This window comes from Pseudomonas sp. GM55 (genome assembly GCF_000282395.1).
Classification (GTDB): Bacteria; Pseudomonadota; Gammaproteobacteria; order Pseudomonadales; family Pseudomonadaceae; genus Aquipseudomonas; species Aquipseudomonas fluorescens_CC.
In genome coordinates this window covers 1-52,702 of the sequence record NZ_AKJJ01000055.1, presented here as the reverse complement: position 1 = coordinate 52,702, position 52,702 = coordinate 1, and the positions used below count along the sequence as shown (strand labels likewise).

The window sequence follows — 52,702 nt, the reverse complement described above, 5'->3', positions numbered from 1 at the left end:
GCGAGGTCCAGACCGTGTCGTTGCCGGCACCGGCGAGCTCGGTCACCACGTCCCCAGAGTCGGTGACTTCGTAGATATCGTCGCCAACGCCTCCAGCCATGGTATCGGCACCCGCCCCCCCGATGAGAACGTCATTGCCCGCGTCACCATTGAGGATATCGTTGCCGCCCAAGCCGTTCAGGATGTCGTTGCCATCACCTCCGCTGGCCACGTCGTCACCTGCCGTGCCGGTCCATGTGTCGACACCGGCGGTACCGACAAACAGATCACCGACCACTGTCGTTGCCGCAGAGGTGACTCGCTCAAGTGTGCCGAGGTCATCGGTATAACTCGCGACGACCCGCAGTTGCTGACCGACCTGCGCCTGGCCGGGCGTGAAGGTCGTGCCCGTCTCGCCGGCAATGTCGGTAAAGATCGCACCGCTTCCCGCCTGCCACTGATGGGTAATCACCGAGGTCGTGGTCCCGTTGGCGTCGGTGAACGCATCCGTGGCGGTCAAGGCCGAGGCTTCCGTCGGGGTCGTATCGCTGATCAGCACCGTTCCAACCGGCAGGACATTGACGGTGCCGGTACCGGCCGCCGTGATCGGTGCGGTCGGCGCCGAGAACACCTCCTCCAGCACGCCATTGGCGTCCTTGTAGACCGCCCTGACGCGCAGAGCCAGTCCGGTTGCCACGACGAGTTGCGGAATAGCCGGCACGGCGCCAATGAGAGTCGCTGGTGGTGGGACCCTGAGTTCCGAGCCCACCGTGACGGTCGTACCCTCCGCGCGCGCGACCTCACCGGCGGCAAAGAAGGTGATGTCTTCGAAGACTCCCGAGCCCGGGCGCGCTTCGAACTGCCAGAAGTAACTGATGGGGCTGGTGATCGCGCCGCCAGTCGCGGTATTGTCGGCATCGGTGATATCGGCCGCCGAGACGGTCAGCGTCTGGCCGACGGCTGGCGTAGGATCGTCGATCCTCAGCGAACCGACCGGCTCCGAGTTCACACCGCCGAGCACAACCGACTGATCGGCGAACTGCAACCGCTCGATATTGCTCAGGGTGTCAGTCCCGTCCCTGCCAGCGACACTGTCGGTGACCGTCCAGGTGCCGTTGGCGTTATTGACCACGTTGTAATCCAGCCGATTGCCGGAGAACAACGCGGTGTCGAAGTCGGGACTGGTCGAAGTCAGGATCTCACGGACAACCTGGAGCTGGCCGGGGTTATAGGTGCCGTTCAACATCAGCGGAACCAGCGGTGTCATGCTGTCGAAGGTAGCGATTTCCGGGCCGGTGCCATCGATGTTCGCCCGTACGCTGATGCGTACGTTGAGCCACTTGTCACCGTCGATGAGGTCATCGCCGCCACGGCCTTCGAGGACGTCGCTGCCAGCACCGCCGAGGACGATGTTGCCCCCGTCGAACTTGTCGTCGGCCGTGCCGGCGATGCCATCCACTCCGTTGCCGGCGGCGCCGACGAACTCCCGTAGACCGTTGATGAGGCCGAAGTTGGTGAGCACGCTGCCCTTGGCGCCAGCGACGGCGAGCAATGCGGCAGTGGAATCATCGCCGCTGAGGAAGTCGGCGTGTGACGATCCCGACAACCCTTCCACCAGGTCCAGCCGGGCAAGGATCGACGCGGTGGAACCGGGCACCTGCGGCTGGTCGAAGAAGCGCAGCCTGGAGTTGAGGCCGATGGTCACGCCGGCCGGATCGTCCTTGTAGGTCGCCCAGTCGTAACCGGAGAACCCGATGAAACGGTCCGCTTCGCTAGGGCTGCCGACCATGATGTCATCACCGCCCTCCCCGTCGAAGTTGTCCGGTCCGCCATCGCCCATGAACACGTCGTTGCCATTGATCGGATCGTTGCCGAATGCGTCGAAGTTGTCACCGGCAACACCGTCAGCGGACCCGCCCTGGATCCAGTCGTCACCTTCGCCGCCGCGCGCGAACTCGTTCGCCTTGCTGCCGAGGATGAAGTCGTTGCCCAGACCGCCGCTGGAGTCGGCTGCGTCTTCGCCGGTGATGATGAAGTCCTGACCGGCCTGGCCAAGGATCAGGTTGAGGCCGTTGCCGCCCTGGATGACGTCGTTACCTTCCTCGCCGTGGATGACGTCGTCGCCGCCGATGTCGGTGATGATGTCGTCACCGGTACCGCCGAAGAGTTGGTCGTTGCCGTAGCCGCCATCGATCCTGTCGTTACCGGCATCGCCATAGACCGTGTCGTCGTCCGAGTCGCCGGCAATGAGGATGTCGTTGCCGGGCGTACCGCCCAGCACGACGGTATCAGCGCCGGTGTAGTGCAGGTAGTTGGTATCCACCAGGCCAGGTGTGGCAGGATTGTCGCGGATCACCAGTGGCGTGAGGAAGTCACTGCGTGGTGAGCCAATCGGATGGTTCGACGGACCAAACGGATCGGCATTGGCCGCCAGATCGTCGGCCGTGCCGACAATACCGTCGGGACCGGGAATCACACTCGGGTTGTACTGGTTCGCCTGGTTGGTCTCCAGAATGTAGGCCGGTGTCAGGAAAACCCTGCCCGGGAGATGTGTGGCGTCGGTATTGGCCATGACCAGCGCGGAGAATGTGTTGTTCTCAAGCTCCGCGCCAAAGTCCATCGAGGCGGTGCGTTCCAGATAGTAGAAGCGGTCTCCGTCCTGGAGTTTCTCCATCTGGTTCTCGAACACGAAGTTGAAGGTCGAGCCGAGCATGCCGCCAAAGGGCATCTTCTCCTCGGCCAGCCCGCCAACCCAGAAGTCGACGTTATCCAGGCCGGTGATGGTCACATCGTCTGCCGTGTGCAAAACACCGTCCGCACCAGCGGTGCTGGTCCAGGCGCCGGTGCTGTTGAGGAAGTCGACACGGTCAGCCGGTGCGGTCGCGCTGCCTAACACCAGGTCCGCAGCCGCGGCGCGCTTGTCCGCCAGCGTGGTGGCGGCGGTGATAGTCGGGTGCGTGCCGTAGGCGGCGATGAAGTTGATCAGCGATTCCGGGTGCTTCAAGTGCTGCACGAAATCGGCCCAGCTCGTGTAGGGCTTGAGCTCTGCATCGCCGGTGGGCAGATAGAACTCCCGCCGCGCCGCGTTCAGGGACGGAATGCCGGTATCGCGGCCGCGCGCCAGGTTGATGGCGGGCAGATCGAGCGGCAGACCCAGCAGGTTGTTGCGCAGGGCTTCAGTGACGAACTCGTCGATCTCGTTGCCCACCTGACGGGTTACGCCGCGCACGATGGCACCGGCGGCCTGTTCCGGAGTGGGACCGCTGCCTGCGAACTCCAGTGGGTTGAGGAAGGCCTGAATCAGCCCGATATCGCTCGTGGCGAAGTTCGGAGCCAGCCGATCGACCTGCTCCAGCAGCATCGAGTGCCCGAAGCGATAGACGGTGTGTGCGAACTCGGCAACGATGCTCGGATCGATCGCGGTGTCGTACACCTGGCCCGGGGCGAAGAAGGGATCGACCATCGGCTGGATCGTACGCGCGAACTCCTCGAACACCAGGTGCTGGTACTGCATCTCTGTGCCGAACTTCGCCGTCTGGAACAGGCGCTCGCCGTTCCAGTCGAGGGACGTGGTATCGGCGGGAACGGCAGTGACGGGTGTCAGCAGCCACTCGTTCAGGAAGGACACGTCGCCGCTTGCCGCTGTCGCCAGGACCACCGCCTTGGTGTGATCGACCAGGCGGTTGTGCTCATGGTGGAAGATGGAATGGACGGTGGTCAGGCCGATGTTCTCGTTGACCCGACCGTCGCCGGCAATGTAGTGCGCGTCCAACAGTTCGTCATCGTAGAAGCCCGGCGCTGGTGTACCGCCAACGATAGTGTCCGCATCGGGCGCGAGTGCTGCGCCGGTCTGGCTGTCCACCGGAACGGCGGTGTGCGCGATGTCGTTGAGGAAGGCATGGCCGGTGCGCACAGCATCGACCAGGCTGATGGGCGCCGCCGGATTGCCTTCAACGAGCACATCGTCGGCCGTACCGGCAATGCCGTCCGGCCCCTTCATCACCACTTGTGGAAAACCGTGCGGACCCTTGATGAAATTGCCGTAGGCGTCGGTCGCCAGCAATGGCACGTTGTCGAAATCGGCATCGGTGAGGTGGATGCCCAGCAGCGCGTTCGCCTGCGCCTTGACCACCTTCCAGGTGGCCATGCCGCCAGTCAAACCGTCGTCACCGGTAAACAGGATGCCGTCGACACCGGCAGTCCGATTCTCGATCAGCTTGCCGGTGGCCACCGGATCACCGGCAGCATTGAACTCGTACGCGCGCAGGAACACCTGGTGCGAGGGATGCGAGCTGTAGGTCTGGTTCTGGTCGACAAACGGCGAGGTGGTGTTGGTGTTCTCGTGGATGTCATCGGCCGTGCCCAGAACGCCATCGGGGCCGGGCTGATTGGTGGCGCGCGTCAGCACCATGAAGTTGGTCGGGCTACCGGGCACGAACAGCGGGTCATCCGGCTGCAGCGGAATGAACACTGTGCCTGAGCCGCCCTTGGTGACGAGATCCAGGCCATGGTCAAAAAACTGGCCGAAGAAGGTCATCCATTGGTTGAAGGGTGCAGTCAGGCCCGCGTCGGGGCTCACGTTCGGGTCGAAGAAGGTCTGGAACGTCGTGCCGTCGGTGCGGGTTCCGGTAACCACCTGCGCACCAGCCTTGAGGACATCGTCAGGCGTGCCGAGGATGCCATCCACACCGGGATCGAAGGTGGCCGCGACCGCCGCCGGGTTGTGCGCAGTCTGATCGACGATCAGGTTGCTGATGGTGCGCGGCTGCGAGTCGGTCACCAGGCCGCTGGTCTGGGTGTAGCTCGAGCCGGCTTCGGCCGTGCGGAAGTTCGGTGTCGTCAGGCGCGGGAATACATTATCGGCAGCCCCGAACTCGGGGTGGAGCAGGTTGTTGTCCGTCCCTTCGACCGTGCGTAAACCGAACGGCATCCGTACGTTGTCGAGCAGCGAGTTCAGGTTCTCACCGGCCGCGTGGTGTTCCGCTATCTTGATCTGGTCAAGGATGAACGCCAGGTCGGATTGCGTGTAACGCACACCATTGCTTGGGGCAGTGGTCTGCGGATCGATCAGCGAAGGCGCCACTACCGGGGCCGGCGCTGCAGCCACTACTGCGGTAGTGGGTGCCGAGAATACCTGCTCGGTCACACCATGATCGTCCACATAGAAGGCTTTGACGCGGATTGCCAGACCGGATAGATCCGGTGTCACAGTGAAAGTGGGCTTGTCCGCTCTGGTAAATCCGATACCGATGCGGCCTGGGCCGAGGATGATGTCCTCGAAGACGCCCGAGCCCGGTGCCGCTTCAAACTGCCAGATGTAACTGATGGAATTGTTGATCGCCCCGCCCGCGTTGTCGGCATCGGTGATGCCGGCCGCCGACACGGTCAGCGTCTGGCCTACGGTCGGCGCGGTGTTGCTCACCGTCAGCGCACCCACAGGATCGGCGTTGACCCCCTGCACGAGGACCACTGCCTGATCGGAGAACTGCAGCCGCTCGATGTTGGTGAGACGGTCGGTTTCTTCCTGGCCGACATTGTCGGTCACGGTGACGATGTCGGTGCCGACGATATTGAGGGGAACGGCGGGATCAACGACGATGCCGTTGACGGCGATCGTGTAGTTCGCCAGAGGGCCCAGGAAGTTGACGGTGTCGAACGCAGCCCCGCCTGTGGATGTACCGGGCAGGATCTCACGCACGGCGACGAGCTGGCCAGGATTGAAGGTGCCATTGAGCATGAGTGGGATCATCTGCGTCATGCTGTCGAAGCTGGCGATCTCCGGCCCGGTGCCATCGATGTTCTGCCGCACGCTGATGCGTACGTTGAGCCAACTGTCGCCGTCGATGAGGTCGCTGCCGCCACGGCCTTCGATGATGTCGCTGCCATCGCCGCCGAGGATGATGTTGCCCGCACCGAACTGATCGTCGGCCGTCCCGCCGATACCGTCGGCACCGAAACCGGCACTGCCGACGAAGGCCCGCAGGCCGCTGACGAGATCGAAGTTGGTGAGGATGCTGCCCCTGGCCGTGATGTTGGCGATGATGGCTGCGTTTTGTTCATCGCCGCGCAGGAAGTCGCCGAAGGCCGACCCCGACAGGCCCTCCACTTCCGCGAACCGGTCATAGACCGCATCGGGCGATTGCCCGAATGCACCCACGATATTGCCCGTTGCATCGGCCACCGGGTGATAGGGACTGAAGAACGGAACGACCATGTCGACGGTCACGCCGAACTTGTCATTCTTGTAGGTGGTCCAGTCGTACCCGGACATGCCGTCCATCTTGTCTTGCGCGTCGCTGGCGACAAAGACGTCATCGCCGCCCTCGCCGATCATTTCATCGAATCCGCCGGTGCCGATGAAGATGTCGTTGCCAGGCACATCGTCGGTCAATGTCGGGCTCATGTTATCGCCGGGCGCACCGTCCTGGGTGCCGCCCTCGATCCAGTCATCGCCTTCGTTGCCGGTGGGCGCCAGGTTGACCTTGGCGCCGAGGATGAAGTCGTCACCCGCGCCGCCGAAGGTCATGGTGATGTCTTCGGTGGTGATGATGAAGTCTTTGCCCGCACCGCCGAGGACCAGGTTGTTGCCGGCGAGAGTCGAGTTACCGGCCTGGATGACGTCGTTGCCGTCCTCGCCGCGAATGACGTCGTCACCGCCGATGTCGGTGATGATGTCGTCACCGGTGCCGCCGAAGATGTTGTCGTTGCCGTAGCCGCCGTCGAGCCGGTCGTTGCCGGCGTCGCCATAGACGGTGTCGTCGTCCGAGTCGCCGGCAATGAGGATGTCGTTGCCGGCCGTGCCGCCGAGCACGACCGTATCGCCGCCGGTGTAGTGCAGGTAGTTGGTATCCGGGCCTGCTGTGGCGGGTGTGTCGGGGTTGTCGCGGATCACCAGCGGCGTGAAATGGTCAATCCGTGGTGAGCCGATCGGGTGGTCTGATGGGCCAAAGGGGTCGGCGTTGGCTGGCAGATCGTCGGCCGTGCCGACGATGCCGTCGGGGCCGGCCACCACGCTCTGGTTGAACTGGTGCAACGGATCGGTTTCCAGGATGAAGGCCGGCGTCTGGAAGATGTTGGCCGGGAGGTGTGTCGCGTCGCTGTTGAGCATCACCAGATTGGCGAACGAATTGTTCTCCAGCTCAGTGCCGAAGTTGAGTCCCGCGGTGCGCGCCAGATAGTAGAAGCGGTCGCCGTTCTGCAGGTTTTCCAACTGGGTTTCGAAGACGAAGTTGAAGGTCGAACCCAGCAGGCCGCCAAACGGCATTTTCTCCTCGGCCAGGCCACCGATCCAGAAGTCGACGGCGTCCAGGCCGGTGGTGGTCACGTCGTCTGCGGTGTTCAGAATACCGTCCGCACCGGCGGTGCTGGCCCAGATGCCGGTACTGTGCAGGAAGTCCAGGCGATCAGCCGGCGCCGAGCCGGTGCCGAGCACGATATCCGCAGCCGCGGCGCGCTTGAGCGCCAGCGTCGTAGCGCCAGTGATGTTTGGATGCGTGCCGTAAGCGGCGATGAAGTTGATCAGCGATTCCGGGTGCTTCATGTGCTGCACGAAATCGGCCCAGCTCGTGTAGGGGGTCAACTGGCTGTCGCCGGTCATGTGGTAGAACTCGCGCCGCGCCGCGTTCAGCGACGGGATGCCGGTGTCGCGGCCGCGCGCCAGATTGAGGGCGGCCAGGTCCAGCGGCAGACCGACCAGGTTGTTGCGCACCGCGTCGGTCACGAACTCGTCGATCTCGTTGCCGACCTGACGGGTCAGGCCACGTACGATGGCGCCTGTCGCCTGCTCAGGGGTCGGGCCGCTCGCAGCAAATGCCAGCGGGTTGAGGAAGGCCGCGATCAGGCCGGTCTGTTGATTGCCCGCGACACTCGGATTGCCGTCGCCGACGACGTTGAAGTTGGCATCGAAACGATCGACTGTCTCCACCAGCATCGAGTGCCCGAAGCGAAAGACCGTGTGCGCGAACTCGGCGACGATCGACGGGTCGATCGTGGTGTCGTTACCCATGGGTGCCAGGAAGACGTCCACTTGCGGCTGGATGGTGCGCGCGAACTCCTCGAACACCAGGTGCTGGTACTGCATCTCGGTGCCGAACTTGGCGGCCTGGAACAACCGCTCGCCGTTCCAGTGCAGGGCCGCGATGTCGGCCGGCGTTATCGGCAACGCAGTCAGTTGGGCGTCGGGCATCAGCCACTTGTTCAGGAAATCGAGGTCGGCGGAGGCCAGCACCGTCTGCTTGGTCTGGTCAACCAGCCGGTTGTGCTCGTGGTGGAAGACGGAGTGAACGGTGGTCAGGCCGATGTTCTCGTTGACCCGGCCATCGCCGGCGATGTAGTGCGCATCCAGCAACTCGTTGTCGTAGGTGCCGGGCGCTTGCGGGCCGCCAATGATGTTGTCTGCGTCGGGCGCCAGGCCGCCGGTCGGATCGGCGCTGTGCGCAATGTCGATGAGGAATTGGTGGCCGGTGCGCACGGCGTTCGTCAGGTCGATGGGAGCGGCGCGGTTACCCTCGACGAGTATGTCGTCGGCGGTACCGGCAATGCCATCGGCGCCCTTCATCACCACTTGCGGAAGGCCGTTGGGCCCCTTGATGAAGTTGCCATAGGCGTCGGTCGCCAGCAGCGGCAGATTGAACACATCCGCATCGGTCAGGTTGATGCCCAGCAGCGCTTTCGCCTGGGCCTTGACGATTGCCCAGGTGGCCATGCCGCCAGTCACGTCGTCAGCGGTAAACAGGATGCCGTCGGCACCGGCAGTCCGATTCTCGATCAGCTTGCCGGTGGCGACCGGATCGCCGGCGGCGTTGAGCTCATAGGCGCGCAGGAATACCTGATGCGAGGGGTGCGAGCTGTAGGTCTGGTTCTGGTCGACAAACGGTGAGGTGGTGTTTTGCTGTTCGTGGATGTCGTCGGCCGTGCCGAGGATGCCATCGGGACCGGGCAGATTGGTGGCCCGGCTCAACACCATGAAGTTGTTCGGGCTGCCCGGCACGAACAGTGGATCGTCGGGCTGTAGCGGGATGAACACTGTGCCGCTGCCGCCCTTGGTGACCAGGTCGAGGCCATGGTCGAAGAACTGGCCGAAGAAGGTCATCCAGGCGTTGAAGGGCACGGTCAGGCCCGCGTCTGGCGTGATATTGGGGATCTTGAAGACGGAAACGTCGTCGGCGGTGCCGAACAGGCCATCCAGACCGGGGCTGGTGACAGTCTGTGAACCCGGATTGAACGCTGCGGCCGCGACCGCCGCCGGGTTGTTGGCGGTCTGGTCGACGATCAGGTTGCTGATGGTGCGCGGCTGCGAGTCAAAGACGAAACCGCTGGTCTGCAGGTAGGAGGTCGGCGTGGTCCCGCCAGGATCGGCCGGGCCGAAGAATCCGGCCGGCTGTACCTGCGCGGTATTGAACACCGGCGGCGTCATGCGCGGGAAGATGTTGTCGGCGGCGCCGAACTGGGGATCGGCCAGGTTGTTGTTGATACCGGAGACGGTGCGCAGGCCGAAAGGTACTTCTACGTTCGGCAGCATGTCTATCAGGCTCGCGCCTGCCGCATGCCGTTCAGCGATGAAAATTTGTTCGAGAATGAACTCGAGATCGGACTTGATGAAGCTGGCCATGGTTGTTTCCTCGATGCTCAACTAATCAGGAAACCACACGCATGAAACACGGCTGCAAACGCGTGGTTTAGTGCTTTACCCCATAAAAGAAATCAAAAGTTGAATGACGGGACCTGGTTACACGGCCGCACCGAGCCCCTACTGGATTGCATGCAATCAGCAGTGCTCAACTGAGGATCAATTCCCTGTGACAACCGTACCTACAGGCTGGTATTGCGCCTCAAGGAGGCGACGGCCCGTGAACGCAGGTTGAATAGAAGGTGAAACTTGTTAAATGCCCCGTCACGTATCGGGGCTCTATACATCTGTCCATGAAGCTCTCTCAGGCATAGTGGGCTTGTCACAGATGCCACACATCCAGCGACCGGAGTCATTGGCCGGAACAGGCTGGCGAAGATCGCCATGGTCCGGGACTTCCTGAGGGGTGATGGCACGGTTCTGCGTCCATGCGGCTTCGTCAACAAGCCTTTTATCCATGAGAAAACTGGCAGCGACCACGAATTGACTAGTATCTAATGGAGACTGGTTCCACGCGCCTGGTGGTGAACCGGGTTTGATTTGAATGCCAGGCGTGCAGACGTGTCCATCCTGGTCTGTATGGCCATCAGGTGACAGTACGAGGCGCGAATGGCCGACCACTTCATGGGTAGTAACCCCCGGTTGTTGTTGCCGGAAATAGCGGTTATCCAGATTGGTCGAGAACCTTTTCAAATTATTCATCGCGCCTCCCGCCTTCATCCTCAAACGCCAGCTTTACACTCCATTGAAAATGAGTATTGAGGTGCTACCCGGATGTGTACAGAGACGAAAGCCCAACCAAATTCTGGGACCTTGGTCAATGAATCGGATCAGACCTTGGTCGAATCAGACGTTGGCCAAACGTCCAGTGGAGGCGTGCCCGGGAGACAGAGCACCTGTGGGAAATTGCGCCATTTGAGCCGCTCAACCCAGTTCGTGATCTGCGCCACAATCATTCTGGGTTTGACCATGACGTTCGTTGGAAACCTCGTCAGCCAGAGTATCGAAGATGCAACGGTTCAAACGGCGGCAGAGACCGGGGCGCGTTACATGGAGAATTTTCTCGAACCTTTCGTCCAGGGATTGACCACTGCCAGGGAACTCCCCGATGGAACTGTTCAGACCATTGATCACCTGCTGTCCAGCACCTCGTTCAGTACACATGTTGTCTCGGTGAAGATCTGGCTCCCGGACGGCACGATTGTCTACAGCACCGATAAGTCCACGTTCAGGAAAAATTTTCCGACAGAGGAGATCACACAGGCGCTGGCGGGCAAGATCTATACAGAACTGAACGAAGATAGTGATGATGATACCGAGGATGCATTTGAGCGAAGCCTGAATATTCCGTTCTATGAAATTTTTGCTCCACTGCGCGAAGCGGGTACTGGAAAGATTGTTGCGGTGGGTGAGTTCTACGAAACCGCGGAAGCGTTACAGCGCGAAATCAATAACGTACGCAAGAAAGTATGGGCGATTGTTGGTACAGCAACGATGGCGATGATTTTGCTGTTGTTTTTTATCGTTCGGCGTGGCGACAAGATAATAAAGCTGCAGGAAACAGCACTTCAATGGCGAATGGATGAGCAAGCCAGGTTGCACTCGAGTAATGCCGCCCTTCAGCACAAAGTCAGTACAGCCAATCGCGAATTCTCCAGAATCAATGAACTCACCCTTCGCCGGATCGGGGCAGATCTTCATGATGGTCCTGCCCAGCTGTTGTCACTTATTCTCCTTCGTCTTGAAGAGCTCGAAGATTTGGCAGGCACTTCAGATATGGAGGTCCTCGAAATGATCAGACGTGCCGGCGAGGATGCTTTAAACGAAGTGCGGGAAATATCACTCGGCCTGGCGGTTCCGGAAGTCAATGACCTGACCCTGCACGATGCGCTGGTATTACTTGTGCAGCGGCACGAAGAGCGAACCGAGACGCGAGTCGACCTGGAGCTTGATACGCTTCCAGACGACGTACCGATAGCGCATAAAATCTGTATTTACCGCTTCGCCCAGGAGGCTTTGAACAATGCCTATATTCACGCCGCAGGAAAAGGCCAAAAGCTCAGCGCCTCTCACTCCGAAGGCCTGCTGGAAGTGCAGGTCGAAGATGCGGGAGTGGGTATTTCAAACGAGAAACCGAGCGTGCCAGGTCGAGGTAGAACTCATCTGGGCCTTGTCGGCATGCGCTATCGCGTCGAATCCCTCGGCGGAATATTCACTATTGAATCAGCGCCCCATGCCGGAACCAAAGCCAGGGCGCAGTTCAAAATCTGATCACCCGTACCAAAATGATCGTTGCACTCAAGTCACCGGAAACGCTAATGGCTGGTTATTTGGCTAACCGTTGTCACTCAAGTCGCGGCGTTGAAGAGCACTGCATAAGCCAGGTATATGGTTAGATTCCCAATGTCGTCTCACTGCTGCGACTGCCTGCGTCCGGTTACGAACGCGCAACTTGTACATGACATTCGTCATGTAGTGCTTGATGGTCTTCTCGCAGAGCTCAAGCTTGACAGCAACCTCGCGGTTGGTCAGGCCCTTCGATACCTCCCGGATAACCTGTTCTTCGCGATGGGTCAGCTCGACCTTTTGCTTGTCACCCGCGTGGTTTCTGAAATTGCTTAACAGCTTGCTGGCAAGTTTGGGTGTAATGAAGGTTTCACCACCGGCAACATTCCGGATGGCTTGGACAAGCTCACGACCGCTTATGCCTTTCAACGCATACCCCTGCGCGCCCGCTTCGAGGGCGGAATAGGCATCCTCGATGGACTCGGATACCGTCAGCATCAGAACTTTAACTGCCGGCGAAGAAGCCGAGATCGCTCGCACGGCAGCAAAGCTGTCGCCCGGCATATTTACATCCATCAGCAACACATTCGGAGCAAAACAAGCGGCAATTTCCAGGGCATCATCGGCAGACCCGCCCTGCCCGACCACCTGAAAGTCAGCTATCTTCTTCAGCGCCATTGTGACCCCATCCCTTAACAGCGGGTGATCATCAACGATGCCAATCTTGATCATGGAACTCATAAGAAGCTCCTCTCATTAGAGGCGAGGGAGCTGCCTGATGGTATCGCGCGTTTCATTTTTCGCCCCTCGCGTCATGCCGAACCTGGCAAGCCCTGTCGTCTCAATGATGTCCGGGACGACAGCTATTACCGGTACCTGAGGGCTGCAACTAATGAGCCATTTCAATAGGGCGAAGAAAAAGCTCAAATCAATTAACAAGATGTTTTGGAGTGTTTCAAACGAGAGAACGGGTGAGGCGGGGAATATTCCTCAAATCAGGTGGTAAACGCCCGGTTGGGTGGGTGAAATGCCCCATTTTTGGAGGTAGCAGCGGCCCTGTTTCACCGAGCGCCTTTGTCGGGGTCATTCTCGGAGCGCGCTGGAGTCAATCTGTTGGGACGAAGTGTTCATTAGCGCAGCACGGAGGGTGCTCATATCCCTGAGTCATTCGCTACATTCGAAAGGCAACGGGACAGAGACATGACAGCATGTTATATTATAACCTCTCTCAAGCTGTCAGTGACTATTGGCAGAGCTATTCACTCCCATCCTGTGATTTCCGATGACGATCTCTGTTCAGGTTCCGCCCGTTTCGCGCTTAAACCAGCGCCTGTTGTCCATCGATGCCCTCAGGGGATTGGTGATCATATTTATGCTGCTGGATCACGTGCGAGAGACTTTTTTCCTGCACCGCCAGGTAGCTGACCCGATGGGGATCGAGACGACCGAACCGGCATTGTTTTTCAGCCGGACGCTCGCTCATCTGTGTGCCCCCGTGTTCGTACTGCTCACTGGACTGTCTGCCTATCTGTACGGCGAAAAACACCAGGGCAAGAACGACATTTCCACCTTCCTGTTCAAGCGCGGCCTGTTCCTGGTACTGCTGGAGTTCACCTTGGTGAATTTCGCCTGGACATTCCAGTTCCCACCCACTGTGATTTACATGCAGGTGATCTGGGCCATCGGCGTCAGCATGATTGCCCTTGCCATACTGGTCTGGCTGCCAAGGCCAATCCTGTTTGCCCTGGGTGTGCTCATCGTCGCCGGGCACAACCTGCTCGATGGTCTGCACTTCCCGGTCGGTGCAACGATGCACGTGCCTTGGGCGGTGCTCCATGATCGCGGCTGGATCGACGTATACGAAGGGCTAAGGTTGCGTACCTCCTATCCTGTTCTGCCCTGGATCGGGGTGATCGCCCTGGGTTACTGCATCGGCCCCTGGTTTGCTCGCTCGGCCTGCATCACTGTGCGTCAACGCAACCTGTTACTGGCAGGCATTGGAGCGTTGACAGGCTTCATGGTATTGCGCCTTGCCAATGGTTATGGCGAAGCCCATTGGGTGGCCTACGAAAGCACCGTTCAAAGCTTGATGAGCTTTTTCAACATCACAAAATATCCGCCTTCCCTGCTGTTCCTTGCTCTGACTCTAGGGGTGGGGTTGTTACTGCTTCTCGGCTTTGAACGCGCTCAGCAACGCAAGTGGATCAGCACCCTGGCGGTATTTGGAGCGGCACCCATGTTCTTCTATCTGCTTCACCTTTACGTACTGAAAGTGTTGTATCTGATCGGCGTCGCACTGTTCGGTTTGAACCAGGGTAACTACTTCGGGTTCGACGGCATCTGGGCCGTGTGGCTGACGGCGATGCTCCTGGCCACGTCGCTGTATTTACCGGTGCGCTGGTTCGCCGCACTGAAGGCACGTCGTCGCGATATCGGCTGGCTCAAGTATTTCTGACCGGCAGCGCCGCGCTGGTAAAGCCGTGATGCAGTGGGTCAAGCGATTTACAGGAAGGGGGTAGTCCCACACGATACGTGTCGCGCCTATACTCAACCCTCTCATCAGTGCGATCAGGAATGCGAGAGGCCTTACCGAGCACGATACAGCGGGTCGTACCAACGTATTCTTCGATCAATGACTGACCCCGTAGAATCGCCTCCATTAGAGCACTCAGCGAAGTCTGAAGCCGATCAGCCATGTGCTAACGTTCGCGCTTCATCACTTTGAAGTCATACGCCGATGTCCATTGCAGACAACCTCCTTGCCTTTACCCTTGCCGCCACCCTGCTGACGCTGACACCGGGCCTCGATACCGCTCTGGTCTTGAGAACCGCAACGGTGGAAGGCAAGCAGCAGGCGTTTCGCGCTGCACTGGGCATCAATGCCGGCTGTTTGTTGTGGGGCGCTGCCGTCGCCTTTGGCCTGGGTGCGCTGATTGCGCTATCGGAGCTGGCGTACAGCCTGTTGAAGTACTGCGGCGCCGCTTACCTGGCGTGGCTCGGATTGAACATGTTGCTGCGTCCACGCAACTCATTGTCGCCCGTCGAAGCGGACGCAAAGCCGAATGCAAACTGGTTCCTGAAGGGCATGATGGGCAACGTCCTCAATCCCAAGATCGGGATTTTCTACGTCTCCTTTCTCCCGCAGTTCATTCCCCAGGGGCACAACCTGATTGCCTGGACATTCGGCTTGGTCGGCATTCACGTGGTGCTCGGTTTGTTGTGGTCGTCGACGTTGATTGGCGCAACTCAACAACTCGCCGGCGTTCTGCGGCGTGAGAAGGTCATCACCTGGATGGATCGCGCGACAGGCCTGGTCTTTGTGCTGTTCGCAGCTCGGTTGGCCTTTAGCAAGCGTTGAGAACAGTCTCAGCGGCGTGCACCCGCAAGTAACAGTTATCCGTCAGCTACACTCATTCGATACATTTCTGCGCCGAGACTTCGACCATGGCGACCAAAACCGCAGTCGTATTCGCTGGTGGCGGCAGCCTGGGTGCGGTGCAGGTGGGCATGTTGCGGGCCCTGGTCGAGGCCAATGTTCGATTCGACATGGTGGTTGGCGCTTCGGTAGGTGCTATCAACGGTGCCTACTTTGCCGCAAGGCCCGATTCCGATGGCGTCGAGGCACTCGCCGGATTCTGGCGGGGGCTGAGTAAAGCTGACATCTTTCCCCTCTCCTGGCTCGATACCTGTAGAGGACTGATCAAACGGCGTGGCTTTCTGTTGCAGCCGGCGGCCTTGAACCGATTGCTGGGTCAGGCACTGCCCATTCATCGCATCGAGGAGGCGGCGCTGCCCCTGCACATCGTCACCACCGATCTGCTCAGTGGTGCCGAAACCGTTCTGTCCAGTGGCGAACTCGAACAGGCGTTACTGGCCAGCGCTGCCATCCCGCTGGTGTTCCCCTGCGTACAAATCGCCGACCGGTTCCTGGTTGATGGCGGCGTGGCAAGCAACACACCTATCTCGACTGCCGTAGCCTTGGGCGCCACCAACGTCGTGGTCATCCCCACCGGCGTGAGTTGCGCCCTGACACAACCGCCCCGAGGCCTGGTCGCCCTGGCCCTGCACACCGTCAATCTGATGAGCATGCGCCAACTGGTGAGCGACATCGAACACTTCCGCACGCTCACCAGCCTGCACATCGTCCCGCCCTTGTGCCCCGTGGATGTCTCGGTGTTCAACTTTGACCAGACCGAGTCGTTGTTGCAGCGCGCCTATACGCAGACCTTGCGGTGGCTGGACCGTGGAGGGCTCGAACGCACCAAGGTACCGGGTGCCTTGACCATCCATTCACATGCCCATGAGCATTGAGAACCGACCGGTCGCCCCGAAGGAGGTCAACCGTTTATGCATTGTGTTCTTTTCGAAATCCAATGAACTACCGGTCTGGGGTACAGCCCCGGGCAATTTTGTCTGACACCCTGAAATGGAGACGCCAGCATGAGCACCTTGCAACTTCACCCTGCACTGGACAATGGCATCCAACCCGCCGCCACGAATTTCACCGGTGGCACCCTGCAATGCCTGTGTGCGACCGACAAGGTCGAGGTCAGGATCGACGCACAAACCCTGCATAACCACGCGTGCGGCTGCAGCAAATGCTGGAAACCGAAAAACGCGATATTCGCCGTCATCGCCGTAGTGCCTCGAGATAAGGTCAGCGTCATTGCCCACGGCGAAAAACTGGCGATTGTCGACGAATCCGCGACCATCCAGCGCCACGCCTGCAAGCAGTGTCACGCCCATCTCTTTGGGCGCATCGAGAACAAGGACCATGCGTTCTATGGTCTGGACTTCGTCCACACCGAGCTTTCGCCACAGAGCGGATGGGCTGCGCCGGGATTCGCGGCGTTCGTGTCCTCCATCATCGAAACCGGCACACCGCCAGCGCAAATGAAGGCTATTCGTGAGCGCCTGCGCTCGATCGGCCTTGAGCCCTATGACTGCCTGTCCCCGGACTTGATGGATGCAATGGCGACGCATGTCGCCAAACGGAAAGGCTTGCTCCCCGCCTGATTGATCGGTCACCGCGGTTTCTTTTCCGGACCGCGGCTCCGGGCTGTCTGCCCTGAAGCAGGCAGCAATGACGGCAAAGTCACTTCAGTAAGTCTCTTTGCGCAGCGACCGCCTGACCTCAGCCTGTATGGCATAAGCCGGCGCCTCCACGGCATTGAAATCCTGGGTATAGCGTTGGGCAAATCCCTGCACCCCCCACGCCTGATACTGCTGCACATGTTTCAGTTCGTGAGCCCAGAGCGCGATGTCCTGTTCGGCGGATTGAGCGTCCCGGAACAGGATGATATCGATCAGCGTCACGGCACCGACATCGGGGTTTTGCAGCATGGCATTGGCGGCGGTAAGTTGGCCGTTGTCGCTGATTTTGTAGCGTGCGGTATCGAGGACGCCGGGGTCGTACCAGTGCAGCAGCTGCTGGCGGATGTGCGCTGGCATGGGTTGGAGGTCGGCGCTGGCGGCTTCGGCACGGGCCTGGGTCAGCCACAGGGCCAGGGCAGGTGCCGCGATCTGGTAGACGTCATCAGGCACCAGGTCTGGCAGGCAGATGCAGCCGTCCAGGCACACTTGTTTCTCGCCAGCCGGGCAGCCGTTGCTCTGGGCTGGCACTTCAAGTGCCAGGCAAAGAACAGACAACGCCAGCAGGCGCGCGGTGATGGGCGGCATTGGGCGCTCCAGTTTTTTTCCGAGCGTTGTTCATTCCATGGCATCGCGTCAATGCTTGTGCCTCAAAACATCAAGAATCCTGGCGACCGAACACTGAACTCGCCAACAGTGCCTGCAACCCCATCGGCCGGGCGAAATGATAACCCTGGGCTTGCCCTGCCCCCATTTCACGCAGCAGGTCCAGCGTTGCTTCATCCTCGACCCCTTCAGCCACCACACTCAGGTCCAGCGATTCGGCCATCCGCACAATCGCCCGGACGATCGCGCGACTGCGGGCACTGGTGGTCAGTTCGAGGATGAACGACTTGTCGATTTTCAAACCGCTGAAACGGTATTGATGCACATAGCTCAGGGATGAAAACCCTGCACCGAAGTCATCGAGCACCACCGACATGCCGTTGTCAGCCAGTTGCTGCATGGTCTGGCGGGCAATCGCCGGCTCGGCGACCAGTGCCCCTTCGGTCAACTCCAGGCAGATTCGCGATGGCGAGACCTGGTGCTGCGCCAACAGTGCCAGCACCTCACTGGCGAAGTCGGGACGCGTCATGCTGTAGCTGGAGCAATTGACGTGTACGGGAGGCCAATTGCCGTGCCCGGGCTGTGCGAGGATCGCGGCAATACTGTTCAGCATGTACAGGTCCAGTCGACCGATCAGGCGCAAACCCTCGACATCCGGCAAGAACTCGCCCGGCGCGATCACCCGGCCACCCGGCTGATGCCAACGGATCAGCGCTTCAAGGGCCAACAGTTCACCGGTTTCGACGCTGACGATCGGCTGGAAATACGGCAGCAGTTCGTCAGTGCGCTTGAGCGCGTTGCGCAAGGCCCCTTCACGCTCGACCTGATCCGAGACTTCACGACGCACTTCCTGGTTGAACACCGCGTAACTGTCGCGCCCGGCACTCTTGACCCGGTACATCGCCGCATCGGCATCGCGCAGCAAGTCGGCGGGTTCGTGGTGGAACTGACTGTCGGCGCTGACAATACCGATACTGCACGACGAGAAAACTTCATGGCCATTGATGAAAAACGGCAGGTCGAACGCCACCAGGATCCGTTCGGCGATTTCGATCATCACCTCTAGCGGAGCCTCGGGGGCCAGCACCGAAAACTCATCGCCCCCCAGGCGCGCCAGCATGTCGGTGTCACGCAGGCAGCCGCGCAGACGCTGGGCCGCCTGCATCAACAGCAGGTCGCCAAAGTGGTGGCCGAGGCTGTCGTTGACCATCTTGAAGCGGTCGAGATCGATGAACATCACCGCCAGGTGCCCGCCTTCGCTGCGGAACCGTGACCAGGCCCGGTTGAGGCGCTGTTGCAGATAGGTGCGATTCGGCAACCCGGTCAGCGCATCATGAGCGTTTTCGTGCTGCAACTTGGCATTGGCGTGATCGAGTTCGCGGGTGCGGCTCTGCACCCGGGCTTCCAGCTTGAGGTTGGCGGTATGGATCGCTTCGGCGGCCGTGCGCCGCGACAACGCGGTGTCAATGTGCCGCGACACGAACGTCAGCAGTTCCTGGTCCCGCAGGGTATAGCGCACCTGTGAGGTATAGCTTTGCACCGCCAGCACGCCACGCACCACGTCGTCTTCGAACAATGGAATGCCCAGCCAGGAGCAGGAGCGTACGTTTTCATGTGCAACTTCGATTTCACCCTGTGCAGACAGCCTTTCGGCCTCGGGGGCATCAATCAGGCAAGGTCGACGCTGACGGATCACATACTCAGTCAAGCCCCGGCGCCCTCGCCGTGCCGCCGGGCAAGTCGTCTGCCGCTCATCCACGTAATAGGGAAAAGTCACTTCACCGGTCGCGTCGTCGAACAGTGCTATGTAGAAGTTCTGCGCGAACAGCAGATCACCGACGATGCCATGCAAGGTTTGAAACAACTCGGCCATGTCACCCGGCTGGCTGGACAGTTCTGCAATCTGGAACAGCGCGCTCTGCAGATGTTCGGCGCGCTCCCGGTCGGCCACTTCCTGGCGCAATGCGTCGTTGAGTGCCGAAAGTTCCAGGGTACGACGCATCACCGTTTCTTCCAGGTCCTCTCGGTGCAGAATCCGGTCCAGCGCCATGGCCACGTGGCGGGCGACCACCAGAAACAGCGCGCGGTCTTCAGCGCTGTAGATGCGAGAAACGTCGTAGACCTGCATCGCCAGCATGCCAAACACCTCATCCGAGGCGTTTTTCAACGGTGCGCCCATCCAGAACTCGGGACGATCACCCACGCAGTAGAAACGGTTTTCGGCCTGGGCCGCGAGAATGCCGGCGGCGTCGATCAGCAACGGCTGGCCAGTGGTCAACACCTGCCCGGTCAGCGACAGGCGCGAACGGTCAAGGTATTCGTAGTTTTCCGATTCCAGGGCATCAACGTCGATGATGTCGACGTAATACGGGTAGTCGATCTTGCCCGTGTGCGGGTTATACAGCGCCAGATAGAAATTCTCGGCGTCGATCAGGCTGGCCAGCAGCCGGTGAACCCCCACCAGAAACACCGACCGGTCACGGGTCGAACTGGCCAGATAGGTAATTTCATACAGCACACGCTGAGTGATCTGCGCACGGGCCAGGGTATTGGTCTGCAGTTGAATACCCAGGCGCTGGGCAAACTCGGCGAACGCCGGCTCTGCAGCCTCATTGACTGGCGCGAGCAGCCAACCCAGCACACTTTCGCCCTTACCGGTCGGCCAACGGTGCAAGTTGGAGGTCAGGCAAAAGGCTTCAAACTCGTCATTCGCAACGCTTGAAGGCCATTGCACCTGCGGGTCGCCTTGCCCGACCCAATGCATTGGTTCACCGACGCGATAAAACGCCCAGGCGGTGGTATGGGCCCAATTGCGTGCTGAATCCAGCAAGTGTTCGATCGTGTCGTCATTGCCGGCGTAAGCCATGCCGACAGTTTCAGAATTTCCTGGTGGCTGCAGTGCGGCAACTTCGCAATGGCTCGATTGCCGTGGGGAATCGGTCAATGTACGAAAACTCATCAGCGCTCCCTGAGCCAAAAACTGCTGAAACTCACTTGCCGATTGATAGCAATACGCCATCTAGCTTCCCATTAAAAGCTTATAGCGGTTTTTTTCAATAATTTTGTTCACTTTAAAGCCAATTTTGGGACGGGCCACAAGTTATTCGCTACTGGCCGTCCGGCACAACCATTTCCGCTCGCCACACCCTCGGCAAGCGTCCGGGTCTGTCATGAATAGCCAAGGGAGTGTCGTCAAATGAAAAGCGTCCCCGAATCACCGGCTCTTTAATGGAGGTTCTGAAAAAGCCTCTGGCGATAGAGCCGACGGATGTCATCGCGGCGCCTGAGTCACGAGTTGCCTGGTACGCCAGGCAGGAGAATAACAATATGAAATTCGTGAAAAGTCTTCTGGCTGGCCTACCCCTGATGGCGCTGGCCATCGATGCCCATGCCTATGTATCGAGTCATGAAGCCGCGCGACTGGGCACCAGCCTGACGTGGGTGGGTGCCGAAAAGGCCGGTAATGCCGATGGCTCCATTCCGCCCTACAACGGTGGCCTGACCACGGCCCCATCCAGTTTCAAGACCGGCGACAGCATGCGTCCGGACCCCTTTGCAGACGAAAAACCGCTGCTGGTGATCAACGGCAAGAACGTCGATTCGTACAAAAACCTGCTGACCGCCACCACCGTAGCGTTGGCCAGGCGCTACCCCGGCTTTCGCATCGACGTGTATCCGACCCACCGCACCGCATCGCTACCACAGGCGATACTGGACAACAGCCGCAGGAATGCCACCAACGCCAAGTCCCTCGACGGCGGGATCGCCATCGACAATGTGATGCCCGGAGTGCCGTTCCCGATCCCGCAATCAGGCGCCGAAGCGATGTGGAACTTCCTGCTGCGCTATCAGGGTGTCAACATCCACTCCAAGTACGACTCCTGGAGCGTCGACACGGCGGGCGTACCGAGCCTGGCTGTCACCGGCGAGGCATACGTGTCCTTCCCGATTTACGAGAACCTGTCGAAGCCGTTCAGCAGCTCGGACATTTATTATCAGTTGAAACTGTCCTACACCGGGCCTGCGCGCCGAGCCGGCGAGTCGATCATGCTCAAGAACGCCACCAATGCCACAGAGTTTCCTGGCCGCGCCTGGCAGTACATGCCTGCCCAGCGCCGGGTCAAACAGATTTCGATCCTGGCCTACGACACACCCAACCCCGGTACCGCCCGTGCACTCGAGCTGTATGACTGGACGCTGGTCGGCAAGCAGGAAATGATCGTGCCTTACAACACCTACAAACTCACTTACGCGCGCAACGCCAAATCGCTGACCACCCCCAATTTCATTGCCCCGGATTTCGTACGCTGGGAAAAACACCGGGTCTACGTCGTGGAGGGCAACCTCAAGCCCGGTGCGACGCACATCTACCAGAAGCGCCGCTTTTACCTGGATGAAGATACCTGGGCCGCGGTGGCCTCCGATCAGTACGACACCAGTGGCCAGTTGTATCGTGGCTCCTTCGCGTTCTTCAGCCAGAGCTATGACCAGCAAGTCCCGGACGCCACCCCTTTCATGACCTACGACCTGTCCAAAGGCACCTATAACATCAACGGCGTGGTCGGCCCCCACGGTGGCATCCGTTACATCGAGCCGCTGTCGACGGCGCAGTGGGTGCCAGAGTCGATGGCGGGTAGCGGTATTCGCTAGGTCTGCCTTGATGCAACGCATCGATGATGCATGACCGCTACATGACAAAGCCCCAGGCTCGAAAGAACCTGGGGCTTGAGTTTTCGAGTGGTGCGCGAGCTACAAGGATCAGCTCTCAGAGGAAGTGACCGGGTCCTGACTGGCTTCAGCCGCCAGCTTCAATCGGTCGGCTTTACAAATGTATTTAGGCTTGTTCTTCGGTGCCAGTTTGGCACTGGCCTTTTTGGCCTTCTCCTTGAACAGCTGCTTCAGTTTCTTTTGACGGTTCATGTTGTGCTACTCAGCCTGTAATTCTTCAATGATATCAGCTTGAGACATTCAACCGATTCAACTTTGCGGCGCCATGATCCTGAGCCAGGGCCAGCGAGCCTGATAACTTTTCGCCTTCTGATCGAACAAGTCCGGCCGGGGATTCTTCGGATTGATTCGAAGCAGCCCGTACTCTGTGTCGGCCAGACCGTTGGGCGCATAGACCTCGCCCGTTTCGACATCCAGACCGATGCAGGTGCCGGCAATCAGGTAGCGATCAATCCCGTCCTTGGCCGACTCAAGTTTTGGATAATCCCCACCAAACCGCTGGCCATACCACAGGTGAACGCGAGCCTGATTCTTGAACTCAATGTTCACGTCGAGGTCCCGGAACAGACGCTGACCTGATTGGATGACCTCATTTTCGGCTTCCCACGACAGGTCGTCATCGAAGTAAAAGACATCGTAGTCTTTCACGCCCCACTCTGGCGGTCGCTGAGACTGATGATTCCACACGGCCTGGAACAGGCAACCGGCAGTGAGCATGCATTGGCTCAAACCGAGCTCAGGCAAGCGAGCGGAAATTTCTGCGTTTACCGGGTTGGTCATTGCGATCCTGACGAGGCTTTCGACAGTCAATGTCATTGTCATTCCTTAAAAATCGAACGGGTCCCGGCGACCGACAATACCCTCGGTGCTTTTCAAATTCGAGAAGACATTGCCCTTTGCTCTCCCTCGGTCAATCTGGCGCGAATCATGCGTGATTCAACGGCACGAAGTCGGTGTTGACTATGCGGATGACACTTTTGAAGTGTGTCGCCTCATAGCCTACCCCGATAATCGATAGCTTACTGACGAATTGTCGAGGTCAAGCATGACGAACGCAACGATGGAACAAGTCAGCCCGCAAACGCTGAGAAGAGGGATTGTGGCCGCCGGCATCGGCAATTTCGTCGAGTGGTTCGACTTCGCCGTTTATGGCTTTTTGGCCACGACCATTGCCCAGCAATTTTTCCCTAGCGGCGATGCCAGTGCCGCGCTGCTCAAGACCTTTGCGGTATTCGCCGTGGCCTTCGCGTTTCGGCCCCTTGGCGGGATTTTCTTCGGCATGCTCGGCGACCGGATCGGCCGCAAGCGAACCCTGGCGATGACCATTCTGCTGATGGCCGGGGCGACGACCTTGATCGGTCTGCTGCCCACTTATGCGGCGATCGGGGTCATGGCGCCGGTTCTTCTCTCCCTGATCCGTTGCGCTCAGGGTTTTTCTGCCGGTGGCGAATACGCCGGTGCCTGTGCCTACCTGATGGAGCATGCACCGAGTGACAAACGCGCCTGGTACGGCAGCTTCATTCCGGTGTCGACATTTTCCGCGTTTGCCGCGGCAGCCGTGGTGGCCTACGCACTCGAGGCGTCATTGTCGGCCGAAGCCATGGGCAGTTGGGGATGGCGTCTGCCGTTCCTGATTGCCGCGCCCCTGGGCCTGGTAGGTCTTTACTTGCGCTGGAAGCTCGATGAGACACCGGCATTCCAGGCGGTGACCCAGGAACATGCGGTCGCACACTCCCCACTCAAGGAAACCTTGCGCAACCATGGTGCGGCGATCTGTTGCCTGGGCGCTTTTGTGTCCCTGACGGCACTGTCGTTTTATATGTTCACCACCTATTTCGCGACCTACCTGCAAGTCGCGGGTGGCCTGAGTCGCGCCACGGCGTTGCTGGTATCACTGATTGCACTGCTGTTCGCCGCGGCGATCTGCCCCCTGGCCGGGCTGTATTCGGACCGGGTCGGGCGTCGGGTGACGGTGATGACGGCTTGCGCGCTGTTGATCGTGGCCGTGTACCCATCGTTTCTGATGGCCAGTTCCGGCTCGTTCGCAGCGTCCATCGTCGGCGTCATGCTCCTGGCGATTGGCGCGGTGTTGTGTGGTGTGGTGACGGCGGCCCTGCTTTCGGAAACCTTCCCTACCCGTACCCGCTACACCGCCTCGGCGATCACCTACAACATGGCGTACACCATTTTCGGCGGTACCGCTCCGCTGGTGGCGACATGGCTGATCAGCACCACCGGCAGCAACCTGTCGCCGGCGTTCTATCTGATCGCTGTTGCATTGCTCGCGCTGGCGGGCGGGCTGGCATTACCGGAGACTTCAAGGATTTCCCTGCATGACGTTGCGTCGCAGGAAAAAGGCGCAAGCGTGAGCGCTGCGGCCTGAAAATGGCGTTGCGGGTCAACCGCCCCGGATTCACACGCTACGCTACTGCCTGAAGTTTCCGAACATCAGGCATTAACGTGGCGAAAAAGGGGGAATCAACCCGTGCAGGCACTCTTTGCGTTTCTCAATGCCAACCCCTACATGCTGCTGTTCCTGGTGGTGAGCCTGGCGGTGCTGATTGGCCGCTTCACCATCAAGGGTTACGGATTGGGTACAGTCGGCGGCGCCATCGTGGTTGGCTGTGGCATCGCCATTGCCGCATCCCTCTATGGCGTCACGTTCAAGCTCGACACGTTCACCATGAACCTCTTCTACTACCTGTTCATGTACGGAGTCGGCTTGCGCGTCGGTCCCTCCTTCTTCAATAGCCTGAAGGATGACGGGCTGAAGTTCACCCTCCTGGCGGTCATTTGCAGTGTGTTCAGTCTGGCCGTAGTGGTCGTGGGCACCCGTCTTTTGAACTTGCCGACTGGCGCGGCCGGCGGAATCCTCGCCGGGGCCACGACCATGTCCTCCGCCATCGGCTCGGCCGAACAGGCGGTGGCCTCAGGCGCCGTCCACCTCGCACCGGGCGACACGGTCGAGGGGGTGTCCGCGATGATTACCCTGTCCTATGGCATTACTTACATCTGGGGCACCGTCGGCATCGTACTGATGTGCAAATACATGCCGCGCTGGTGGGGTGTCGATGCAAAGGCGGCAGCCCGTCGTTATGAGGAGCAGCATGGGATGCATGATCTCGAGGACGACGGCCTCACCGCTGACAAGGCCTTCGGATTGCGTGCTTATCGCCTGGAAAACCGCACGACTGCCGGCCTCACCATCCGCGAATTGCTCGCTCGATTCCCTGAATATCGTATCGTCAATGTGCATCACGGCGATGAGGCGATAGGGGCAGACCCTGATATCCGGTTGCAGTTGGGGGATGTGATTACCCTTGGAGGCACACGTACGGGCCTCACCGCCAACATCGGCCTGATCGGCCCGGAGGTCGATGACGCGAAGGCGCTCGCGGTAACACTGGATCATGCGGAGATCCTGGTCACCGAGAAAGCCGTCATCGGCAAGAAGCTCAAGGAGTTCCGCGGACTGGACCTGGCCGGGCAGCTTCAGCTGACTCGCATCCAGCGTGGCGGTGTACCACTACCCGTGGGGCCGGAGACTATGTTGCAACGCCGCGACGTGCTTTTCGTCACCGGCCTGTCCGGCGCGGTGCAACGCGCGGGCGAATTGTTCGGCGTCATCGCCCGGCCCAGCAGCCTGACCGATTTGTTGACACTGTTTGCCGGAATGACCCTGGGGCTGCTGATCGGTTTGATCCAGTTCCCCGCCTTTGGCGCTTCGGTCGGCCTGGGTAGCGCCGGTGGCCTGATGGTGTCGGGCATCATCGTCTCGTCCCTGTCCTCGCGCCTGCGCTTCTTCGGCAATACGCCAAACGCTGCGCGTAACATCCTTGAGGACATGGGCCTGCTGGTGTTCGTTGCCATTGTCGGGATCAATGCCGGCGCCACCCTGCTCGCTCAACTGACGGGAACGCTCGCCGTGCAGATATTCCTGGTGGGCTTCGTCGCCTGCATGCTGCCGCCGATCGCCGTCTGGGTGGTTGGCTATCACTTGATGAAAATCAATCCGGCGGTATTGATGGGCGGTATGGCCGGCGCCCGCAGTCATTCCGGACCGTGCCTCGAGGCCGCGGCGGAGATCGGCAGCAACGTGCCCTGGGTCGGTTTTCCCGTAGCCTTTGCAGTCTCGGGAATCCTGCTGACGGTCCTTGGCTACTTCGCCATGGTCTTCGCCAATTGACGCTGCTCACCTGTAGGAGCGAGCTTGCTCGCGATGGACTCAAGGGCGCTGCGTTCATTCAATGAGGGCGCGTTTTCGTTAACGTCCATCGCGAGCAAGCTCGCTCCTACACAGAATCCATCAGGGCAACGCATATACCCTGAACAGTTTTTTCACGGTCAGGTTGGTCCCTCCCAGATACTGGTCGTAGGCTTTTTCCACGAAGCCCGAGTAATAGGCTTCACTCAGGGCCGTATCGACCAGCAAGCGGAAGTCTTCGTCGTTGCGATCCACGATCATTGCCACCGGCGAGTACTCGAAGATGCGGTCCAGGATCATCAGGTTTTTCGCCGCGCCTTCCTTGGCGATTTCGTTTCGCAGCAGCATGCGTTCGGAGAAGAAGGCATCGGCCTTGCCCTCGGCAACCAGCTTGAAGCCCTCGTCGATGTTGGCCACGGTCACCAGCGAGGCGATCACGTTGAGCAGGCGCATCTGCTCGCGAATCCAGTCTTCGGTCACCCCGCCCTCGAGGGTGGCGTAGGTGTGGTTGGCCAGACCATTGTTGATGCTGGCACGCCAGGTCGGGCCGGTATTGGCAACCTTGCCATTGAGCACATTGAGCAAGGGTTCGGCGGCATCGTTGCGCACCACGACCGAGAGGCCGGCGGTGTAGATCGGTATGGAGTAGCTGATCATCTTGCGCCGCTCCAGGGTCGGCGGAGTCGGTGTGCAGAGGATATCGACCTTGCCCTGGCTCACAGCACTGACCTCGTCCGAAATCTTTACGGGTTGGTAGTGCACTTGCAGGTCGGGCAGGCCCAGCTCGCTCTTGAGTTTGTCGGCGACTTTCAGGCACAGGTCGATGGCATAACCGCTGGCCTTGTCGCCTTCCTGCTTGCTGAAAGGAGCCAGTTCAGGCAAGTAACCCAGGGTAAAGGTGTGGCTGCTGCGCACGCGTTCAAGGGTGTTGGCGCCGGCCACTAGCGGCAGCGTCGAGAGTGCGAAGGCCAGCAGCAGTCTGGTGGTTGTGGCAAATGGTACGTTCATGTCCGGTTTCCCCGTATGCAGATGTCTGTGCAGTCCTGATGGCCACGCCTAAGGGTTGCCGGCCCTGGCCTGATTGACGGATGGCGCTTCGGTGAAGCGCTTAGCGAGGAATCCATACAGCAGGTAGCCGACCGCGAGCACCAGGGTGCCGCCCATCACTGCGTCCTTGCCGCAGGCATACAGGGCGTACAGGGAGTACGTCATTGCAATCAGCAACACCACCACGTTACGCGAGTATATGGCCGATGAGACCCCGGCTTTGTGCATGATCACCAGCAGGCCCGTCAGCGCAGTGATATAGGGGATCAGGTTGGTGACCGCTGCCAGGCTGACCAGCTTGCTGAACTGGGCGGCAGCGTCGGGCGAAATGGTCGACAGGGCCATGAGGGTCTGCAGCACGCCGCAGACGATCATGCCGACGACGGGCGCATTCATCGAGTTGACCTTGCTGAACAGCTTGAGGAACAGGTTCTGGTCGGCCGTCATCTTCGCGGTTTGCGCCAGGGTGAATTGCCAGCCCAGCAGCGAACCGACGCAGGCCATGACCGCCAGGGCCATGACGATATTGCCGACCATCGGGCTGAATATCGTGGCGTAGACCAACGCGAAGGGCGCCGTGGATTTGGCCAGGTCAGCATTGGGAATGATGCCCTGGATGACGGTGGTCGACAGCACATAGACCACGGCAGCACCCAGGGTGCCGAACAGGCAGGCCAACGGCACGTTGCGCTTGGGGTTTTCCACGGCATCGGTGGCCTGGGCCGCCGATTCCATGCCCAGGAAGGCCCACAGGGTCAAGGGAATGGCTTTGGCGACGGCTTCGGAAATCGGCAGGCTGTTCGGGTTCCAGGCGGCGGCCAGCACATCAGGCTTGAACCAGAACCAGCCGATGATGCTCAGGCCCGCGACCGGAATGATCACGCCCCACACCGTGAATGCGCCGATCTTGCCGGTGATGCCCGGGCCACCGAAGTTGGCGAAGGTGGTCAGCCAGATCAGCGCGATCGTGCCGACGCACAGCGGAATGGCCCCCGTGCCCAACCAGGGCACGAAGGCCGTCATGTAGCCCACCGCCGAAATGGCCACGGCCACGTTGGCGATGGCCAGTGACAGGAAGTACAGGTACGAGCAGAGGAAAAAGCCCGACTTTGAATGGGCTTCTTCGGTGTAGGCGGACAAGCCGCCGGAACGCGGACAGAAGACCCCGCACTGGGCAAAGCAGTAGGCGATGGCCATCGAGCCGATCGCGGTGAAGATCCATGACAGCAGCGAGACGGCGCCCAGTTGCGCCATATTGGTGGGCAACATGATGATACCCGAGCCCATCATGTTGACCGTGACCAGCGTCGTGAGCCCCATCAGGCTCATTTTCTTGCTTGAATCAGCCATCGCAAACTCCTTGCTTTTTCAGAGTCTTGAACCTGGGCCTGGCGACGTTCAGCACGCAGCCGGACAGGTGGGCTAATGCTCACTGCTTGAACAGGTAAACCTTGCAGGTTGGGTATTGCACAGAATGATGCTGTCGTCGTGTTCCTGCGTCATGGTCACGATCACGACGAAGAAGCGCTGCGCCAAACAGGAAAATGACACGGGCATCACGAAAGGAATCCCGGCCCGCATCGCCGGCCGCGATTTTCAAAGCGTTCATAACCAGAATCTCTCGGTCTGTTTGACGTTGAAGTTCCTGGGACGAGTAGCTGTCGAGGCATCATGTCCCGGGGTCAGGAGCGATTGCCCTATTGGGTATAGTTCAAATTTACAAACTGTTACTTCTTGCCGGATTTTTTTCCGGGCCTTTTTGCGTGGTTCGTGGCGATGAAACACCCCATCGGTTGCATCCAGCCTTTGGGGTGCAGCTCATCCTGCTGTCAGGTGCGTCCTGCGGAACCTGTGACCGGTAGATTCCCCAGCAGCTTGAGCCCGGTACTCTTCACGAAAGTCTCATAGTCCATCGGCCTCTCGATCCGGGTTTCACCGTTAGGCAGCACGTAGGCCCAGGCACGTTTGGACGATGCGTCGTACACCAGCTTGAACAGGCGCGTTGGCACCCAGACCTGATTGTCGCCGATGGTGGAGTGGCCAGGGTCAAACAGCGGGCCGGTAAAAACAAACACGTTGCCATCGGCTCGCTTGGCAAACTTCCTGACATCCGACTCGACCTTGCTCCAGATCTTGCGATTGTTGTTCGGGTCTTGCGGCACCATGTTCGACAGCGCAAAGGATTGGGCCATGGCATTGGGGGTCGGTGCATCGGCGGCCGGGGATTGATGGCCACGGTCCACGGCCGGGTGCTGGCTGCGGTAGTCGCTCAATTCAGCGCGCCCACTCTTGGGGATGCGTGGGTCCGGGTAGAACTGGTTGGTGCGCTCCTCCCCTTTGGCATCCTGCAACTGGGCTGCATTCAGGCGTTCGACCACGACCAGCGGGGTCTTGCTGGTTTGCGAGTACAGCACTGCGAAATTGTCGGAACACAAAGCCAGGGGTTTCATGGTTGCCGGCACAGTGGCGGTGTTGATCGGTTTCGCTGCCGGGAACAGATCGGCGCAGCCGTCAAACGATGCCTGTCTCTGTTTGTTCGAGTAGAGGTCCAGGGCCGCGCTCTGGCTGATCGAGCCCGAGCGGGACGTTTGTTCATGATGCGCGGCGGGCGGTTTGAGCAGATCCAGCAGACTGCGGGCTTCTGCCCCGGTCGAGAGCAAAACAAGGGCCGACAGCCCAACTGCAATTTTGCGTAGGTGCATGGGTTAAATCTTCGAATGGAATTGAGGGGGTAACCGTATGGCGAGTCCCGATTCACCGAACCAGGTGGAGGCTGTTGCTGATTATGTGGCGGCGAGCATGCTTTCACTGTCCTTGATCAAATTGCCGATGCGGGGCCGGTCGGTTCCGGGCAGCTCGACCGCCGAGGGTCGAGCGCGGTTTATTGACCATGCCAGCACAGGTTAGTGCTGGGCAGCGTTCAGAATTCTATTCGCCAGTGTCGACCTGGAGCTCATGCAGAATAAACCCAAGAGAATCCGGGGCTGCGCGATGAGTTTTTTCCGAGCGCTGTTCATCCCATGGCATCGCGTCATCGGTGCAGAAGTCGCCAACACACGCCAGGCTCAACTCGACATCGAGAAGCCCAAGCGGAATCCAGAAGTAAGGCGTCTCACGAAGAGGATTGGGTACGGTCGAGCCACACTGCGAGCAAAAGTCATTCCTGTACCCGCTGGGCTTGCGCCAACTGGAGATCGCACCTTGCCCTTCGTCCCAGCGAAAGTCGCCAGCCTTGACCAGCGTGGCGAGATTATGGCCAACCCCGGTTTGCTTGCGACACAGGGAGCAATGGCAGCGATAAAAAAATCGCGGTTCAACCGCCAGGGAAAAACGTACAGCCCCGCAAAGACATTGTCCTGATGTCATGTGTCTCTCCATTGAAGAACGATTCACCGAGTTAATTGCCGGCTTGAATGCTGGCATCGGCAAAGAGGTGGCCGTCATGGTACTGGCCTTTCATTGCCATGGAAAATGCCGTCCCCGGCCACCGCATCAATGCCTGTGGTGGATGACTTATCCGGTACCGCTCGATACCCTTTCGCATCCAGGTGCCTGACGGCCATTCAGGCCAGACCACACTCCATCCAGACGAACGAATAATGAAATCCTCCGCCGGTTTGCTGTTGTCAGGTATCGAGCTGGACCGTGCCAGTTCCATCCCCTTGTACCGCCAGCTCTACTTGCAGATTCGCAAACAGATTCTCAGTGGCAGGATTCAGGGCGGCGTACGTCTGCCGTCCACCCGGACCTTGAGCAAAGAACTGCAGCTTTCGCGAATCAGCATTCTCAATGCGTTCGATCAACTGATTGCCGAAGGTTTCCTGACGTCGCGGACCGGGGCCGGGACCTATGTCGGCCATGAATGGGAAGGCCGCGGTATTGATGACGACACGCACCAGCGCCAGCCTCCTCGCCTGTCCGATCTGAGCCAGTCCATGCTGTCGTTGCGCAGCGATCATTTCCGAGGCGTTTCCTATGCTGACTGGGCGACCGGGAGCCCGACCTCGTTCCTGCCCAGTCACAGCGCTTACGATGCGTTCCCGCAAACTGTCTGGAAGCGGCTGTTGAACCGCCACCTGCACAAGCCGACCAAGGCCATGCTCGGCTATGGCGAACTGCAAGGATTGCTGGCCCTGCGCGAGGCGATTGCCGAATACGTCTTCGATGCCCGGGGCATCGACTGCAGTGCCGAGCAGGTGGTCATCGTTTCCGGCGCCCAGCAAGCCTTCAACCTGCTGGGCATGCTTTTGCTCAATCCGCAGGACAGCTTCTGGATGGAGGATCCCGGACATATCGCGGCGCGTATTGCGCTGCAGGCCCAAGGGGGACTGGTCGTGCCGTTGCGTATCGACGAACAGGGGATCGATATCCAGCAAGGCCTGGCTCTATGTCCTGACGCCCGCCTGGTGTTTACCACCCCTTCTCGTCAGCATCCCTTGGGCATCACCATGAGTTACGCCCGGCGCCAGGAACTCATCGACTGGGCTGCGCGCAATCAAAGCTGGATCATCGAGGACGACTGCGACAGTGAGTTTCGCTACAACGGCCGCCCCCTGCCGGCACTCTATGCCATGGACCAATGGGCCCGGGTCATCTACGCCGGAACGTTCAGCAAAGTGCTCTTCCCTTCGCTACGACTGGGCTACGTGATACTGCCGAACGCCTTGATCGAACCCTTCTGCACCCTGCGGGCGGTCATGGATCGCAGCCCGCCCACACTGCTACAGGCCGTCACGGCAGACTTCATGCGCGAAGGCCACTTTCTCGGTCATATTCGGCGAATGCGTGCGCTGTACCAGGCTCGCCAGCAAGCATTGGTCGAACAACTGCAGCAACAGCTGGGCACTTTCTTCAGGATCACGCCCGTGGAAGCCGGCATGCACCTGATCGCCTGGTTACCCGCGCATCTTGACGACGACACCCTGGCCAGGGAGCTCGGCCAGCATGGCATTCATACCTATCCCCTGAGTGACTACTGCGTCGAGCATGTCTTGCCACCGGCGCTACTGATCGGTTTTGCCAGCACCCCTGAGGACCAGGCCCGCGCGCGCGTCGAAGCGCTTGCCCAGGCCTTGAGCAAATTGGGCTATCTGCAGCAGGCCACTTGACGCAAGGCAAGTGGTCTTATGATTTAACTGATAATGGATCTATCGAGAGTTCCTGACTGGCGCGATAAAGGCTGCGCCGGTAGACCCGGCGTCTGAACCAGGAACGACTCGAATGAACAATAAGATCCAGGAACGATTCAACGCCTTGCTCAGCCATAAGGCTGTCGAGGCCGCTGCTCCTCCCGTACTGAACGAGGCACTGGCCCGCCAGTTGCTCGACCGACTCGGGCAACTGCGCCTGTTTGCACATGCCTACCCCCTGCTGACCAACCTGACCCACGGCCGTGTCACCCCTGGCGACCTGCTGGACTTTGCCTATCGCCACGAACTGCAGGGTCTGAGCCTGCACTTGCTCGACGGTGAGGAAAACAGCCTGAGTCAAATGACACCTGCACAGCTCCAGGCGTTCGCGGCCAAGGCCAGTGCACTCGGCCTGGATGTGCATCTGGAAATCAGCAGCACCTTGAAAAAAGATGTCGATCAAGTGATCGCCATTGCCAAGGCGCTGGGCACCCGCAACATCCGTGTCTACTCACGCTACGAAGGGGCGCTGTCCCGGGTCATGGACCTGATCGAGACAGATCTCGACTACCTCGCGCAACAGGCAGACGAGCACGACCTGTTCTTCGACTTCGAGCAGCATGAGGAACTCAAGAGCGCTGAAATCGCGCAACTGCTGAACCGTCTGAACCACCCACGGCTGCATGCCTTGTTCGATTTCGGCAACATGATCAACGCCTGCGAACAGCCCCTAGCGGCACTGCGCACCCTGGCGCCGCACATACGCCAGACCCACCTCAAGGGTGTGCGCATCGTCCCCGAGCAAAACGGCTTCGGGCATTACGGCGTGCTGCAGGGCTGTGCCGAAGACGACCTGCCCAACGCTCGCATGTTGTTCGAACTGCTGATGCTCGGCGAGTCAACCCCGCAAGTGATCGCCTTCATTCTCGAGCAGGAAAACCACTACGTCGCCCCGGCGTTCCGCCAGCTTGACGAAGCCGCCGACCCGTTCATTGCGTACCGGGAAATGAGTGAAACAGCGCTGCCGGAAGGCTACTCGCTGGAGCGAATGCTGGCCGATGAACACCGTTGGGCAAACAACCAGGTCGCCTACGTACGAAGCCTGTTGGCCGAGTTCCGGACACTGGCCGAGTTGACCCTGGCTCATTGCGCCAGCGCCTGAACCTGACGTGCCGACCGGCACTGCCTACCCAATTACGCCTGGAGAACAATAATGACATCCCAAGACAAGGCCAAATGGCTCAGATTCCTGATTCTCATCCTCGGTGGTGGCACCATCTACAAGCTGGCGAATCTCAAAGACGCCTTCTACATCCCCATGCAGGAATTCATGGGGCTGTCCCACACTGAAATCGGCGTGCTGCTGAGCGCCAACGCGATCATCGCCACCGCGCTGTTCGTGGTCGGCGGCATGCTCGCCGACCGGTATGACACGCGCAAGCTGATCCCCCTCGGCCTGATCGGTACCGGCAGCCTCGGGCTTTACCTGGCAACCTTTCCGCCCTTCAATAATCTGCTGGTTGTGTTCTGCCTGCTGGCGGTGTGTGCCGACTGCATCTTTTGGCCTTCGCTGCTCAAAGCCATCCGCAACCTGGGCGACGATAAGGAACAGGGTCGCCTGTTCGGCCTGCTCGAAGGCGGGCGTGGCGTCATTGATACCCTGGTCGCCTTCTCTGCGCTAGGCGTGTTCGTCGCCATGGGCTCCGGTGAAAACGGTCTGAAGTCGGCGATCCTCTTCTACTCGGTCATCGATATTCTTGCCGGGACCCTGACCTGGCTGCTGCTCAAGAGCGGCAATACCCAGTCGACCGTCAAGCCCAAGAACGGCTTGTCGAACCTGCTCGAGGCCATCAAGGTGCCGGGTATCTGGCTGGTCAGCCTCAACGTATTCATGGTCTACATCGTGTACTGCGGCCTGACCTATTTCATTCCCTACCTCAAGGACATGTACGAACTGCCCGTAGCCCTGGTGGGCGCCTATGGCATCATCAACCAGTACTTCCTCAAGATCCTCGGCGGCCCCGCCGGCGGTTTCATTGCCGACAAGCAGTTCAAGAGTTCCAGCCGCTATCTGAAATGGGCATTCCTGGCGTTACTGCCGCTGATGGGCGCCATTATGCTCATCCCGAAAAGCCCGGGTTTCATCTACGCCGGCATGGCCGCCACCCTCTCCTTCGCGATGATTGTTTTTTCCATGCGCGGCGTGTTCTGGGCCCCCATGGGTGAGGTCGGCATTGCCCCGCACATCACCGGCTCAGCCTTTGGCATTGGTTGCCTGATCGGCTATGCGCCCGGCATGTTTGCCTACGTCATCTATGGCGCAATACTCGACCACTTCCCAGGTCAACAGGGCTACAACTACGTCTTCTCGCTAATGAGTCTGCTGGCCATTCTCGGGTTCATGGTATCCAGCCTGCTGTATCAAGCGGTCCGGAAAAACTCCACAGCCAGTGGCAAGGTCAGCACAGCGCAAGCTTGAACTTCGCCAGGGCAATGAGCCTGAACATCATCCGTGGTGTGTAGTCCATCAGTGAAGCTGTCGGATCGCTATGCAGTGAACTACTGTCAGTCATGGGCATGGCGCCGACAGCCAATCTCCGGATATCCGTCGGGTTGCAGGGTTTCCAGCCGACTTGTCACGATGATCAGGGAAGCAGGACGATGGCAAAAGATGCAAAAGCCAAATCGGAAAACAAGACTTTGATCGCGCAGGAGACTGAGGTGTTGGTCGAACCAGCCCCGGTTTCCGACGTGGTTCGCAATAGCGTCTGGCACATGCGGATCAGGGGCCAGGCGCGCAAGCTGAGTCACTCGACCCAGTTTGTGATTGCCGCTGCGGTGATCCTGGGACTGACCATGTTCTTCGTCGGCAATCTGGTCACCGAGCGAATAGAAAATGCCGCGGTACAAAGTGCGGCAGAAGCTGGCGCTCAGTACATGGATACGTTTCTGGAGCCCTATGTGCAGGAGATGAGCCGGGACAACGGCCTTTCGGCCGCAAGTGCCCAGTCCCTGGACCGCCTCACGGAAAGCCGTTCGCTGAAACATCACATTGTCTCGGTCAAGATCTGGCGAGCAGATGGCACGGTCATCTACGGCACGAATAAAGCCCTCACCAACCGCAAGTTTCCATTGGATGAGATCGCCGAGGCACTGAAGGGCAAAGTGGTCACCGACCTTAAAGACCTGGACGAGGATGAGAACGAGTTCGAGCGCGAGCTCAACGTGCCGCTCTATGAGATTTACGCGCCCCTGAGGGATTCCAGTTCCGGGAATATCATCGCGGTGGGCGAGTTTTATGAAAAGGCCGATAGCCTCAAGCGCGAGGTAAATCGGGTCCGACAGGAGGTATGGGAGGTCGTTGGCGCCGCGACATTGGCCATGCTGACGCTGCTTTTCTTCATCGTGCGACGCGGTGACAGGATTATCCAGCAACAACAAGTGGCACTGCACTTACGGTTGCAGGAGCAAACCCGGTTACACCTCAGCAATGCCGAACTCCAACGCAAGATAGCGACGGCTACCCAGGAGTTTTCCCGTGTCAACGAACTCACCTTGCGGCGCATCGGTGCAGACCTGCACGATGGGCCGGCGCAGCTATTGACCTTGATTCTGATCCGGCTCGACGACCTGGCCGAAAACTGCTCCGCAGTCGATCAGGAATCTCTGGAAACCATTCGTGGCGCCGCCACCGACGCATTGCGTGAGGTCCGCGATTTATCACGAGGCCTGGCACTGCCGGAAATCAACGAAGTGAGCCTGGTGGAAGAGTTGCAACTGGTGGCGCAACGGCACGAGCAACGTACTGGCACCAAGGTCACATTGACCCTGGGTCCGCTACCGAAGGCCGCACCACTGCCGCTCAAACTTTGCTTGTACCGTTTTGTGCAAGAAGCCCTCAACAACGCTTACCGTCATGCCAACGGCGAGGGGCAGGTCATCCAGGCGCAATACATGGATGAAGTATTGAACATCAGCGTCAGGGACAGTGGCCCAGGTATGGCGGAGGACGCCATGCTGCAAGAGACATCCGGCAGAACCCGATTGGGGCTCGCCGGTTTGCGTTATCGCGTTGAATCTCTGGGCGGGTTATTCAGCATCGACTCCGGCGCCACGGGCACGTCGGTCAATGCACAGTTCAAACTCTAGTCAGGAGCCGCTCCGGGAATCCATTGGTGTTTCCCCTGCGCCGATGTGAAGGCGTCCGATAGCTTCGTGTTCGGTATAACGCCGTAGAGCCGCGACCGCTTCGACACGATTTCGGGCGTGCAGTTTCTGCATCACGCAGCCCATGTGGTGCTTGACGGTTTTTTCGCTGATCAACAGCTTTGACGCCACTTCCCTGTTGGTCAGGCCTTTTGAAACTTCACGGATGACCTGCTCCTCGCGATGGGTCAGATCAGCCTTGTGAATTTCCGCTTCGTGTTGCTTGCTGTTATTCAGCAGTTTGTTGGCAAACTCGGGGGTGATATACGTCTCACCCTTGGCAACCGACCTGATCGCCAGGACCAGTTCCGGTCCGCTGACACCCTTCAACACATACCCGCGCGCGCCGGCCTCCAGTGCCAGAAAGGCGTCATCTTCGGATTCCGAAACCGTCAGCATCAGCACCTTCACATCCGACAGCCTAGTGGAAATGAACCGCACCGCGGCGAAAACATCGCCCGGCATATTGACGTCCATCAACATCACGTCCGGCCGCATCCGCTGGGCAATATCCCTGGCATCGTCTGCATTGGCGCCCTGCTCCACGACCTGAAGATCCGCCCGTTTCCTCAATGTATTGGCGACACCCTCACGCAACATCGGATGATCGTCGGCAATGCCGATGCGGATGAATGGATTCATGACGCGCTCCCGAAAAGATCAGCACTCAAGTACTCATTGATTAATAGCAGGGAACCCGGGATGACGCCGGTCACCAGTGGCATGTTCCAGGCTCCAGACGTTCGAAAATCAGACTTAGGTTGGATGAAAATTCGAGCCTCAAGACCCATACATCATCACAAGACTCTGAGGTTCATACTCCAACCCATTGTTTTTAAACGCCTCTGAAAACCTCAATAAACAGACAGATCCATGAAACCCGGATCCATCTTCCATCCGACCAACAGCCGCTCTCCTGCGCCCGGGTACATACAGCCAGAGCACTTGGCATTTCTCCCCCGTTTTCGCTCCATGAATCGTCACAGCCACCGCGTGAAACCTTGCGCGAAAATCCGTCATGACATGTTATGACCTCACCCAAAAAAGGTGTTTGACCCAACAAATACGGCGTTTACAGGACGAATGGTCGAGAGGTGTCAAGCGCGGGGAATTGCCGGGAGCCAGAAGCCACTACAGGCGACTCAGGCCGGTACGCTCGTCGCGGTGAAGTGAACTTCACTTTCAAGGCGTGTCACATGAAGTCCATGTCAAGCGAAAAACAACAGAGGTACAGCGTTATGAATATGGCCACAATTGTCAGTGCCGTGATTTCCAGTCTTGCACCCAGTGTCTTTGACCAGAACGGTCTGCAAGAACCCGGCGCACATGTCTCGGCCGTCGAATACCACTACGGAATGGAAATCGATGTGAAGCGGGTACTGCAGCGCACCGATACATCCGACAAGACCGGCATGGTACCGGTGACCCTGGTCTACGAAGACAGCGAGGGTGAGGTTCACAAGATCCGTTTCCTCGAATGGGGTGGAAGCCCGGCCAGTCCTACGAGTGTGGCCTGATCCGCTCGTCGAATGGGTTCTGGCCCTCGCCAGCGCGGCACAGGCCTGAACCCCGACTCGCTCCTGCCGCAGGAACTCGCCCACCGTCCTGGTGCTGATGTTTCGAGAGCAAGGCTGAAGGCGCTACCCACTGCACTCGGTACAGTGCCGAAAAAGCTCCCCTCCCTGGAAGTCCTGACAAGCCCGAAAACCCTGGCTTTCATGACAAGCCCATAGCCTCGAACCTATCGCGAAGAAACTCGATAAACCGCTGTGTTTTCGCCGGCAACAGACGCGTCTCGGTCAGCGCAAAAACTGAAACGGGGGTTGCGTGCCATTCAGGCAATACCTTGCACAGTTTTCCGTTGATCAGGTCTTGCTCAGCGATGCCCTCGGGCAGTAATACGATTCCCAAGTCCAGCGATGCCAGGCGTCTGAGCATGCCGACGCTGTTGAGTTCGAATCGTCCACCCACATCGACTTCCACGCGGCCTGCATTGCCGGACAACGTCCAGCGGTCTGCAGCTGAACCGCGCAATCGCAAACACTCGTGACGTCTCAAGTCCAAAGGCTGCTCAGGGGCACCGAACATTTCCAGATACCTGGGCGAGGCATAGAGGCCGCGCCGCAAACTGGCGAGTTTGCGGGCAATCAGATTCGAGTTTGCCGGTTCTCCCATACGAATCACCACATCCACCGGATCACTGATCAGATCCACCTGGCGCGGGCTTAGATCGAACTCGAAGCGGATCCCGGGATAGAGTCGGGCAAAATCCGCGATCAATGGCGCCAGGTAGACGGTGGCAAAGTCCACTGGCAGCGAAGCCCGGAGCAGCCCACTGGGCCGGGCCAGCATTTCCCCTAACTGCTCATGAGCCAGACGGGCTTCATCGACGATCCGTTTGCAGCGTTCAAAGTACAGCTGGCCCGCCTCGGTCGGTTCGATCTTGCGTGTCGTGCGGTGCAACAGGCGCAGACCGATACCCTTCTCCAGTTCGCTGATACGCCGGGAAAGGGTCGAGTTGGGGATCCCCAGCGTTTCTGCCGCACGACTGAAACTGCGCGCCTTCACCACCTCGACAAACAACGCCATATCGTTGAGATATTCCAAAGCATTATCCCATCAGTGGATTAGTCATTTCGTTTTTAGTGGATTTATCCCGAATCCGGATTGATCAATGATAACCACATCACGTCTGAGGAGCACCGCCATGACCAACCGGCGCGGTGCGTTCGGAACCCTGCAATTCCGTTAGCCGGACAAAACACCCCCAGCCTGCGATCAGGAGAGTCATCATGAGCTACGAAAAATTCAGTGCCGACAATGCCGCCCTGCTGTTGATCGATCACCAGGTGGGGACAATGGGCTGGGTCAAATCCATTCCATTCGAAGAGTTGAAACGCAACGCCCTGATGCTCGCCAAAGCCGCCAGCATCCTGAAGATGCCGGTCGTGCTGACCTCAAGCATGGAAGAGTATGCACAAGGCCCACTGCTCAGTGAACTGGAGCAAATCCTGCCTGCCGAGTTCGCTTCGCGAGTCAAACGGCTGGGTATCGTGAATGCCATGGACGATGAAAACTTCGCCACGGCCGTCAAGGCAACCGGCCGCAAAAAACTGATCATTGCCGGTGTCACCAATGACGTCTGCACCGTTTACCCGGCACTCAGCCTGGTACGTGATGGCTTCGAAGTTCAGGTCGTTGCCGATGGCGGCGGTTCACCCAGCGTCATGGCCGATGACATCGCCCTGCGCCGGATGGACAAGGGCGGTGTGACATTGACCAGCACCAACCAACTGATTGCCGAACTGGCTGGAAGCTGGGCGACTCCGCAAGGTGGGCAGTTGGTACAAGTGCTGATGGAAGCGCTTCAAGGTTAAAACGTTTGCAGGGCAACGGGCTGAACCTCGATACGAGGTTCAGCTGGTCTTTGACGGGGCAGTTAAAAGTGCGCCGTATCCGACCCGGCGGTTGACAGGCTGGTCGACAGGGGGACGCTCTGCGTGACTTTGGCCATCTGGGTGATTTCCACCTTTAACTTGTCCTTGCCGAGCAGGTAGTCGGCCAGCTTCTGCGAAAACGGCCAGTAGTTCAGTTCGGCAGTCAGGGTCAGCGGCCCGACGGCGTCGGCCGGCACCAGGAAGGAGAACTCCCCGATATCGTAGCCCTTGGGTAGAATGCGGTTGTCCGAGAGAATTTGCGTGGCATTCCACACCTCGACGTCCAACGGATTGCCGTCCTTGTCGCCTATGTGCACTTTGAAATTTCGCGTTTCGTGTTCGGTCTTGCCGTCCTTGATTGCCCCCAGTCGATAGAGTTCGCGACCAGTGGCATCCAGCACCCGAAAATCGATCCAGATCTCCCTTCCCTCCGGAAATCCGGTCGGCAGCTTGTGCCCGGCGCCGACATTGGTAACTTTGACCGCTACCGAGGTGTATTGCCCGGGAATGATGGCTGCCGGCAATTGCTGGAAGGTTACTTCCCCGGCGCGGGCCAGCATGTCGCGCGCGCGTTGCGCGCCCTCTTCCTGACCGAGATGTTTGAGCATCATCGCGTTGGCTCCGCTGAACCAATGCGAGGCGACCTCCTCGCGGTCTGGCCCCATGATCGCGGCCTTGCCCGCAAAACCCGGCATGTGGCAGCTCTGGCAGGTAACACCATTAAGGCTGTAGGCGCTCTCCTGCCATTCGTCATAGGTGCGCTCGACCGCCACACTGCTGAAGGGGTGGGTGACGTTGTGGCAGGTTCCGCAAAAGTCCGAGCGCGTGTGCAAAGCGGAATACACGGTGTCGTGATAAGGCGAAACGGCATCTTTACGTGGGCCGAACTTGGTCGGTTTACCGTGTGCCCGGGGGCTCAGAACATAGGCGCCGTTATCGAGGCCCGTGCGGGCACTGATGTTGTGGCAGGTCTCGCAATCGACCCCGGGCATCGGATGATTCTTCGCGCTGTCTTCAATCGAGGAACGGTTGACTTCTGAATTGATCTGCCCGGTCGTGAGACCGATCGGGGTATGGCAGCCGGTGCAGAAATTATCGACCTTGCCCTCGGTGGCCGAACTCGCACGCTTGAGCAAGGCCCGATAGATGGGTTCATCCCAGGCCTGGGACATCATCGACGAGCGCCACTGCCTGTAGATCTCCGTATGGCAAGCGCCACAGACCTGGGCATTGTCGAAGTCCTTCACATTCAAGACCAGATTGCCGGTGGTATTGGCCCGATGCGGAAAGAACGGCATCCCGCCAATCACATGCATGAGCCTGGAGCGTGCCGGCTCCAGCCACTTATCATTACTTTGATTGTCATTGCCCTGAGGTTCGTCGGCCGCCACCAGCGTTACCGTCAGCAGGCAAACCAGAAAACACAAAAGATGGCGAACGAAAGGTCTGATCAACAGGAGAAACGCAATGAACAATGTCGCCAGGGAAATATTCAAGTCGACAATGGCCAGCTTGAGGCCTGCCGGGACATTGAATAAGGTCATGTAAGAGCTGGTGCACATCATCCATAGAATGATCAATGCCGATAACCCGTGCAGCGCTACCTGCGCACACGTATGTCTGGAGTGGCTCATTAGCATTTCCCCTGGACGGGCGCAGAGGATGACTGCAGTACTTCTATTGAGTAGCCAGGGGTATTTCGTGATGCAAACCGATGGTTACATGCGATCAATCAATGGAGTACTGACAGCTCCACAGCTTCCCGACTTTGCACCTTTCATGAATGGGACAAACTCATTCAGCAATTACCCTGCCACCCTTGCAGCAATAGATGGGCGATGACCTGAATGCCCCGCAAACATTGGCCGGATATTGAAATATGGTGCGAATGAAGACGCGAATACTGCTAAGCAATACCACCCATTAGTGGGGGGCGTTCACTCCGAAATCGGGGGGACCACTCACTTTACTCGATACGGCTTACTCTCTGTCTTTCGTCGACCGAATGAGATTGCCCCGCAACTTCACAATTGCCTTCTGCATTTGCACGAAGTCGTCGGGATCAAGGCCGGTTTGCGGGAAGCCGTCTTCGGAGAGGTCTTCACGCAGTTTTCGTCCCTCTTTTGTGAGATTGATCCGCACCTGGCGTTCATCTTCCGGGTCGCGCTGGCGTAGCAGATAACCCATCGCTTCCAGCTTCTTCAGAATCGGTGTGAGGGTGTTGGATTCGAGAAACAGCTTTTCGCCGAGGCTGCCAACGGTCTGGTTATCTTCCTCCCACAGCGCAACCAGGGTGATGTATTGCGTATAGGTCAGACCGAGCCGTTCAAGCATCGGCTTGTAGGCCTTGCCGAACGCCAGGTTGGTGGAATAGACCGCAAAACACAGGAAGTCGGAGAGTTTGAGATCCAGGGCGGATATCTTGCCGGTGTTTTTCATGGGGGCTCTCTTGGGTCAAGCTTGCGAGACCGAGACTATACATCGTACGCGATGATATCGGAAATGCGCATAAACACCGAAGGCCGGCTCACCGGGAAAATCCCCGGTGAGCCGGCCTTCGAGTGGGTCATGCCGTCAGGACATTGATGTCGACATCAATGTTGCCGCGTGTGGCCTTGGAGTACGGGCAGATGGCATCGGCGTTGTGGGCCAACTCAGTCGCCACCCCATGATCCAGCCCCGGTACACGCAACGTCAGTCGGGCCTGGAGGAAGTACGCCGCGCCGGTCTGACCCAGATCGACTTCAATGTCGACGGCCGTGTCGGCCGGCAGTGTCACTTTCGCCTGCTGGGCGGCCAGCCCTACCGCTGCGATGTAGCAGGCCGACCAGGCTCCGGCGAACAGTTGCTCCGCTTTCGGGTGTGGCTGAACGCCGGTGAGCACATGTGCCGGTGTGTCGCTGCCAGGGGACGACAGCACGATGTCGAGGTTGCCGTTATGGCCACGCGACGTGTTGCCTGCGGCGTTGTGGGTGGTGTGGGTTTTGCCGCTGGCCAGTACTTTTTCGATCTTGCTCATGATGATTTCCTCAGAATTACAGTCAGTTGTATTCGTATACGCTTTAATCGCATGCGATATTTGTATAGGCTTCCAGGCTTTACGCCGTAATAACGTTCAGGGCAACGTCGATGTTGCCGCGTGTGGCTTTGGAGTAAGGGCAGATGGAATCGGCGATGTGCGCCAGTTCGGTCGCGACATCCTGTGCCAGCCCTGGCACGCGCAGTGTCAGTCGGGCCTGAAGGAAATACGCAGGACCAGTCTGGCCCAGGTCTACTTCAATGTCGACGGCCATGTCCGCCGGCAACACGATATTGCGCTCCTGGGCCACCAGCCCCACTGCCGCGGTGTAGCAGGCCGACCAGGCACCGGCAAACAGTTGCTCGGCTTTCGGGTGTGGCTGGACGGCGGTAAAGACGTGGGCCGGCTGGGCGGAACCGGGCGACGACAGCTCGATATCGAGGTTGCCGATGTGACCACCGACACTGCTGTGAGTGGTGTGGGTTTTGCCGGTAGCCAGTACTTTTTCGATTCTGCTCATGGTGATTCCCTCAGGATTTAAAGTTTAGTGCGATATTATCGTATGCGATATTTGTGGCTTTTAATAAGACCACATCCATCAATTGGCGTGTGCAATGATCCAGTTGTTGCCGTTGTGGCCATGGGAAGCTTGAGCGGTAGAGCTGATCATTTTGCGGCTGCTTCCGGTGTTCATGGCTGAATCTCCAAACGGCAAGGGTTGTCGTTGCTTGTGTTCGCATCCGATTTGATCGTGTGCGATGGTTTAATACTCAACCAAAGCCCCAATGATGTCAAAGCTTATTTTATGGCTTGGCGATGAGCGGTAGGCTCGAGACCGACCTTGCTACCCTCCCCCTCGTCGAATGGTTGATTGGCTTCTACTGTCCGGGCCTGCGGGGGGCATGGAGTCAAATCAGCTTCGGGCGTTCTGTGCAGTGGTCGACATGGGCAGCTTTCGTTCGGCGGCACGGGAACTGAACTCGGCCAGAGCACGCTGACAGACATAAAAAACCGGCCAATCGAGCCGGTTTTCTTTGACATCCCAATTCCTGCACGCACAAAAAACCCCCTCGCCAGGAGGGGGTCTGATGTTTGAAAGGTGCAAAGGGTTTCACCCGTCTTTGCCTGGGTTTGCGTCAGCTCACCGCGCAGGAATTCCCGCGAACAGCCACACAGGCTCCTGAGTGGACGCGGCCTCGTTGCGTTTACGGGCCCACTGAGTCAACGCCACCATCATCGCAAAGCCGAGCACGATCAACACCGGATAGGCCATCAGCAGCTCGGTGAGCGAATACTTCCAGGCCAGCGGTCGACCGACACCGAGCATCGCGGCATACAACCAGGACACGCCCGACAGTGCACCGGAGAACAGGGCAAACATTCGCACATTGATCTGCAGATCAAGCAACGACCCGGCCTTCATCATTGCCGGCAATACATAGCGGTGCAACAACATGCCGTTGAATGTCAGCAGCAACACAATAATGACTTTGGCTTGAAGTTTCGGATTGGCGAAATAGGTCATTCCTTTATCAAGATAATCAATGCCTATAATTGCAGCGCCGGTCACCCACAAGAATATCAGCGCATTGGAAACAGACTTCTGAAGACTGGCCATATGATCATTATCGTGCCCCGACGACACTCGACCTTTCAATAAATCCTTGACCATTGCGGCATCGCTGGCAAACACCAGACCAATGGCTACGCAGCAAGCCAACAGGTGAACGTAAACAACTCCTAAACGCAAAAACTCCATGGATTCTTTCTGCCCGAACAGGCCGATAATTGTATGTATATCCACGATTACATCTCCACTTATTGCGGCAGTGCGAATTGACCATGCCCCAGGCACGCGAATTAATTAATCACGCCTGCACAATCAAGTTCACATTGATTAAAGCAACTAAAATAGTTTGGGTATTACAAGAGAGAGCGACTCGCCCAGCGAGTCAGTGATGACGGCATACTATCACTCCAGGTCTCAGGTAAAAAAAATCCCCACGTGCATTCCATTCGATGCAGATGAGGTATACGTCCATTCTTTTTCTAGGGAGTGCAACGCGAAATCTCGAAGGTTCCGCCTGCTGGAGCATAGGAGCGTTGCATTTCCCGATCGTTCATTTTTCGAGCAAAACGCTCGACAAACGGTACTGAATCCAGCGCCCGGGGGGACCTGTTTTCTTCGCTGAAACCCGCGTAACTATGCAGCTGAATCGTTTCATAAATTATTCCTGAAAAAAATAGCCATCGAGTCACATTTACATCGCCTGACCCGACCGACGGTAAACATTGCCGCCCAGTCACCGGCAAGTTTGAGTTGCACGCAGTGACGCTCATGCACTCGGGGAAGGAGAGTGACGCGGCCGGTCCATGAACCCTGCCATGGCCCCGCGAGCAGCAGAGCCATGGCTCAATCCGGTCAGCCGCGAATGAACTTCAGCAGATCCTGATTGACCACATCGGCATGCGTCGAGCACATCCCGTGCGGGTATTTCTCGTACACCTTCAGGGTTGCGTTTTTCAGCAGCTTGCTCGACAGCAGCGCGGAGTCGGCAATGGGAACGATCTGGTCGTCGTCACCGTGCATGACCAGAGTGGGTACGGTGATCGCCTTTAGGTCATCCGTGAAGTCGGTTTCAGAGAAGGCCTTGATGCACTCATAGTGAGCATTTGCCGCGCCGGCCATGCCTTGGCGCCACCAGTTCTGGATCATGCCCGGCGAAACAGCGGCAGCCGGACGGTTGAAGCCGTAGAACGGGCCACTGGCAACATCCAGGTAGAACTGAGACCGGTTGGCTGCCAGTTGCCTGCGCATGTCGTCGAACACCTCGATCGGAAGTCCGCCCGGGTTTGCCGAGCTCTTGACCATGACCGGCGGTACCGCACCAATCAGAATCAGTTTGGCCACGCGCTTATGCAACTGACCATGCCTGGCGACATAGCGTGCCGCCTCCCCGCCACCGGTCGAGTGGCCGACATGCACAGCGTTACGCAGGTTCAGTTGCTGTGCCAAAGCGGCGACGTCTGCCGCGTAGTGGTCCATGTCGTGGCCATCGCTAACCTGAGAAGAGCGGCCGTGGCCGCGTCGATCATGGGCGATGACGCGATAGCCCTGGCCAATGAAGAACAGCGCCTGGCTATCCCAATCATCACTGCTGAGCGGCCACCCATGGTGGAACACGATCGGCTGGGCGTTTTTCGGGCCCCAGTCCTTGTAGAAGATTTCAACGCCATCTTGGGTCGTCACTTTGCTCATGGTCATGTTTCCGCTGTTGGTGTCGGGAGAGTTGACGGACGTGAGTGCCAGACAAGGTGCCGAGGACAAGGCCACGAAGGCCGTGGCACTCAGACCCAGCAGCAGAAAGTCCCGCCGGTCCGGGCTATCGAGCCCAAGGTTTTCGCTATCGCTCATGGCTGACTCCGTGCCAGTCGATTGATTCGGGAGCCGCAAGGGCTCCCTTGTCTGCTGATGAAATGGGTCATGCCCACGGTCAGTGCCCTTGCAGTTTTTTCACCACTTCATCGGTGGTCATCACACCGTTGGCGATGTAGCGGAAGTTGACCAGTGCGCTACCGTATCCGTCGCCGTCAGGCAGCTTCGGGCCGGCGACGGCGTCACGTACGACAACCACCTCGAAACCGCGCTCCAGAAACTCGCGAAGGTGCGATTCGACGCACAGGTTGGAGGCCATGCCGGCCAGGACGATTTTGTCGATCCGCTGCTTGCGCAACTGCAGCATCAGGTCGTTGCTTTGCGGGCCATACAACTTGTGCGGTGAGGCGACGAGGGTCTTGCCGTCTTCGATGAAAGGTTTGAATTCCTTCATGAAGTCGGCACCCGAATTGCGGAATCCATCCAGCGTCAGGGCGCCCTTGCGGTCGAACATACCCAGCTTGTGCTGAACGGTTTCCGCTGGCGCTTCAAACTCCCACTGATGATCCTGGGGATAGTAGTAGTGCGGCGAGATGGCGACGGTCGCTCCGGCCTGTTTGAACGCCGTGAAAAGCCGGGTCAGATTCGGTACCAGGTTCTGCTCGGTAACGCTCTGGCCGAAGACTGACCAGCCCGCACCCTCCGGGCTCATGAAGTCGATCTGCGGGTCGATCACGACCAGCGCGGTTCTACTCGAATCCCATTGAAAGGTGGAGGCCGGGAGCGCGGGTTTGGCCGGATCGGCATAGGGGTTCTCGGCGGCGAAACCGATGCCGGGCGCCATCAGGATAGCCCCCAGCAAGGTGGCGCAGGAGATGAGTTTGCCGGGATGAATTCGATTGAAGGTCATGTTGCACGTCCGCAATGTGGGGGAGGTGCAGTTACGGTACGGCGAGAAGGCGCTATGAAATGGACATATATCCCTGGATTTCGGCCGACCTGCTCACTCACTTTGCATGAGGCGGATCGGCCCGTGACCTTCCCGAGAGCAAGCGCGTACTATGCCCTCATCAGACTGTGGATGTTCCGTGCATGCAGCGTCACATATGTTTCCTGGTCTACTCGGGCTTCGTGCTGCTCGATCTGAGCGGCCCGCTCGAAGCCTTCGCCAATGCCAGTCGTGCACGCCCTTCGGGCTATCGATTCACGGTCGCCTCGCTTGAAGGCGGATTGATCAGCGCGTCGTGCGGACTGCAAGTCGCGACGCAAGCCCTGCAGGTTGTCGACCAGCTCGACACGCTCATCATCGTCGGCGCCCCCACCGCCCCGATCGATGACAGGATGCCGCCGATGGCAGCGGCGATACGGCAGATGTCCCCCCGCGCGCGCCGCACGGCCAGCGTCTGCACGGGTGCCTTCCTGCTGGCCGAGAGCGGCCTGCTCGACGGTCGTGTCGCGACCACTCACTGGAACTACGCGCCGCAATTGCAGGCACGCTATCCGGCGCTGCGCGTCGACGGAGATCGAATCTGGACCGAAGACGGCAATGTCTGGACGTCCGCTGGCATGTCGGCCGGCATCGACATGGCCCTGGCGATGATCGAGCAGGACCTGGGCAAGGAAGTGTCACGCGCTGTCGCGCGCATGCTGGTGGTCTACTATCGGCGACCGGGTGGTCAGTATCAGTTCTCTTCACTGCAGGATTTCGACCCGGGCTCGGACCGCATCCGCACCGTGCTGAGCTACGTGCGCGATCATCTGCGTGATGATCTGTCGGTTGAACGCCTGGCAGAGGTTGCCCATATGAGCGTGCGCCAATTTGGCCGTGTGTTCGCGGCATCGGTCGGGGTGACGCCGGCGAAAGCTATCGAGCGCCTGCGTATCGAGTCGGCACGGCCACTGGTCGAGGACGGGCACCAGACGTTCGAGGAAATCGCCAGGTGCTTCGGATTCGGCGATGCCGATCACATGCTGCGCAGCTTCGTGCGAGTCGTCGGGCGCACGCCACAGGAACTGCGTCGCAGCACCCGCCAGGCCAAAGGCAATGCCGGGGCCGGGGCCGGGAACAAGGGGGATCCATCGCCCGCGTAAGCGCAGACGCATTCCTTCCGGGACGGGCTCAAGCCAGCAACCGGGTGATCCACCGGGCCTGGCGCGCGATGTCCTGCACCTTGTCCTCGGGCACGGCCTGCCGCGCCCGGGCAAAGTGGGCCAGGGTCTTCTGCTTCTGGCGCAGCTTGCGCTGCCACTTGCCCAGGAACGCCGGGCTGCGGGCCTGCATCTGCAACGGGCCGAAATACAGCTCCTCGGCGGTATACATCACCGGCCCGGCGCGCTCGGCGACGATGATTTCGTAGTCGAAACGATTTTCCCGCAGCACTTCTTCGCAGAGGATGCGATAGCCATTGTCCATCAGCCATTGGCGCAGTGGCTGCTCGCCGCCGTTGGGTTGCAGGATCAGGCGCTCCCGACCGCTCAGATACATCTTGCCGCTGTCGAGGATGTCGCGGATCGTTTCGCCGCCCATACCGCAGATGCTGATCGCCGTAATCCCGTCTCCCGGCTCGATAGCCGCCAGGCCGTTGGCCAGGCGCACGGTGATCTGCAAGTCCAGGTCGTTCTCGCGCACGGTGCGTTCGGCCGAACGGAACGGCGTCAACGCCACCTCGCCGGCCACCGCCGAGGTGATAGCGCCACGGCGCATCAACGCCACGGGCAGGTAGCCGTGATCCGAGCCGATATCGGCCAGGCGCGCGCCGGCTGGCACATGTGCCGCCACGCGTTCCAGGCGCATGGACAATGTCTGTTCGTTCAACTGCGGCCCCTTTTCACCACCAGCGTCCGGCGCCTCTGGCCGGATCGGGGCGTGATTCTGTCACGCAATCACTCGCGCATACACCGATCTGTCGACGTTTCCTCCGGATAGAATCACCCCCACCCTTCTCCCCGCCATGTCTTCACGCTCTGCAATGAGTGCTGCCAATGCCGCCGCACCGGCCCCTTCGGCCAGGTTGTGGGTATCGGTGTAGTACACACGCATGGCCTCGGCAATCTGCGCATCACTGACCGCTACAATCCGCGCCGCACCTGCCGCGTACACGGCAAAAGCTTCTGGCACTGGCTTGCGTACGGCCAGCCCGTCGGCAAAGGTGGTTGCCGAGGCGGTTTCGCACAGGACTCCGCTATCGAACGATAACTGTGCGGCCGCCGCCTCTGTGGAAACCACGCCCACCACCCGGGTCTTCAGACCCAGCGCATCGCGGGCGGCGATCACCCCACTGATCCCCGATCCACAGCCAATCGGTACATATACGGTATCCAGGTCTGGCGCCGCGTTGAACAACTCCAGCGCATAAGTGGCGACGCCTTTGACCAACTCAGGGTGAAACGGCGGAACCAGGAACAGGTCATGCGCGTGCGCAAGGCGTGCAGCCTCTTCACGGGCTTCATCGAAATCGCGGCCATACTCGACCACTTCAGCGCCAAAGCCGCGCATGGCGTTGTTCTTTTCTACCGAGTTACCTTCCGGCACCACGATCAACGCCTGCAAGCCCAATGCGCCCGCCGCCAGCGCCAGGCTCTGACCATGGTTGCCACGGGTAGCGCTGACAATCCCTTTCACCTCTGGGTACTCGCGTTTGAGCCAGTGCATGAAAGTGATGCCGCCGCGCACTTTGAAAGCACCGGTAGGCGTGTGATTTTCGTGCTTGACCCACACCGTGCAACCCAACCGCTGGGCCAGCAAGGGCCAAGGGTACTGGGCGGTGGCAGGCATTACCTGGTAAACGTTGCGAGCCGCCTGTTCGATATCGTCGCGAGTCAGTTTGTGCATGAGTTATCCCCCTGAGATTTTGCCCAGTCTGAACACGGCCGCCATCTTGCGGCTTTCAGAAAACTGACCTGACTTTTACCCCTCACCTTCACTACTATGCTGTTCATGACTCATCGAAACCGCCTGGCGCCACCGCTCTTGTCCGAACCGATCCGCCGCATCGAGGCCGGGCCCTGGGCGATCGAATTGCTCCCCGGGCGCGCCTACGCCACCCGATATGTAGCGACCCAGGCGGGAATCGGCTTTGCCTTCGACAGCCAGCGAGGCCTGCACGCGATCGGCAGCGACCGGGTACAACCCTTCGATGCCATGCCCAACGGCCTGGCGTTCATCCCCGCGGGGTGTGACGTATTGTCCGAATCAGCCAAGGGCGGTGAATATCTGCGGGTGATACGCACCGACGGCATTGCGTTGGTCGGGGATCGTGCCTTTAACAATCGCATCGATCAGCAAGCCACTGTCCTCGCCCGGCGAATGCGCGCCGCGCTGTTGCAGGCCTCCGTGGACGACGATTGGGAGGCCTGGGCACTCGCCTTGTCTGAGCGGGCGACAGGTAGCGAAGCCATGTCGACAGCGCCCCATGGCTCGATAACCGGCCAGCGGATGCGCTTGCTCGATGAGTTCATTGATGCCGGCCTCGATGGTCCGTTGAGCGTACCGGCAATGGCGGGCCTGCTTGGATTGTCCGAAGGCTATTTCATGCGGGCATTCAAAAACGCCACAGGCCAAAGCCCGCACGCTTACCTGATCGACCGACGCCTGGCCAAGGCCCGAGCCCTGATGCTCGACTCAACGGCCACGCTGACGGAAATCGCCTACGCCTGCGGTTTCAGTTCCCAGGCGCACATGGCGACCACGTTCAGGCAACGCCTTGGTGTGAGTCCGGCGCATCTGAGTCATCGCAGCGGCTCCTAGCCGGGGAACGTTTGGGCAGGAACACCTCGGCCAGCATGCAGCGTGCGCTGCCGCCGCCGATGCGCTCGATGGTGTCGATGTTCACCGGCAACGGCGTGGTGTGCGTTTCGATCAAGCGGCGCTGATCGGCGTCCAGCGATTGCCAGGCGGTGCGCGACATCACCAGCAGCGGCTCGCCCGCTGCGTTGTGTACTTCCAGCATGTTGCCGGCAAAGGACTCCAGCTGTGCCCAGTTCAGGGCGACGACCTGTTTGCCACTGGATTCGAGCCGTTCCCGCAGCGCCGCACGTTCGCCGGGTTGAGGTACGGACGCCAGGCACGCCACCGCCAGGCGGGTGCCGACACTCATCATCACATTGGTGTGATAAATCGCCACGCCCTGGCGGTCCACCGCGTTGAACGCACACAACTCGTAGCCCAAATGGCTGACCAACTGATCCAGGGCCTGGGCGTGGGTACGTGTGGAATACCCGGCGTAGCAAATCCGCTGCTGCCGATCCAGCACCATGCTCCCGGTGCCCTCGAGGAAAATCTCCTGCTCTTCGAGGCTGGACAGGTCCAGCACCTGCTCGACCCGGTATGCGTCCAGCAACCCGTCGAGTACACCTTTGTCCCGCTCCAGGCGCCGGTTGTGGCCCTGCATCGGGTACAGCACCAAGGTGCCGTCCGGATGGGTGCTCCACCAGTTGTTGGGGAAGATCGAATCCGGGGTATGCGGTGCTTCGCGATCGTTATGTACCAGGACCTCGACGCCGTGCCGACGCAACGCGGCGACATAGCCATCGAACTCGGCAAGGGCCTTGAGTTGTACGTCTTCGGCTATGGCTGCCGGACGCTGGAAACGGTTGTTCGCCGCCGTGTCCTGATTGAAGGAGAAACGTGTCGGGCGAATCATTAATACCGTATTGGTGGTTTGCATGGGCACAGACTCAATGAGGGTCGAGAGAGGCTCATTGTCTGTTTCGACGCGGGAAAAACCCGGTTGATAACGGCTTTTGCGGTGATGAAAACGGCTGAAGATTCCGGGTTGTCCAGCCGATTCGGTGAGGCTGCGAATTTGGCCTGGTAGTCCTTTCAGGTGTACATATCCGTTGCTGCGGTAATGGCCGCTAACGGTTCCGCCCTGACGGCGGGTCACTTGGAAAAGCCCCAAGTAACCAAGGGCTCTTGCCCCTTTCGTTCGGTGCCTCGCCAAGGCTCGGCATTCCCTCGCTCCGGT

Annotated in this window: 40 protein-coding genes; 16 read left to right on the top strand and 24 right to left on the bottom strand. The window is 59.2% G+C overall.

The genetic code is table 11. The features are described 5' to 3' along the window. Both PMI31_RS16190 and PMI31_RS29985 read right to left on the bottom strand, forming a co-directional pair. Nucleotides 1-9,589, bottom strand: a 9,589-nt coding sequence (locus PMI31_RS16190) for a peroxidase family protein (protein ID WP_008019222.1), incomplete at its 3' end; no start/stop codon positions are given. 297 nt (nt 9,590-9,886) lie between these two features. Then, nucleotides 9,887-10,309, bottom strand: a complete 423-nt coding sequence (locus tag PMI31_RS29985; RefSeq protein ID WP_081500311.1) for a hypothetical protein — start codon at nt 10,307-10,309, stop codon at nt 9,887-9,889. Nucleotides 10,310-10,381: 72 nt separating this feature from the next. Between PMI31_RS29985 and PMI31_RS16185 the strand changes: the two genes are divergently transcribed. Next, a complete protein-coding gene (locus PMI31_RS16185; protein ID WP_008019221.1) occupies nt 10,382-11,878 on the top strand; it encodes a sensor histidine kinase in 1,497 nt (498 codons plus the stop codon). Nucleotides 11,879-11,941: 63 nt separating this feature from the next. Here the strand turns inward: PMI31_RS16185 and PMI31_RS16180 are convergent, their stop codons facing one another. Next, nucleotides 11,942-12,634: a response regulator gene (locus PMI31_RS16180; protein ID WP_008019219.1), complete on the bottom strand. Its 693-nt coding sequence runs from the start codon at nt 12,632-12,634 to the stop codon at nt 11,942-11,944. Between the two features lie 541 nt (nt 12,635-13,175). Between PMI31_RS16180 and PMI31_RS16175 the strand changes: the two genes are divergently transcribed. From PMI31_RS16175 to gfa, 4 genes are all read left to right on the top strand, one after another. Continuing rightward, complete coding sequence (locus PMI31_RS16175) at nt 13,176-14,348, top strand: DUF1624 domain-containing protein (RefSeq protein ID WP_008019218.1); 1,173 nt, start codon at nt 13,176-13,178, stop codon at nt 14,346-14,348. A 282-nt stretch (nt 14,349-14,630) separates the two neighbouring features. Then, nucleotides 14,631-15,251 carry a LysE family translocator gene (locus PMI31_RS16170; protein WP_008019217.1) on the top strand — a complete coding sequence of 207 codons (621 nt, stop codon included), beginning with the start codon at nt 14,631-14,633 and terminating at the stop codon, nt 15,249-15,251. A gap of 86 nt (nt 15,252-15,337) precedes the next feature. Then, on the top strand, nt 15,338-16,204 hold the full coding sequence (locus PMI31_RS16165; protein WP_008019215.1) for a patatin-like phospholipase family protein: 867 nt from the start codon (nt 15,338-15,340) through the stop codon (nt 16,202-16,204). 129 nt (nt 16,205-16,333) lie between these two features. Beyond that, entirely contained in the window at nt 16,334-16,909 is a 576-nt protein-coding gene (gene gfa, locus PMI31_RS16160; RefSeq protein WP_008019213.1) for an S-(hydroxymethyl)glutathione synthase, read from the top strand. Nucleotides 16,910-16,993: 84 nt separating this feature from the next. On the opposite strand, the gene PMI31_RS16155 is transcribed toward gfa, so the two are convergent. Together PMI31_RS16155 and PMI31_RS16150 are read right to left on the bottom strand one after the other, a co-directional pair. Then, entirely contained in the window at nt 16,994-17,572 is a 579-nt protein-coding gene (locus tag PMI31_RS16155) for an eCIS core domain-containing protein (RefSeq protein ID WP_008019212.1), read from the bottom strand. 70 nt (nt 17,573-17,642) lie between these two features. Further along, nucleotides 17,643-20,549 (bottom strand): sensor domain-containing phosphodiesterase, encoded by a 2,907-nt coding sequence (locus tag PMI31_RS16150; protein ID WP_008019211.1) that lies wholly within the window; start codon nt 20,547-20,549, stop codon nt 17,643-17,645. Nucleotides 20,550-20,917: 368 nt separating this feature from the next. Between PMI31_RS16150 and PMI31_RS16145 the strand changes: the two genes are divergently transcribed. Further along, nucleotides 20,918-22,240, top strand: a complete 1,323-nt coding sequence (locus PMI31_RS16145; protein WP_008019210.1) for a DUF1329 domain-containing protein — start codon at nt 20,918-20,920, stop codon at nt 22,238-22,240. Nucleotides 22,241-22,348: 108 nt separating this feature from the next. Here the strand turns inward: PMI31_RS16145 and PMI31_RS29980 are convergent, their stop codons facing one another. Together PMI31_RS29980 and PMI31_RS16140 are read right to left on the bottom strand one after the other, a co-directional pair. Beyond that, nucleotides 22,349-22,510 (bottom strand): DUF2986 domain-containing protein, encoded by a 162-nt coding sequence (locus PMI31_RS29980; protein ID WP_008019209.1) that lies wholly within the window; start codon nt 22,508-22,510, stop codon nt 22,349-22,351. A 57-nt stretch (nt 22,511-22,567) separates the two neighbouring features. Continuing rightward, nucleotides 22,568-23,134 carry a nucleotidyltransferase family protein gene (locus tag PMI31_RS16140; protein ID WP_008019208.1) on the bottom strand — a complete coding sequence of 189 codons (567 nt, stop codon included), beginning with the start codon at nt 23,132-23,134 and terminating at the stop codon, nt 22,568-22,570. 229 nt (nt 23,135-23,363) lie between these two features. Between PMI31_RS16140 and PMI31_RS16135 the strand changes: the two genes are divergently transcribed. After that, entirely contained in the window at nt 23,364-24,701 is a 1,338-nt protein-coding gene (locus PMI31_RS16135) for an MFS transporter (protein ID WP_008019207.1), read from the top strand. Nucleotides 24,702-24,803: 102 nt separating this feature from the next. Beyond that, nucleotides 24,804-26,504, top strand: a complete 1,701-nt coding sequence (locus PMI31_RS16130; RefSeq protein ID WP_008019206.1) for an aspartate:alanine exchanger family transporter — start codon at nt 24,804-24,806, stop codon at nt 26,502-26,504. A gap of 120 nt (nt 26,505-26,624) precedes the next feature. Here the strand turns inward: PMI31_RS16130 and PMI31_RS16125 are convergent, their stop codons facing one another. From PMI31_RS16125 to PMI31_RS29975, 5 genes are all read right to left on the bottom strand, one after another. Next, a complete protein-coding gene (locus PMI31_RS16125; RefSeq protein ID WP_008019204.1) occupies nt 26,625-27,530 on the bottom strand; it encodes an amino acid ABC transporter substrate-binding protein in 906 nt (301 codons plus the stop codon). Between the two features lie 48 nt (nt 27,531-27,578). Further along, a complete protein-coding gene (gene potE, locus PMI31_RS16120) occupies nt 27,579-28,919 on the bottom strand; it encodes a putrescine-ornithine antiporter (protein WP_008019202.1) in 1,341 nt (446 codons plus the stop codon). Between the two features lie 79 nt (nt 28,920-28,998). Beyond that, a complete protein-coding gene (locus tag PMI31_RS16115) occupies nt 28,999-29,178 on the bottom strand; it encodes a hypothetical protein (protein ID WP_043302419.1) in 180 nt (59 codons plus the stop codon). Between the two features lie 220 nt (nt 29,179-29,398). Continuing rightward, nucleotides 29,399-30,271 (bottom strand): DNA/RNA non-specific endonuclease, encoded by an 873-nt coding sequence (locus tag PMI31_RS16110; RefSeq protein ID WP_008019201.1) that lies wholly within the window; start codon nt 30,269-30,271, stop codon nt 29,399-29,401. Nucleotides 30,272-30,497: 226 nt separating this feature from the next. After that, a complete protein-coding gene (locus PMI31_RS29975) occupies nt 30,498-30,935 on the bottom strand; it encodes a GFA family protein (protein WP_081500310.1) in 438 nt (145 codons plus the stop codon). A 233-nt stretch (nt 30,936-31,168) separates the two neighbouring features. On the opposite strand from PMI31_RS29975, the gene pdxR reads away from it, so the two are divergent. The 4 genes from pdxR to PMI31_RS16085 all read left to right on the top strand — a co-directional run bounded on the left by pdxR (nt 31,169) and on the right by PMI31_RS16085 (nt 36,847). Next, the gene (gene pdxR / locus PMI31_RS16100) at nt 31,169-32,677 is read left to right on the top strand and encodes a MocR-like pyridoxine biosynthesis transcription factor PdxR (RefSeq protein ID WP_008019199.1); all 1,509 of its coding nucleotides are present in this window, start codon (nt 31,169-31,171) and stop codon (nt 32,675-32,677) included. A gap of 112 nt (nt 32,678-32,789) precedes the next feature. Then, complete coding sequence (locus PMI31_RS16095) at nt 32,790-33,860, top strand: sugar phosphate isomerase/epimerase family protein (protein ID WP_008019198.1); 1,071 nt, start codon at nt 32,790-32,792, stop codon at nt 33,858-33,860. A gap of 51 nt (nt 33,861-33,911) precedes the next feature. Further along, nucleotides 33,912-35,177, top strand: a complete 1,266-nt coding sequence (locus PMI31_RS16090) for an MFS transporter (protein ID WP_008019197.1) — start codon at nt 33,912-33,914, stop codon at nt 35,175-35,177. A gap of 182 nt (nt 35,178-35,359) precedes the next feature. Beyond that, nucleotides 35,360-36,847 (top strand): sensor histidine kinase, encoded by a 1,488-nt coding sequence (locus PMI31_RS16085; protein ID WP_008019196.1) that lies wholly within the window; start codon nt 35,360-35,362, stop codon nt 36,845-36,847. Here PMI31_RS16085 and PMI31_RS16080 read toward each other — a convergent pair whose 3' ends face one another. After that, nucleotides 36,848-37,546, bottom strand: coding sequence for a response regulator (locus PMI31_RS16080; protein ID WP_008019195.1), 699 nt, complete (start codon nt 37,544-37,546; stop codon nt 36,848-36,850). It abuts the gene before it with no gap. 596 nt (nt 37,547-38,142) lie between these two features. On the opposite strand from PMI31_RS16080, the gene PMI31_RS16075 reads away from it, so the two are divergent. Beyond that, a complete protein-coding gene (locus tag PMI31_RS16075) occupies nt 38,143-38,421 on the top strand; it encodes a DUF2790 domain-containing protein (RefSeq protein WP_008019194.1) in 279 nt (92 codons plus the stop codon). 199 nt (nt 38,422-38,620) lie between these two features. On the opposite strand, the gene PMI31_RS16070 is transcribed toward PMI31_RS16075, so the two are convergent. Continuing rightward, entirely contained in the window at nt 38,621-39,511 is an 891-nt protein-coding gene (locus tag PMI31_RS16070; protein ID WP_008019191.1) for a LysR family transcriptional regulator, read from the bottom strand. 185 nt (nt 39,512-39,696) lie between these two features. On the opposite strand from PMI31_RS16070, the gene PMI31_RS16065 reads away from it, so the two are divergent. Then, nucleotides 39,697-40,281, top strand: a complete 585-nt coding sequence (locus PMI31_RS16065; RefSeq protein ID WP_008019190.1) for an isochorismatase family protein — start codon at nt 39,697-39,699, stop codon at nt 40,279-40,281. A gap of 62 nt (nt 40,282-40,343) precedes the next feature. Here PMI31_RS16065 and PMI31_RS16060 read toward each other — a convergent pair whose 3' ends face one another. The 7 genes from PMI31_RS16060 to PMI31_RS16030 form a co-directional block, all read right to left on the bottom strand. Next, nucleotides 40,344-41,975, bottom strand: a complete 1,632-nt coding sequence (locus tag PMI31_RS16060; protein ID WP_008019188.1) for a multiheme c-type cytochrome — start codon at nt 41,973-41,975, stop codon at nt 40,344-40,346. Between the two features lie 346 nt (nt 41,976-42,321). After that, nucleotides 42,322-42,780 (bottom strand): MarR family winged helix-turn-helix transcriptional regulator, encoded by a 459-nt coding sequence (locus PMI31_RS16055; RefSeq protein WP_008019187.1) that lies wholly within the window; start codon nt 42,778-42,780, stop codon nt 42,322-42,324. Between the two features lie 127 nt (nt 42,781-42,907). Further along, nucleotides 42,908-43,360, bottom strand: coding sequence for an Ohr family peroxiredoxin (locus tag PMI31_RS16050; RefSeq protein WP_008019185.1), 453 nt, complete (start codon nt 43,358-43,360; stop codon nt 42,908-42,910). 79 nt (nt 43,361-43,439) lie between these two features. Then, on the bottom strand, nt 43,440-43,880 hold the full coding sequence (locus tag PMI31_RS16045) for an Ohr family peroxiredoxin (RefSeq protein ID WP_008019184.1): 441 nt from the start codon (nt 43,878-43,880) through the stop codon (nt 43,440-43,442). Between the two features lie 621 nt (nt 43,881-44,501). After that, a complete protein-coding gene (locus tag PMI31_RS16040) occupies nt 44,502-45,119 on the bottom strand; it encodes a hypothetical protein (protein ID WP_043302417.1) in 618 nt (205 codons plus the stop codon). A 663-nt stretch (nt 45,120-45,782) separates the two neighbouring features. After that, the gene (locus PMI31_RS16035) at nt 45,783-46,619 is read right to left on the bottom strand and encodes an alpha/beta fold hydrolase (protein WP_043302423.1); all 837 of its coding nucleotides are present in this window, start codon (nt 46,617-46,619) and stop codon (nt 45,783-45,785) included. 235 nt (nt 46,620-46,854) lie between these two features. Beyond that, on the bottom strand, nt 46,855-47,646 hold the full coding sequence (locus PMI31_RS16030) for a cysteine hydrolase (protein ID WP_008019178.1): 792 nt from the start codon (nt 47,644-47,646) through the stop codon (nt 46,855-46,857). A 182-nt stretch (nt 47,647-47,828) separates the two neighbouring features. Here PMI31_RS16030 and PMI31_RS16025 point away from each other — a divergent pair, with 182 nt between their 5' ends. Next, nucleotides 47,829-48,827, top strand: a complete 999-nt coding sequence (locus PMI31_RS16025) for a GlxA family transcriptional regulator (protein WP_008019176.1) — start codon at nt 47,829-47,831, stop codon at nt 48,825-48,827. Between the two features lie 28 nt (nt 48,828-48,855). Here the strand turns inward: PMI31_RS16025 and PMI31_RS16020 are convergent, their stop codons facing one another. Both PMI31_RS16020 and PMI31_RS16015 read right to left on the bottom strand, forming a co-directional pair. Further along, nucleotides 48,856-49,551, bottom strand: coding sequence for a tRNA (adenine(22)-N(1))-methyltransferase (locus tag PMI31_RS16020; RefSeq protein ID WP_338010033.1), 696 nt, complete (start codon nt 49,549-49,551; stop codon nt 48,856-48,858). A gap of 60 nt (nt 49,552-49,611) precedes the next feature. Continuing rightward, nucleotides 49,612-50,568: a threonine dehydratase gene (locus PMI31_RS16015; RefSeq protein WP_008019173.1), complete on the bottom strand. Its 957-nt coding sequence runs from the start codon at nt 50,566-50,568 to the stop codon at nt 49,612-49,614. A gap of 96 nt (nt 50,569-50,664) precedes the next feature. On the opposite strand from PMI31_RS16015, the gene PMI31_RS16010 reads away from it, so the two are divergent. Further along, nucleotides 50,665-51,483, top strand: coding sequence for a helix-turn-helix transcriptional regulator (locus PMI31_RS16010; protein ID WP_008019171.1), 819 nt, complete (start codon nt 50,665-50,667; stop codon nt 51,481-51,483). Here PMI31_RS16010 and ctlX read toward each other — a convergent pair. Beyond that, nucleotides 51,428-52,402, bottom strand: coding sequence for a citrulline utilization hydrolase CtlX (gene ctlX, locus PMI31_RS16005; protein ID WP_008019170.1), 975 nt, complete (start codon nt 52,400-52,402; stop codon nt 51,428-51,430). The genes PMI31_RS16010 and ctlX overlap by 56 nt on opposite strands. Nucleotides 52,403-52,702 lie beyond the last annotated feature (300 nt).

Coding starts and splice junctions, on each gene's coding strand:
- PMI31_RS29985 (WP_081500311.1), bottom strand. CDS start 10,309: ATGAATAATTTGAAAAGGTTCTCGACCAATCTGGATAACCGCTATTTC.
- PMI31_RS16185 (WP_008019221.1), top strand. CDS start 10,382: ATGTGTACAGAGACGAAAGCCCAACCAAATTCTGGGACCTTGGTCAAT.
- PMI31_RS16180 (WP_008019219.1), bottom strand. CDS start 12,634: ATGAGTTCCATGATCAAGATTGGCATCGTTGATGATCACCCGCTGTTA.
- PMI31_RS16175 (WP_008019218.1), top strand. CDS start 13,176: ATGACGATCTCTGTTCAGGTTCCGCCCGTTTCGCGCTTAAACCAGCGC.
- PMI31_RS16170 (WP_008019217.1), top strand. CDS start 14,631: ATGTCCATTGCAGACAACCTCCTTGCCTTTACCCTTGCCGCCACCCTG.
- PMI31_RS16165 (WP_008019215.1), top strand. CDS start 15,338: ATGGCGACCAAAACCGCAGTCGTATTCGCTGGTGGCGGCAGCCTGGGT.
- gfa (WP_008019213.1), top strand. CDS start 16,334: ATGAGCACCTTGCAACTTCACCCTGCACTGGACAATGGCATCCAACCC.
- PMI31_RS16155 (WP_008019212.1), bottom strand. CDS start 17,572: ATGCCGCCCATCACCGCGCGCCTGCTGGCGTTGTCTGTTCTTTGCCTG.
- PMI31_RS16150 (WP_008019211.1), bottom strand. CDS start 20,549: ATGAGTTTTCGTACATTGACCGATTCCCCACGGCAATCGAGCCATTGC.
- PMI31_RS16145 (WP_008019210.1), top strand. CDS start 20,918: ATGAAATTCGTGAAAAGTCTTCTGGCTGGCCTACCCCTGATGGCGCTG.
- PMI31_RS29980 (WP_008019209.1), bottom strand. CDS start 22,510: ATGAACCGTCAAAAGAAACTGAAGCAGCTGTTCAAGGAGAAGGCCAAA.
- PMI31_RS16140 (WP_008019208.1), bottom strand. CDS start 23,134: ATGACATTGACTGTCGAAAGCCTCGTCAGGATCGCAATGACCAACCCG.
- PMI31_RS16135 (WP_008019207.1), top strand. CDS start 23,364: ATGACGAACGCAACGATGGAACAAGTCAGCCCGCAAACGCTGAGAAGA.
- PMI31_RS16125 (WP_008019204.1), bottom strand. CDS start 27,530: ATGAACGTACCATTTGCCACAACCACCAGACTGCTGCTGGCCTTCGCA.
- potE (WP_008019202.1), bottom strand. CDS start 28,919: ATGGCTGATTCAAGCAAGAAAATGAGCCTGATGGGGCTCACGACGCTG.
- PMI31_RS16115 (WP_043302419.1), bottom strand. CDS start 29,178: ATGAACGCTTTGAAAATCGCGGCCGGCGATGCGGGCCGGGATTCCTTT.
- PMI31_RS16110 (WP_008019201.1), bottom strand. CDS start 30,271: ATGCACCTACGCAAAATTGCAGTTGGGCTGTCGGCCCTTGTTTTGCTC.
- PMI31_RS29975 (WP_081500310.1), bottom strand. CDS start 30,935: ATGACATCAGGACAATGTCTTTGCGGGGCTGTACGTTTTTCCCTGGCG.
- pdxR (WP_008019199.1), top strand. CDS start 31,169: ATGAAATCCTCCGCCGGTTTGCTGTTGTCAGGTATCGAGCTGGACCGT.
- PMI31_RS16095 (WP_008019198.1), top strand. CDS start 32,790: ATGAACAATAAGATCCAGGAACGATTCAACGCCTTGCTCAGCCATAAG.
- PMI31_RS16090 (WP_008019197.1), top strand. CDS start 33,912: ATGACATCCCAAGACAAGGCCAAATGGCTCAGATTCCTGATTCTCATC.
- PMI31_RS16085 (WP_008019196.1), top strand. CDS start 35,360: ATGGCAAAAGATGCAAAAGCCAAATCGGAAAACAAGACTTTGATCGCG.
- PMI31_RS16080 (WP_008019195.1), bottom strand. CDS start 37,546: ATGAATCCATTCATCCGCATCGGCATTGCCGACGATCATCCGATGTTG.
- PMI31_RS16075 (WP_008019194.1), top strand. CDS start 38,143: ATGAATATGGCCACAATTGTCAGTGCCGTGATTTCCAGTCTTGCACCC.
- PMI31_RS16065 (WP_008019190.1), top strand. CDS start 39,697: ATGAGCTACGAAAAATTCAGTGCCGACAATGCCGCCCTGCTGTTGATC.
- PMI31_RS16060 (WP_008019188.1), bottom strand. CDS start 41,975: ATGAGCCACTCCAGACATACGTGTGCGCAGGTAGCGCTGCACGGGTTA.
- PMI31_RS16055 (WP_008019187.1), bottom strand. CDS start 42,780: ATGAAAAACACCGGCAAGATATCCGCCCTGGATCTCAAACTCTCCGAC.
- PMI31_RS16050 (WP_008019185.1), bottom strand. CDS start 43,360: ATGAGCAAGATCGAAAAAGTACTGGCCAGCGGCAAAACCCACACCACC.
- PMI31_RS16045 (WP_008019184.1), bottom strand. CDS start 43,880: ATGAGCAGAATCGAAAAAGTACTGGCTACCGGCAAAACCCACACCACT.
- PMI31_RS16040 (WP_043302417.1), bottom strand. CDS start 45,119: ATGGAGTTTTTGCGTTTAGGAGTTGTTTACGTTCACCTGTTGGCTTGC.
- PMI31_RS16035 (WP_043302423.1), bottom strand. CDS start 46,619: ATGAGCAAAGTGACGACCCAAGATGGCGTTGAAATCTTCTACAAGGAC.
- PMI31_RS16030 (WP_008019178.1), bottom strand. CDS start 47,646: ATGACCTTCAATCGAATTCATCCCGGCAAACTCATCTCCTGCGCCACC.
- PMI31_RS16025 (WP_008019176.1), top strand. CDS start 47,829: ATGCAGCGTCACATATGTTTCCTGGTCTACTCGGGCTTCGTGCTGCTC.
- PMI31_RS16015 (WP_008019173.1), bottom strand. CDS start 50,568: ATGCACAAACTGACTCGCGACGATATCGAACAGGCGGCTCGCAACGTT.
- PMI31_RS16010 (WP_008019171.1), top strand. CDS start 50,665: ATGCTGTTCATGACTCATCGAAACCGCCTGGCGCCACCGCTCTTGTCC.
- ctlX (WP_008019170.1), bottom strand. CDS start 52,402: ATGCAAACCACCAATACGGTATTAATGATTCGCCCGACACGTTTCTCC.